This is a genomic window from Hominiventricola sp. (assembly GCF_057604405.1).
In genome coordinates this window covers 115,344-170,756 of sequence record NZ_DBLYVB010000005.1, presented here as the reverse complement: position 1 = coordinate 170,756, position 55,413 = coordinate 115,344, and the positions used below count along the sequence as shown (strand labels likewise).

General features: G+C 44.6%; 49 protein-coding genes and 1 pseudogene (1 of these 50 cut by a window edge). 39 read left to right on the top strand and 11 right to left on the bottom strand.

Annotated features, from left to right (window positions below; translation table 11 throughout):
* Positions 1-93: 93 nt before the first annotated feature.
* Positions 94-263: pseudogene (locus ACZMB2_RS05585) on the top strand (transposase); the annotation flags it as partial.
* Between the two features lie 20 nt (positions 264-283).
* Here ACZMB2_RS05585 and ACZMB2_RS05580 read toward each other — a convergent pair.
* The 4 genes from ACZMB2_RS05580 to ACZMB2_RS05565 form a co-directional block, all read right to left on the bottom strand.
* Positions 284-1,153: an AraC family transcriptional regulator gene (locus ACZMB2_RS05580; RefSeq protein ID WP_487595898.1), complete on the bottom strand. Its 870-nt coding sequence runs from the start codon at positions 1,151-1,153 to the stop codon at positions 284-286.
* A gap of 9 nt (positions 1,154-1,162) precedes the next feature.
* A complete protein-coding gene (locus ACZMB2_RS05575) occupies positions 1,163-2,485 on the bottom strand; it encodes an MATE family efflux transporter (protein WP_487595897.1) in 1,323 nt (440 codons plus the stop codon).
* Between the two features lie 298 nt (positions 2,486-2,783).
* On the bottom strand, positions 2,784-3,365 hold the full coding sequence (locus tag ACZMB2_RS05570; RefSeq protein WP_487595896.1) for a peptidylprolyl isomerase: 582 nt from the start codon (positions 3,363-3,365) through the stop codon (positions 2,784-2,786).
* 14 nt (positions 3,366-3,379) lie between these two features.
* Positions 3,380-4,456 (bottom strand): M24 family metallopeptidase, encoded by a 1,077-nt coding sequence (locus ACZMB2_RS05565; protein WP_487595895.1) that lies wholly within the window; start codon positions 4,454-4,456, stop codon positions 3,380-3,382.
* Between the two features lie 225 nt (positions 4,457-4,681).
* Here ACZMB2_RS05565 and ACZMB2_RS05560 point away from each other — a divergent pair, with 225 nt between their 5' ends.
* The 15 genes from ACZMB2_RS05560 (at position 4,682) to ACZMB2_RS05490 (ending at position 22,303) form a co-directional block, all read left to right on the top strand.
* The gene (locus tag ACZMB2_RS05560; protein ID WP_487595894.1) at positions 4,682-6,727 is read left to right on the top strand and encodes a hydantoinase/oxoprolinase family protein; all 2,046 of its coding nucleotides are present in this window, start codon (positions 4,682-4,684) and stop codon (positions 6,725-6,727) included.
* Positions 6,727-8,466: a hydantoinase B/oxoprolinase family protein gene (locus tag ACZMB2_RS05555; protein ID WP_487595893.1), complete on the top strand. Its 1,740-nt coding sequence runs from the start codon at positions 6,727-6,729 to the stop codon at positions 8,464-8,466. Before ACZMB2_RS05560 ends, ACZMB2_RS05555 begins: the two co-directional genes overlap by 1 nt.
* 265 nt (positions 8,467-8,731) lie before the next feature.
* On the top strand, positions 8,732-9,211 hold the full coding sequence (locus tag ACZMB2_RS05550; protein WP_487595892.1) for a gamma carbonic anhydrase family protein: 480 nt from the start codon (positions 8,732-8,734) through the stop codon (positions 9,209-9,211).
* Positions 9,208-9,816 carry a class I SAM-dependent methyltransferase gene (locus ACZMB2_RS05545; protein ID WP_487595891.1) on the top strand — a complete coding sequence of 203 codons (609 nt, stop codon included), beginning with the start codon at positions 9,208-9,210 and terminating at the stop codon, positions 9,814-9,816. The genes ACZMB2_RS05550 and ACZMB2_RS05545 overlap by 4 nt, the downstream gene beginning before the upstream one ends.
* A gap of 289 nt (positions 9,817-10,105) precedes the next feature.
* Entirely contained in the window at positions 10,106-11,245 is a 1,140-nt protein-coding gene (locus tag ACZMB2_RS05540) for an MFS transporter (RefSeq protein WP_487595890.1), read from the top strand.
* Between the two features lie 39 nt (positions 11,246-11,284).
* Complete coding sequence (locus ACZMB2_RS05535) at positions 11,285-12,616, top strand: MATE family efflux transporter (RefSeq protein ID WP_487595904.1); 1,332 nt, start codon at positions 11,285-11,287, stop codon at positions 12,614-12,616.
* Between the two features lie 163 nt (positions 12,617-12,779).
* Entirely contained in the window at positions 12,780-13,250 is a 471-nt protein-coding gene (locus tag ACZMB2_RS05530; RefSeq protein WP_118769230.1) for an RNA polymerase sigma factor, read from the top strand.
* A 15-nt stretch (positions 13,251-13,265) separates the two neighbouring features.
* Positions 13,266-14,699 (top strand): DUF4367 domain-containing protein, encoded by a 1,434-nt coding sequence (locus tag ACZMB2_RS05525; RefSeq protein WP_487595889.1) that lies wholly within the window; start codon positions 13,266-13,268, stop codon positions 14,697-14,699.
* Positions 14,700-15,561: 862 nt separating this feature from the next.
* On the top strand, positions 15,562-17,034 hold the full coding sequence (locus ACZMB2_RS05520; RefSeq protein ID WP_487595888.1) for a sugar ABC transporter ATP-binding protein: 1,473 nt from the start codon (positions 15,562-15,564) through the stop codon (positions 17,032-17,034).
* Positions 17,035-17,047: 13 nt separating this feature from the next.
* On the top strand, positions 17,048-18,007 hold the full coding sequence (locus tag ACZMB2_RS05515; RefSeq protein ID WP_487595887.1) for an ABC transporter permease: 960 nt from the start codon (positions 17,048-17,050) through the stop codon (positions 18,005-18,007).
* Between the two features lie 27 nt (positions 18,008-18,034).
* Positions 18,035-19,057, top strand: coding sequence for a sugar ABC transporter substrate-binding protein (locus ACZMB2_RS05510; RefSeq protein ID WP_487595886.1), 1,023 nt, complete (start codon positions 18,035-18,037; stop codon positions 19,055-19,057).
* Between the two features lie 63 nt (positions 19,058-19,120).
* Positions 19,121-20,011 carry an amidohydrolase family protein gene (locus ACZMB2_RS05505; RefSeq protein ID WP_487595885.1) on the top strand — a complete coding sequence of 297 codons (891 nt, stop codon included), beginning with the start codon at positions 19,121-19,123 and terminating at the stop codon, positions 20,009-20,011.
* A 56-nt stretch (positions 20,012-20,067) separates the two neighbouring features.
* Positions 20,068-20,949: a carbohydrate kinase family protein gene (locus tag ACZMB2_RS05500; RefSeq protein ID WP_487595884.1), complete on the top strand. Its 882-nt coding sequence runs from the start codon at positions 20,068-20,070 to the stop codon at positions 20,947-20,949.
* A 16-nt stretch (positions 20,950-20,965) separates the two neighbouring features.
* Complete coding sequence (gene nagB, locus ACZMB2_RS05495) at positions 20,966-21,709, top strand: glucosamine-6-phosphate deaminase (RefSeq protein WP_487595883.1); 744 nt, start codon at positions 20,966-20,968, stop codon at positions 21,707-21,709.
* 342 nt (positions 21,710-22,051) lie between these two features.
* Entirely contained in the window at positions 22,052-22,303 is a 252-nt protein-coding gene (locus ACZMB2_RS05490; RefSeq protein WP_487595882.1) for an arginase family protein, read from the top strand.
* Positions 22,304-22,344: 41 nt separating this feature from the next.
* Here ACZMB2_RS05490 and ACZMB2_RS05485 read toward each other — a convergent pair whose 3' ends face one another.
* The gene (locus ACZMB2_RS05485) at positions 22,345-23,139 is read right to left on the bottom strand and encodes a helix-turn-helix domain-containing protein (protein ID WP_487595881.1); all 795 of its coding nucleotides are present in this window, start codon (positions 23,137-23,139) and stop codon (positions 22,345-22,347) included.
* A gap of 27 nt (positions 23,140-23,166) precedes the next feature.
* Positions 23,167-23,520 carry a helix-turn-helix domain-containing protein gene (locus ACZMB2_RS05480; RefSeq protein WP_487595903.1) on the bottom strand — a complete coding sequence of 118 codons (354 nt, stop codon included), beginning with the start codon at positions 23,518-23,520 and terminating at the stop codon, positions 23,167-23,169.
* A gap of 215 nt (positions 23,521-23,735) precedes the next feature.
* Here ACZMB2_RS05480 and ACZMB2_RS05475 point away from each other — a divergent pair, with 215 nt between their 5' ends.
* From ACZMB2_RS05475 to ACZMB2_RS05455, 5 genes are all read left to right on the top strand, one after another.
* Positions 23,736-24,026 carry a hypothetical protein gene (locus ACZMB2_RS05475; RefSeq protein WP_487595880.1) on the top strand — a complete coding sequence of 97 codons (291 nt, stop codon included), beginning with the start codon at positions 23,736-23,738 and terminating at the stop codon, positions 24,024-24,026.
* Positions 23,939-24,574, top strand: coding sequence for an FGGY family carbohydrate kinase (locus ACZMB2_RS05470; RefSeq protein ID WP_487595879.1), 636 nt, complete (start codon positions 23,939-23,941; stop codon positions 24,572-24,574). The genes ACZMB2_RS05475 and ACZMB2_RS05470 overlap by 88 nt, the downstream gene beginning before the upstream one ends.
* A gap of 37 nt (positions 24,575-24,611) precedes the next feature.
* Entirely contained in the window at positions 24,612-25,154 is a 543-nt protein-coding gene (locus ACZMB2_RS05465) for an FGGY-family carbohydrate kinase (RefSeq protein ID WP_487595878.1), read from the top strand.
* 150 nt (positions 25,155-25,304) lie between these two features.
* Positions 25,305-25,841, top strand: coding sequence for a hypothetical protein (locus tag ACZMB2_RS05460; RefSeq protein WP_487595877.1), 537 nt, complete (start codon positions 25,305-25,307; stop codon positions 25,839-25,841).
* A 226-nt stretch (positions 25,842-26,067) separates the two neighbouring features.
* The gene (locus tag ACZMB2_RS05455) at positions 26,068-27,402 is read left to right on the top strand and encodes an MATE family efflux transporter (protein ID WP_487595876.1); all 1,335 of its coding nucleotides are present in this window, start codon (positions 26,068-26,070) and stop codon (positions 27,400-27,402) included.
* Positions 27,403-27,463: 61 nt separating this feature from the next.
* Here ACZMB2_RS05455 and ACZMB2_RS05450 read toward each other — a convergent pair whose 3' ends face one another.
* Positions 27,464-27,823: a molecular chaperone Hsp90 gene (locus ACZMB2_RS05450; RefSeq protein ID WP_487595875.1), complete on the bottom strand. Its 360-nt coding sequence runs from the start codon at positions 27,821-27,823 to the stop codon at positions 27,464-27,466.
* 359 nt (positions 27,824-28,182) lie between these two features.
* Here ACZMB2_RS05450 and gltB point away from each other — a divergent pair, with 359 nt between their 5' ends.
* The 14 genes from gltB to ACZMB2_RS05380 all read left to right on the top strand — a co-directional run bounded on the left by gltB (position 28,183) and on the right by ACZMB2_RS05380 (position 47,849).
* Positions 28,183-32,733, top strand: a complete 4,551-nt coding sequence (gltB, locus tag ACZMB2_RS05445) for a glutamate synthase large subunit (RefSeq protein ID WP_487595874.1) — start codon at positions 28,183-28,185, stop codon at positions 32,731-32,733.
* 15 nt (positions 32,734-32,748) lie between these two features.
* Positions 32,749-34,233, top strand: a complete 1,485-nt coding sequence (locus ACZMB2_RS05440; RefSeq protein ID WP_487595873.1) for a glutamate synthase subunit beta — start codon at positions 32,749-32,751, stop codon at positions 34,231-34,233.
* Between the two features lie 176 nt (positions 34,234-34,409).
* Positions 34,410-35,621 carry an ROK family protein gene (locus tag ACZMB2_RS05435; RefSeq protein WP_487595872.1) on the top strand — a complete coding sequence of 404 codons (1,212 nt, stop codon included), beginning with the start codon at positions 34,410-34,412 and terminating at the stop codon, positions 35,619-35,621.
* Between the two features lie 80 nt (positions 35,622-35,701).
* The gene (locus tag ACZMB2_RS05430) at positions 35,702-36,568 is read left to right on the top strand and encodes a class II fructose-bisphosphate aldolase (protein WP_118769238.1); all 867 of its coding nucleotides are present in this window, start codon (positions 35,702-35,704) and stop codon (positions 36,566-36,568) included.
* 25 nt (positions 36,569-36,593) lie between these two features.
* Positions 36,594-37,277: a D-lyxose/D-mannose family sugar isomerase gene (locus ACZMB2_RS05425; protein ID WP_118769239.1), complete on the top strand. Its 684-nt coding sequence runs from the start codon at positions 36,594-36,596 to the stop codon at positions 37,275-37,277.
* Between the two features lie 14 nt (positions 37,278-37,291).
* A complete protein-coding gene (locus ACZMB2_RS05420) occupies positions 37,292-38,413 on the top strand; it encodes a carbohydrate kinase family protein (protein ID WP_487595871.1) in 1,122 nt (373 codons plus the stop codon).
* Between the two features lie 189 nt (positions 38,414-38,602).
* On the top strand, positions 38,603-39,637 hold the full coding sequence (locus ACZMB2_RS05415) for a sugar ABC transporter substrate-binding protein (RefSeq protein ID WP_487595870.1): 1,035 nt from the start codon (positions 38,603-38,605) through the stop codon (positions 39,635-39,637).
* Positions 39,638-39,723: 86 nt separating this feature from the next.
* On the top strand, positions 39,724-41,208 hold the full coding sequence (locus ACZMB2_RS05410) for a sugar ABC transporter ATP-binding protein (RefSeq protein ID WP_487595869.1): 1,485 nt from the start codon (positions 39,724-39,726) through the stop codon (positions 41,206-41,208).
* A 25-nt stretch (positions 41,209-41,233) separates the two neighbouring features.
* Entirely contained in the window at positions 41,234-42,205 is a 972-nt protein-coding gene (locus ACZMB2_RS05405; RefSeq protein ID WP_487595868.1) for an ABC transporter permease, read from the top strand.
* Positions 42,206-42,348: 143 nt separating this feature from the next.
* Positions 42,349-43,293: a sugar ABC transporter substrate-binding protein gene (locus tag ACZMB2_RS05400; RefSeq protein WP_487595867.1), complete on the top strand. Its 945-nt coding sequence runs from the start codon at positions 42,349-42,351 to the stop codon at positions 43,291-43,293.
* A gap of 15 nt (positions 43,294-43,308) precedes the next feature.
* The gene (locus tag ACZMB2_RS05395) at positions 43,309-44,619 is read left to right on the top strand and encodes a sensor histidine kinase (RefSeq protein ID WP_487595866.1); all 1,311 of its coding nucleotides are present in this window, start codon (positions 43,309-43,311) and stop codon (positions 44,617-44,619) included.
* Positions 44,612-45,289 (top strand): response regulator transcription factor, encoded by a 678-nt coding sequence (locus ACZMB2_RS05390; RefSeq protein WP_487595865.1) that lies wholly within the window; start codon positions 44,612-44,614, stop codon positions 45,287-45,289. The genes ACZMB2_RS05395 and ACZMB2_RS05390 overlap by 8 nt, the downstream gene beginning before the upstream one ends.
* A gap of 9 nt (positions 45,290-45,298) precedes the next feature.
* Positions 45,299-46,612, top strand: a complete 1,314-nt coding sequence (locus ACZMB2_RS05385) for an ABC transporter substrate-binding protein (protein ID WP_487595864.1) — start codon at positions 45,299-45,301, stop codon at positions 46,610-46,612.
* 16 nt (positions 46,613-46,628) lie between these two features.
* A complete protein-coding gene (locus ACZMB2_RS05380; RefSeq protein WP_487595863.1) occupies positions 46,629-47,849 on the top strand; it encodes an AI-2E family transporter in 1,221 nt (406 codons plus the stop codon).
* A gap of 63 nt (positions 47,850-47,912) precedes the next feature.
* Here the strand turns inward: ACZMB2_RS05380 and ACZMB2_RS05375 are convergent, their stop codons facing one another.
* Positions 47,913-48,350, bottom strand: a complete 438-nt coding sequence (locus ACZMB2_RS05375; RefSeq protein WP_487595862.1) for an aspartate carbamoyltransferase regulatory subunit — start codon at positions 48,348-48,350, stop codon at positions 47,913-47,915.
* Positions 48,344-49,264 (bottom strand): aspartate carbamoyltransferase, encoded by a 921-nt coding sequence (gene pyrB / locus ACZMB2_RS05370; RefSeq protein WP_487595861.1) that lies wholly within the window; start codon positions 49,262-49,264, stop codon positions 48,344-48,346. Before pyrB ends, ACZMB2_RS05375 begins: the two co-directional genes overlap by 7 nt.
* A 173-nt stretch (positions 49,265-49,437) precedes the next feature.
* Between pyrB and ACZMB2_RS05365 the strand changes: the two genes are divergently transcribed.
* The gene (locus ACZMB2_RS05365; RefSeq protein WP_487595860.1) at positions 49,438-50,151 is read left to right on the top strand and encodes a class I SAM-dependent methyltransferase; all 714 of its coding nucleotides are present in this window, start codon (positions 49,438-49,440) and stop codon (positions 50,149-50,151) included.
* A gap of 103 nt (positions 50,152-50,254) precedes the next feature.
* Positions 50,255-51,766, top strand: a complete 1,512-nt coding sequence (locus ACZMB2_RS05360; protein ID WP_487595859.1) for a 4Fe-4S dicluster domain-containing protein — start codon at positions 50,255-50,257, stop codon at positions 51,764-51,766.
* A 74-nt stretch (positions 51,767-51,840) separates the two neighbouring features.
* Here ACZMB2_RS05360 and ACZMB2_RS05355 read toward each other — a convergent pair whose 3' ends face one another.
* Both ACZMB2_RS05355 and ACZMB2_RS05350 read right to left on the bottom strand, forming a co-directional pair.
* Positions 51,841-52,401 (bottom strand): biotin transporter BioY, encoded by a 561-nt coding sequence (locus tag ACZMB2_RS05355; RefSeq protein ID WP_487595858.1) that lies wholly within the window; start codon positions 52,399-52,401, stop codon positions 51,841-51,843.
* 107 nt (positions 52,402-52,508) lie between these two features.
* Positions 52,509-52,868 (bottom strand): metal-dependent transcriptional regulator, encoded by a 360-nt coding sequence (locus tag ACZMB2_RS05350; RefSeq protein ID WP_487595857.1) that lies wholly within the window; start codon positions 52,866-52,868, stop codon positions 52,509-52,511.
* A gap of 183 nt (positions 52,869-53,051) precedes the next feature.
* Here ACZMB2_RS05350 and ACZMB2_RS05345 point away from each other — a divergent pair, with 183 nt between their 5' ends.
* Both ACZMB2_RS05345 and ACZMB2_RS05340 read left to right on the top strand, forming a co-directional pair.
* Positions 53,052-54,365: a VWA-like domain-containing protein gene (locus tag ACZMB2_RS05345; protein ID WP_487595856.1), complete on the top strand. Its 1,314-nt coding sequence runs from the start codon at positions 53,052-53,054 to the stop codon at positions 54,363-54,365.
* Position 54,366: 1 nt separating this feature from the next.
* Positions 54,367-55,413, top strand: partial view of an AAA family ATPase gene (locus ACZMB2_RS05340; protein ID WP_487595855.1) — the 5' portion only. It continues 420 nt past the right edge of the window; the window shows 1,047 of its 1,467 coding nt (coding positions 1-1,047); it begins with the start codon at positions 54,367-54,369; its stop codon lies beyond the right edge, outside the window.

Sequence of the window (55,413 nt, the reverse complement as noted above, 5' to 3'; positions counted from 1 at the left end):
ACGAGTCATACCCTCCCTGAATTTATCTGAAAAAAGAAAAAAAGATGGCTAACGACAACCATCTTTCTCTCCGTTACATGTTATAATGTAACTATGCTAACCAATAATTATTATAATGATTTTTTTTGAATTAGGGCAACAGAAAATTAACTTTAGTTTCTTCGAATTGAGTTTACCTGACGACGATCCAGTCTATACCCTAAAAAAAGTGGCGGGGAATACGTTCTATTGACCGTATTGTTGATCTGTGTGAAAGAGACCTTTATAATTCTTTCACTCTCCACTAAGTCCATGTACTCGACTTATTTTTTCTATATTTTAACGGAGATACCCCATATGTTTTTTTGAAACTTCTGATAAAATAACTTACATTCTGATAGCCACTGAGCATTGCAACTTCTGTAACCGGAATATCCGTATTTTGTAACAACTGTTTTGCATGTTCCAACCGCAAATATGTAACATATTTTGAAAGCGTAATATGAAAATGTTCTTTAAAATATCGCGATACATATTTTTCTGAAAGATGAAACTGTTCCCCGAATTCCCTTAATGATATCTCCCCTGCAAAACTCTGCTGTATGTATGAAATTATCTCTTTTTCTACAGTATTTCTTCCACTTTTATCATTTTCGATTATAAATCCATTCTCCCACATGTGAAGAATAAATTGTAAAAGAATTATTTTTATCTTTATCTGAACAGCTATTTCCAATTTCTTTTCATCATTTTTTGCCATATGTATTTCGGCCAACTGCTCACACAACTCTTTTTCTGTATCCTTGATTCTTGGCCTTATCATCAAATGACCATTTTTTAATGGAGTAAGCAACTTATCATCTAACATATCATCTGTGCAAAAAGAGATATATTTTAGCGGAAAAAGGAAAGTAAAATAATCCACGTCACCAGACTGTGAACCCATGAAATGCAGATTACCCGGCGACACCACAAAGGCATCCCCGGGGGCTCCGATATAGTTTTCTCCTGAAATACTTACAGTCAAGGTTCCACTTTTTACATATATAATTTCAAGTTCGTCATGCCAATGTACCGGTATCTGAAATGATCGTCCCTCATTTCTTATATGATATGTACTAAACGGATTCTCCTTTGTTCCATGCGGTTTATTTTCCTTTAATTCAAAGTACATAATCTCTCTCTAAAATTCTATAAGACTCTTGTTTTTCCATTTTCCACTTTTCCATCTAAGTACCATTCCCACAGCCCTCGCGCATTCATCACTTGCCATAGCAATATATGCCCCCACTGCCAGAAGTCCCATATGTACTCCGAGAAAATACGTGCCACCGACCGCGAACAGATACATAAAAATTGCACCTAATATAACCGGAAAAAGTGCATCTCCACTCGTTTTTAATGCCTGACCATATACAAGGTTTGTTATCCTTCCAAATTCAAGAAAGACATCTACTATTAACAACTTTACCACAAGATTTATCATCTGTATATCATCAGTAAATATATGCACGATAAAATGTCCGGACAATGCAAATGTCACTGAAAAGCATGTTGCTGTTATAATACCATATATCGCAGCTTTTCTCGTACCTTTGTCACATTTTTCAAATTCCTTTGCACCAATTCTCCAACCGGTCATGATTGCATTCGCCTGTGCAAGTGCAGCTCCCACACAATACGAAAAATTAGCAATCTGCACAGTATACGAACGTGCTGTAACATTCATTCCATCTGCATCCATCTGATTCATAAAACGAACTATAAGTGTCATTGCTATGTTATAAAGTGCCGTTTCAAATGCAGAAGGAAAACCGATCTTAACAATCTGCGCAAGTATCTTTCTTGATAACATTCGCTCAGGGCTCTGCTTTGCTTTTATAAGCACAGCTCCCATTCCGGCTACAATAATAAGATTCACAATTCTTGAGATAACTGTGGCAACAGCAACGCCCATTACGCCCCAGTTAAACATAAATAAGAATACTGAATTAAGTATTATATTAATCACATTTCCAACGACAGTTCCTATCAAAGAATGCTTTGTATATCCAAACACCCTCAAATAACTGGAGAAAATAGGGATCAGTGCATTCAAAAAACAGGTTCCCCCAACAATTTTAAGGTATGTTTCAGCCGGAGCAAGCAAAGCCGGAGCAATACTTACGATTCTAAGTATTCCACCAGAAAAAACAGCTAGAATAACCGACATCAAGATACCTATCATTGCATTAAACATAAGTCCAAGCTGTCTTGCCTGATATGCAATCCCAGGTCTTCCGGCTCCGATATTTTGTGACATAACAGCTACCATCCCCGATGATATCACCCCAAACATGATAATAAAAACACTTATATAGGTATTAGCTGTTCCCACTGCTCCTACAGCCTGGTCACTTACAGACGATAGCATAAGCGTATCGACCATACCCGAAAGCATATAGAATAAAGTCTCTAAGCATATTGGCACAGATAGCTGTGTTAATGTTTTTCTTTCCGCTGCCATGGTTTTCTCCTCACATACAAATATATCATACCTTATCAATAATACGATATCTTTCTATGTAATTCTTGTATAATATCATGCAAAAATTGCACTATTTCTACTTTTATAGTTCTTTCTCTTCACTTGTCTGTATGCAAAGTCACCACTTACTTTTAATGAGAGATAATCACCAAACCGAAATCTATTTATCCATACATCTTATAATATGATTGAGTGTAACACTTTCTGTTTTCACACATTCATTGTAATCTAATTCTGTTAAATTACTTATTATATTAATAACGCAGTTTTCAAATTTTTAAGGAGAGACACAAGGCCAGAAAAGTGGTTTTGCAATGCCAGTCAGGCGAGTTGGTTCTCCGTAAGATACGCCAAAGGTTTCAATCTGAATCTGTTCGATGAAGACAGGATAAACAGGGGTGTTGATCTTAACATTCGGTTCACCCGGATATGGAACAGGATAAGTTTCCAATTGTTCAAGACGTCGAATCTCTTCCATGCCATTTACAATTTTTCCGAAAATAGGATAAACGCCAGTGATTGCCGGGCAATCCGCAAGTGGAAAGAAAAATTCTCCGCCTGCAATCTCTGGTGCGCCATAACCGCCAAGCCCAATTGTACCTGGAACAGCTTCCAGATATTTTCCGGATTTTACATCATTGGGAATGAAATAGCAGGCTTTGGGATTATGAAAAGCATGGTAACTCATATCAAGAACCCAGCCTGGGACGATTCTCTCAATTGGGTAATGATCATAGACACCTTGTTTTGCAAGATATATAAAACTGGTAACTGCATTGGGGGCAATATCAGGGTAAAGCTCAATTTGAATAACACTGCCGTTTGAAAAAGTTATTGTGGTAACTGGATTTTTTTTCATAAAGCTCTTCTTTCTTAGTCAATCACTGTCAGTTCTTTTGAAAAATGATTCAATATCTCATGCCCATGGTCTGTAACAAGAACCAGATCCTCCACTCGAACTCCCATATCATTTTCAAGATATACACCCGGCTCAATCGAAAAAATATTTCCGGGGACAGCTTTGTCGGCAGAAGCAGAAGAAACATCTCCAAATTCGTGATCTTCAAGTCCGATGAAATGTCCGAGGCGATGGGTAAAAGCAGAACCATATCCCTTGTCTGTGATGATTCCACGTGCAATCTGATCCAGAGAAGAAAGAGGAATTCCAGGAGTCACAGCTTTTTCAGCTTCTTCGTTTGCTTTTAATACCGTATGATAAACTTCTTGTTGATGTTGTGTTACGTTTTTGTAAAAGAAGGTTCTGGTCATATCAGAACAATATCCTTCCCATGTACAGCCAATATCGACCAGAATACAATCTCCGGGTTTTAATCGGGTGTCATCCGGCCAGTGATGTCCGCTTGCAGCATTGCTTCCAAATGCAAACAGAGGTTCAAAGCTTAAGCCGTCAGCACCAAGATCACGGTAGATTTTTTTCAATTGTTCTGCAAGATCTGTTTCGGTAACTCCTTCTTTGAAAAAGTGTGTGATTTCTGCCATAGCCATATCGTTAAGGTGGGATGCTTTGCGCATAAGTTCCTGTTCCTGAATATCTTTGACTGCACGTGCCTGATCAAGTGCCAGAGAGGCATTTACAAAACCGGAGGCAGCTTTTTGGTCGATAAGCGGAAGAAGAAATCTTGCAGGCATATTTTTATCAATTCCCAGCGGTTCCGTATGATCAGTTGTTTTTATTACAAGATCCATATAGGAATCAGAGTCAGTAAAACGTACTTTTTCCACACCAAGATCTTCAGGTACCGTTTCTAGCTGATTGATAAAAATTTTATGTTTTCCATTTTGATTTAAGTAGAGTGCATAAAATCGTTCAAATGGTTTTATCATGCGTCCTGTCAGATAAAAAATAGCTAGTGGGTCTGCAATCAGAATCTGTGACAGATTCAGGGATTCCATATTTTTCAATACAGCTTCAACGCGATTTTGTTTCATTTTTTTGCCTTTCTGTAAATAGAAGATATCATTTATTGCCTGTTTTGCTTCATAGTAACACATTTCTTTTTCCAAATCTATATAGACTCAATAGATATTCTGCACTTTATTACCATAACAGATTGCTTTGGTAAAGTATATATGATACACTAATACGCAAGGATGGAAAGAATTGCAGTAGTGGATTTTGTACATTTGACAATAACATACGAGGAGGAACCTAATATGAAAGTTGCAACTGACATTGGCGGCACCTTTACTGATCTGGTAGCGATTGATGAAAATGGATCGCTGATTCTGGAAAAGGCACATACCACACCGCCGAATTTTGATCAGGGTGTTATGGACGTTCTGAAAAAAAGTGGTGTAGAGATGAAAAGCATTGAGGCTTTTTTTCATGGAACCACAACGATCATTAATGCACTGACAGAAAGAAAAGGTGCAAAAACAGCCTTGATCACAACAAAGGGTTTCCGGGATATTCTGGAACTGGCGAGAGGTAATCGTCCGGATTTGTTTAACATGGTATTTGAAAAACCAACACCGTTTGTTCCGCGTTATTTACGCCGTGAAGTGACAGAACGTATCAGCTATAAAGGTGAAATTCTGACACCATTAAGTGAAGAAGATATTCGCACGGCAGTGGAATATCTGAAAAAGGAACAGGTGGAGGCCATTGCTGTCTGCTACATCAATTCTTATGCAAATGAAGAACATGAACGTAAAACAGTTGAAAAAATCAAAGAATTATGGCCGGAAGTATATGTATGCCCGTCTGTTGATATCACGAGAGAATGGCGTGAATATGAAAGAACCTCAACAGCTGTTCTGAATGCATACGTTATGCCGGTGGCATCCTCTTATCTGAATCGTCTGGGACAGAGACTTACAGATGCCGGAATGCCGGAAAACCGTTACATCATGCAGAGTAATGGCGGAACTACAACATTTGAACAGGCAAAACTGACTCCTGTTAATATTGTAGAATCAGGTCCTGTAGCCGGTGTGTTTGGTGCTTCTATTCTTGGAAAAATCATTGGCGAACCGAATATTATCGCATTTGATGTGGGTGGAACAACAGCGAAATGTTCTCTGATCGATCAGGGAGCAGTAAAAGTAACTACTTCTTACTATATCGAAAAAGACGAAAGACATGCAGGCTATCCGATCATGGCACCTGTTGTCGATATTGTAGAGATCGGAAATGGTGGAGGATCCATCGCATGGATCGATGAAGGAGGATCTCTGAAAGTTGGACCAAAGAGTGCAGGTGCGCTTCCGGGACCTGTTGCTTATGGAAAGAACGGAACAGAACCCACCACCACAGATGCCAATCTGATTGCAGGACGTCTTTCTGCGAAGAATTTCGACATGGAAGTCTCTCTTGATAATGTGAAGAATGCTTTGGTGGAAAAAGTCGGAAAACATTTTAATATTTCTGCGGAAGAATCAGCAGAGAGCATTATTCGTGTGGCAGATTCTAATATGAATAATGCGTTAAAGCTGATTTCTGTACGGCGTGGATATGACCCTCGTGATTTTGCGATGGTTGCATTTGGAGGAGGAGGCCCGATGCATGGACCGACACTCGCCAAAGAACTGAATATTCGTAAGGTCATTATTCCGGTAGCAGCTTCTGTATTTTCAGCATGGGGTATGCTGATGAGTGATATTCGTCATGACTTTATTCAGACAAAGATTCTTTCATTCCAGAATGCTTCTATGGATGAACTGAATGCGATGTGGAAATCACAGATTGATGAGGCACATAAGATACTGGCATCTGAGGGACTTAAGGAAGATCAGGCTGTATTTACTTTTATTGCAGATATGCGTTATGCGGGACAGGAACATACGGTACAGGTACAGGCTCCGGCTTATCCATGGAAAGAGGAAGATCGTGCTGAAATCATGAATCGTTTCCACAAAACACATGAGCATTTCTATACCTTCTCATTGCCAGATACACCGGCAGAGATTGTAAATCTTCATCTTGTGGCATATGGTCAGTTGAACAAACCTGCATTACAGAAGATTGCACCTCAAAAAGATGATATTTCCAGCGCATTGAAGGAAACACGTCCTGTATTCTTTAACGGTGATGGCTGGCTGGATACACCAATCTATGATCGGAGCAAGCTTGGATTCGGTGCAAAAGCACAGGGTCCATTGGTTGTAGAAGAGCCTACTACCGCAACTGTAGTTTGCCCGGGACAAAGCTTAAGTGTAGATGAATACGGTAACCTGATCGTAGAAATGGAGGTGGAATAATGGCTGAGAAAGAAAAGATTAATCCGGTCACACTGGATATTGTAAAAGACTCTTTGATTGCAGTAAGTAACGAAATTTTCTATGCATTTGCACAGACTTCCATGAGCCCGATTATTTATGAAACACTGGATTATGCCAGCGGTATTGCAGATGCTGAAGGTCGACTGCTTACCCAGGGAAATGGTGTTACCGGATTTATCGGTATGATTTCACCCATGATTTGTGCAGTTGTGGAGAAACATGGAAAGGAAAATCTTCATCCGGGTGATGTATATATTATCAACGATCCGTTTATGGGCGGAGGAACCCATATGTCCGATGTTGGAATGGTAATGCCTATATTCTATCATGACGAGCTGATTGCTTTTGCTGGTAACAAAGCTCATTGGAGTGATATCGGAGGCATGGCACCAGGATCCTTTACGACTGATGCAACAAACCTTTATCAGGAAGGTATGTGTTTCTCTGGTACAAAACTGGTGGATCGCGGAGAACTGGTGGAACCTGTATGGGATCTGATGCGCAGCAATATGCGTTATCCGCAGATCTCACAGGGAGATATGTGGGGTCAGATATCCTCTCTTCGTACAGGTGAAAAACGTATTTGTGAATTATGCGATAAATATGGGGCAGACGTTGTAAAAGGATCTATGGAACGTCTGGTATCCCAGGGCGAAAAAGTAGCCCGCAGCCGTCTAGCTGAGATGCCAAAAGGCACATGGGAAATGGATGAATACATGGACAACGATGGACATGGCAATCCAGTTCATTTACAGGTAAAAGTTACCATTACCGATGATGAATTTATTGCTGATTTCACGGGTAGCGATCCGCAGGTAGTAGGATGCGTGAATTCCGGAGCAACGGCAGCATATGCAGGTGTAAAAGTAGTCTTTATGTCTGTGGTAGGACCAGAGTTGGCCGTAAATGATGGTGTATTTGCACCGCTGCGGACAATCTGTGAACCTGGCAGTGTATTGAAAGCGAATCGTCCGGCAGCAACCTCCTGTTATTATGAAAGCATGATTTACGTTATTGACTTGGTATGGAAAGCACTTGCACCGGTTTTCCCGGAATCTCTTGGTGCAGGACATTTACTTTCTGTATGTACCGTATTGATGGCCGGAAAACATCAGGACTTTGGAAATGATTATCTGATTATTGAGCCAACTGTTGGCGGATGGGGAGCTTGCAAAGGCCATGATGGTCAGGTAGGACTTTTCTGTGTTGGCGATGGAGAAACTTATAATGTGCCGGTAGAGATGGCTGAGACTCGTTATGGAATTCGTGTAGATGAGCACAGTCTGCATACTGATGGGGCAGGTGCAGGAGAATACCGTGGCGGAAGTGGTGCGGTTCGTGTATACCGTTCTATGAATGAGAATCAGACCTTTACAGCATCTTTTGGTCGAAATAAATGGCCGGTATGGGGTGCAGCTGGTGGAAAAGACGGTTCTGTAAATTATTTCCAGTTTATTGATGCAGATGGAACCGTAAGCGAACCAATGGGAATTGCAGCACGCCGTGTTATGAATACCAATGATGTTGTGCGTATGGTTACAGCAACTGGTGGTGGATATGGTAATCCGTTTAAGCGTCCTGCTGAAAAAGTAGCTATGGATGTTAAGAATGAATATATCACTGTGGAACAGGCCAAGGCTGACTATGGTGTTTTGGTTGATCCTGAAACATTCAAAGTGCTTGGATTGACAGAAGAACGTCAGAAAGCTGAAAAATAATATCATATTCAATGTATAAAGTAGATGCCGCAAAATCACTGAGATAAGGAATTTTGCGGCCAAAAACAGAAAGTACTTATTAAAATAAAAATATCCTGAACAAGTTGCAGAGCCAGAAAGCCTTGTAACTGTCAGGATATTTTTGTTTGGTGCTGTCAGCGCTAAAAAACGTTATTCACCGACAGTCCCATTCATTTTAAGCGTATTCTTTTCAGAAAAGCGGGTCTGTGATAAAATGAAATAAAACAGCAGGAGAGATACGATTATGAAAAAACCGGAAATAGATGCACAGGCAGTGGTTGCCACAGGCGCAGTTGTCCTGGGTGATGTGACGATAAAAAAGGATGCCAGCATCTGGTATAATGCAGTAGTGCGTGGGGATTCAAGTGAGATTCAGATAGGGGAAGGAACCAATATACAGGATGTGTGTGTGCTTCATGTGGATGAGAATTGTCCGCTGAATATCGGCAGGAATGTGACGGTAGGACATGGTGTGATTCTTCATGGCTGCACCATTGGAGACGGCGCTTTGATCGGTATGGGAGCTATTATTCTGAACGGGGCAGTAGTCGGAAAGAACAGTATGGTGGCAGCAGGAGCATTGGTCACATCGAATACAGTGATCCCGGATGGGGCACTTTATATGGGAAATCCTGCAAAATTCAGGAGAATGCTGTCAGATGAAGAAATTGCAGCAAACAGGGAAAATGCGAAGCATTATGTGAAAGAAAGTAAATGCATATGAAAATCGGTCAAAATGAACAGAACTGGGACAGGCTTCTGCATGTTCATACTACGGGACGGGATGATTCGAGATCGGATCAATACCGATATCCATATGAGCCGACGCCGTATTCCGTGCTGGAGCGGCTGGTGAATACGGGCATGATAAGAAAAGAAAATACATTATTAGATTATGGCTGTGGAAAAGGAAGAGTGGATTTCTTCCTGACTTATCAGACACGGTGCCATTCCATTGGGGTGGAATATGATGATCGAATCTACGAAAAAGCCATGGAAAATAAGCAATCTGCAGTGTCTGGTGAGAGAATTTCTTTTGTACTTGTTAATGCGGAAGAATATAAAGTGCCGGAAGCTGTGGATCGGGTTTATTTCTTTAATCCATTTTCTTTGGAAATTCTCCGGAAAACAGTTGCGCGGATTATCGATTCCTATTATGAACATCCAAGAGAAATTCAATTGTTTTTTTATTATCCGTCCGATGAATATATTTCTTACCTGATGACGGTAGATGAATTTTCATTTTTGGATGAGATCAGCTGCCAGGATCTTTTTGAGGGAAATGATCCAAGGGAAAGGATGGTTGTATTTATTACAGTTTGTAGGTGATACATGGCGGGGACGCGGGACCATCATTAAAAAGGGCACTTGAAAATACAAGCGCCCTGATGTATAATCTATTCAGAAAGTGAATCGGATATGACTCCGATTTGCCCTCAGTTGAAAAATTAGAAGAATAGCATCCTAAACTTTGGGCGGTTGGGGATGCTATTTCTTTTTGTCAAAATGATTATCTATGTAAGACAGAGCTGCGAAAACTACTAGCAGCAAAGTCAAGACTTAGAAAACTGAAAATAGATACACAGGCAGAGGATTATGTGAAAGAAAGTAAATGCATATGAAAACGAAAATGGAAAAATTTGCGATTCTTTCTCTGTCATGGATGTTGATTTCTACCTATTCGGTATCGACAGCCCTTCCGGCAATGAAAGAATACTATATAGAATACAGCGGAAGTCAGGTGGAGTTTCTGGTGTCGGCAGCGGCGCTTGGGATTACCTTCACGATTCTTTTTCATACGGTGATTGCAAAATACTTAAAAGAACGGCTGATGGTGGCAGGAGGGCTTCTCCTCTTGTCTGTAAGCGGAATTGTTCCGGTATTTACGGATATCTATCCGGTGATTCTCGGATCCCGTTTTCTGCTTGGCATCGGAATTGGTCTGGTCAATGTAAAGGCGATCAGCATGATCAGTGAACGTTATAGCGGAAGGGAACAGGAGACGCTGCTTGGATTTCGAAGCTCTTTTGAAATGCTGGGAAATGCAGTGCTGACATTGATAGCCGGACAGCTTCTGGCCTTTGGATGGCAGAAAGCGTTCAGCGTTTATGCACTGGGATTTCTCGTACTGGCATTGTACCTTCTGTTTGTGCCGGAAAAAGAGGGAAATGTTTCAGATACAGCTGCGGCTGGTGTTTTAAATGGAAAATTTGAACGTAAAAATGCAGAAACTGCAATTTTTTATACAATCTGTGGTTTCTTACTGGTGGTAGCAAACGCCGCCTGCTCGTTAAGAATTCCGGTACTGGTAGAAGAACGCGGCTTTGGAACAGCATCAACAGCCAGTATTGTGCTGAGCATTTTGATGATCGTGGGGATTCTGGCGGGATTTCTCTATGGAAATCTGCTGAAAATTTGTCGGAAAAAAATATTTTTCTTCTGTCTGGCAGGATATTGTGCAGGAATGGTTCTGATGGCGGCAGCAGGATCCTTTCTTTTGTTTATGGCAGGAGTTGTGATTACGGGATTTGCGCATACGACTGGGATTACCTGCGTATTTAACGGTGCAGCGGCTGATGAGCCAGGAGAACTGCTGTCTGTTGTAAATTCCATTGTACTGGTGGGATGCAATCTGGGATCTGCATGTGCACCGTTTCTGATCGGGGGAATCGAACTGGTATGGCCGGTTTCTTTTGCAGCATTTCCGGTTATTGGAATTGTATTATTATTAATTGGATGGATGAGGGGAAGGGATTAAGTGTCTGAAGGAAAGACCAAAAACAAATACGAAATTGATATGTGCAACGGGACGATCATGGATAAGCTGATCACATTTTCTGTCCCACTGATGTTATCCAGTGTTTTACAGTTAATGTTCAATGCAGTGGATATCATTGTGGTCGGCCGATTCAGCGGCAGCCAGGCGCTGGCGGCAGTTGGCTCTACAACGGCGTTGATTAATATCTTTGTAAATCTGTTTATCGGTATTTCTCTGGGAGCCAATGTGCTTGCAGCCAGATTTTATGCACTGGAGCTGAAAAAAGAAATGTCAGAAACCGTGCATACAGCCATTACCTTTGCGCTGGTCAGCGGAATTGTGGTGGCGGTACTGGGTGTGACTCTGGCAAGATTTGCACTGGAAATCATGGCAACTCCGGAAGATGTCATCAATAAGTCCGTGCTTTACATGCGGATTTATTTCTGCGGAATGCCATTTTTTATGCTGTACAATTATGGGGCTGCCGTGCTGAGAGCAGTGGGAGATACGAAAAGACCGCTGTTGTTTCTGATTATATCGGGTGTAGTCAATGCGGTTCTGAACCTGTTTCTTGTGATTGTATTTCACCTGGACGTAGCGGGTGTGGGAATTGCGACGGTGATCTCCCAGTGCATTTCCTGTATTCTGGTTTTGCGGTGCCTGTATCACACGGAAAGCAGCTATCAGCTAAGATTTTCAAAACTTTGTCTGAAAACAAAATATCTGCGTCAGATCTTTGCCGTGGGAGTGCCGGCCGGAATTCAGAGCACGGTTATCAATTTGTCAAATGCCATGCTGCAGTCATCCGTCAATTCCTTTGGGTCTATTGCCATGGCAGGTTATACGGCAGCCAACAATATTCTTGGATTCCTGTATGTATCCATCAACTCCGTGACACAGGCATGTATGAGCTTTACCAGCCAGAACTATGGTGTAAAAAAATGGAAACGAATGGACAAGGTGTTGATTGACTGTATTATCCTTTCCGTGATAGTTGCACTGACTCTTGGAAACGGTGCATATCTGCTTGGTCCTAAACTACTGCGGATCTACAGTGAGCAGGCAGATGTAGTTGCCTGTGGGATGGAGATTCTGGCCTATACGACCATTACTTATTTTCTGTGTGGACTGATGGACCTGTTTCCCGGAGCGCTTCGAGGCATGGGGTATTCGACCGTTCCCATGCTCCTGTCCATTATTGGTACCGTAGGTATGCGGATTATCTGGATCTGCCTGTTATTCCCGACACACCGGTCGCTGACATTTTTGTTTCTGTCTTATCCGGCATCCTGGGCTGCCACTGTTGTGATGCAGGTGATCTGTTTCTGGTTTGTGAGGAAGAAGATACGTAACACCCGTCCGGGCATATAGCCCTAGAATGCAGATCGATCAATTTAAAGGAGCGAAAAGAAATGTAAAAGTTTTTTTTGGCTCTTTCTTTTTGAATGAAAATTATTTTTAAAACACTGCGACCAAATGGAGATTGCATGCATCTAATCTATGTAAATACAAAAAAGCCGGCGGGAAGGATACTATGAAAAGAGAACAACTGGGTCAACTGATTCTGGCATCGGAGGACAGCATGTATCATGTGGCGAAATCATTACTCTATAATGATGCGGACTGTCAGGATGCCATTCAGGAGGCCATCGCAAAAGCATTTGACAAGATTGGAACGTTAAAACAGGACACTTATGCAAAGACCTGGCTGCTCCGTATTCTGATCAATGAATGTTATGGAATCATGCGTAAGGAAAAGAAGATCATATCATTGGAGACTTGTGAGCAGGAAGAACCGTGGATGGAGAGACAGGATTATTCGGATCTGTATGAAGCGTTGATGGGGCTTACAGAGGAAGCAAGACTGGCAGTGACTCTGTATTATATGGAAGGATACAATATTCGGGAGATTGCCAGAATGACAAAAGTGACAGAAAGTGCGGTCAAGAGCCGACTTGCCAGGGCGCGGACAAAGCTGAAGGAAGAATTATCCAAAGAAGGTTAAAGGGGAGGATGAACGATGAAGTTGGAAAATATGAATCAGGAATTTCCGAAGATGCCGGATGCTATGCGGAAGATGATAGAGCAGGAAGTAGAACAGCAGTTACAGAAAAAGACAAGTAAATTCACAGGCCGCCGAGTGATGATCGCCGTGCTGGCAGCAACTCTGGCGCTGGGAACCACCGCATTTGCAGGTGTTTTATATCGAATGAAAAGTAAGCAGGTGGGAACCTATGCAGTGAAAACAACGCAGGAAAAAGAAGCAGGAACAGAAAATGAAACGATGCAGCCGACAGGAGAGAGCCATTATGTGAAGCTGACTGCGGAGTGGCTGCCGGACGGAATGGTGCAGACAGAAGAAGGAAAATATAGCTTTGAAGATACTTATGCGCAGGGTGGCGTGAGCATGCTCTGTTACTATATGGATACGGGAGACTCCGCTTTTGAAATGCTGACACAGCAGGTGGTAGAGAGTGAAACATTGAATATTGATGGCAGACAAGGTATATACCTGGGACAGCAGGCACTGAGCAATGAACTTACATTTAACCAGCAGCTCTATGTGGCGTACCCGGATCTTCATCTGGTACTGGAAATAACAGCGGCATCAGATGTGTCAAAAGAGGATGCCATCCAGATAGCGGAGCATGTGACATTGACACCCGCGGAACAGTCCGATGATAAAGATGTGATGATGTGCTATAACTGGAGCAGTTATCTGACTGCGGATGAAGGACAGGAGATGATAGATGAATCGAACCTTCCTGTCACATCAGTATCCATGGAGCACCTAGAAAAAGCACATCCAATGGGAGAAGTATTGGATATATCTGAAAACGATCTGGAAAAACATCCAGGACTGACAGCAAAAGTAACGGATGTCCAGATTGGGGATAATCGCTCCATGTTGTCGGATTCCATGCTGGGAGAGGATGATAAGCAGGCTTTTGCATCAGATGGAACGCTGCTTCCAGTCACACTTACCTATGTGAAAGAAGGAGATGGAGTCAATACGCTGGATCAGGTGATCCAGACGGAAGAAGAGCCGCAGAAACTGGTCTGCGTGACCGTGGATTATACGAATACCGGTGCAGAAACATGGAAAGATATTATGTTCAATGGAACGATCAGTATTCTGGAACCGGCTGGAGCTGTGGCAAAGATCTGGAGAGCAGATACCCAGACACCGTCAGAGAATGATGCATGGACCTACGTGGCTGTGGCCAGTCATTCTTTCAATACGGAGGTAGGACTGTATGATGTGAAAGGTGGGGAACGTTCGAATAACTATATTGATTCTCTTGCACCGGGAGAGACAGTAACGGTACATTGGGCATTTGCTGTACCAGAAGAAAAGCTTGGGGAAATGTATTTTGACTTAGGAAATACCTGCAATCTAACATCTGATCTTACGGATGGATACGTGACAGACATTAGACAGCAGGTACAATAGTTACCCTGTCCATTGTAAAATATCCTTGACAACATTTGAAAACTAATGTTACCTGTCTTTCGCACTTGAAGCGAAAAAGTAGTGCTAAGCCATAGGATAAAACCTATGACTCAGCACTTTTTTAATACCGGTATTACCAAGAAACCATGCAATCGTCAACTTCAATTACAAGACAACAATAAAAATTATGAGCCATATATGATAATGTCCTAATATACCACAAAGGAAAATGTCCCAAATGTGGTAAAATAACCTCCTGAACAACAGAACGGAGGTAACGCTTATCAGAAAGGTAAATTTATCAACACATCGACGCGGACAAGAGAATGTTGACGCAGAAGCTGCATCTATGTTTATCGCTTATAACTTTAAGCGATTATTAAGCATGTTTTCAACAGAAGAATTAGTAACGAAGTTTGAAGAAAGTGTGATGTAGCAGGGAGAGGAACACATGTAATTCATGTGAAAAACAAAGATAAAAATGGTATTAAAAAAATCGAAGATAAAAATACCGTACATCAGACTGAATTTTCGAATCGTTAGACAGTCTGACGCTACGTGGTGTGGAAGGGGAGGGTCAAACCTCCCCTATCCGATTTTCTGCAGGAAAGTGCATATTGTAGAAAAAAGACAAATGATATCATAAAACTAAAAAAATAATAGAAAATTTAACGGATATTTGACGTGGAGAAGAGAAGGAAAATAGAAAATATTCCCATATAATGTGGTCGGATTGTATACTTTTGTGAATGGAATGTGGGTTGTTCCACAATGAGAAATAAAGTAAGATATTTACATGAAAAAACAAAAAATAACAAAATAAGAAGGGAGGTTTAAGATAAAAATGGGAGAAATCCTGAATATGAATCAAATCGTCAAAAAATTTAATGGGGTGGAAGTTCTTCACAACGTTGATCTGACAATTTCTGAAGGTGAAGTCGTCGCATTATGCGGAGAGAACGGAGCCGGAAAATCCACGTTGATGAAAATCCTTATGGGCATATATAAGCAAGATAGTGGTGATGTTTATTTTGAAGGGAAACAATTATCCGGCCAGAATCCTCAAAAAAGTCTTGAACTTGGGATCGCCATGATACATCAGGAACTGAACCTGGTAGACCAGCTTTCTATTGCTCAAAACGTATTTCTGGGAAGGGAAATCAAAAAGAAAAATGGTCTGATTGATTTTAAGGAAATGAACCGCCGAGTTCAGAAAGTGATGGAGGGATTGAAGGAACGTACGCCCGTTACCACTGCCGTAGGCAATCTGAAGGTGGCTCAGAAGCAGTTGGTAGAGATTGCAAGAGCTATCAGTTTTGACTGTAAGTTGATCGTAATGGATGAGCCGACGGCTGTTCTGACTGAACATGAGACGGAGATTTTGTTTGAGACGATCCGGTCTCTGCGCCAAAAAGGAGTGGCGGTTATCTACATCTCGCACAGGCTGGCAGAGATTAAACAGATCTGCGACAGAGTTGTGATCTTACGGGACGGAAAACTGATCACTTCCGTGGAGACAGAGAAGGTTTCGGAATACGAGATCGCCACATACATGGTCGGAAGAGAACTGAAAATCAGTACCGTGGAAGAATTCAAGGGAGACAAAAATGACGAGATGCTCAGAGTCGAGGATGTCACGGACGGCCTGTTGAAGCATGTGTCCTTCCGGGTAGCAAAAGGCGAGATTATCGGTTTCAGCGGATTGATAGGCGCAGGCAGAACGGAATTGATGGAGTTTATCTTTGGCTTGAGAAAAACCCAGACTGGAAGACTTTATATCAAAGGGAAGGAAGTAAATATTTCGTCCCCGTCAAAAGCGTTGCGGCACAATATCGGATTTGCTACAGAGGACAGAAAAGTTTCCGGAATCGTGGGGATCCGCAGTATCCATGATAACATGAATTATTCATACATAATCAAATGTATTAAAGCTGTTTTAAGTAAGAAAAAGCTTCAGGACAATGACCGGGAGATGATAGAACAGCTAAAGATTGTATGTCAGGGACCGCGTCAGCTGATAAAGAATTTATCCGGAGGCAATCAGCAAAAAGTGATTTTGGCAAGGTGGCTGCTTGCAAAATCGGAGATTCTGATTCTGGATGAACCGACGCGGGGCATCGATGTGGGAGCCAGGGAAGAAATATATCAGATTATTCGCAATATAGCAAATAATGGCGGGACGGTTATTATCGTATCCTCGGATCTGCCGGAACTTTTAGAAGTTTGTCCACGTATACTGGTCATGTACGAAGGAAAAGTTATGGGAGAACTGGAAGGGGAAAAGAGAACGGAAGACAATCTGATGGCATTAGGTTCCGGGCTGGCCCTGGGATAAAAGGAGTATGATCATGAACGATTTTAAGAATCAGACAAAGAACATGTTGAAAACTGCATGGAACGATTACAGTGTGATGTTTGTATTTATTGTGATCATTTTATTATGCAGTATTGTGGAAAAAAATTTTTTTACATGGAATAATCTGACGGCGATTTTCAGAAGTTGTTCCGCGTTAGGGATAATTGCTCTGGGAATGACTTATATAATTATCTCCGGAGGTATTGATCTTTCAGTAGGATCAACATTTGCTTGTTGCGGGGCAGTTTTGTTGACTATACAAGGAGCCGGAGTGCCTTTGCCTATAGCAATTTTGGGATCGTGTGTTTTTGGAATTTTTATTGGATTCTTTAATGGCTTTTTTATTGCTAAATTTGCATTGCCTCCCTTTATTGTCACGTTGGCTACGCAGACATTGCTTAGGTCAGTGGTAAAGTATATTACAAACGGAACAACGGTAATGGGGGTGCAGGAACCCGTATTTATGTCCATAGGAAACGGAAGCCTTTTCGGAGGGATTCCGATTGCGTTTGTAATCTTTCTGATAGTTGCTCTGATTATGCATGTCGTATTGTCTAAAACCAAATTTGGAACATATGTTTATGCATTAGGTGGAAATGAAACGACAGCGCGTTATACCGGGATTCAGGTAGATAAGATAAAGATACTTAATTATATGATTATAGGACTAATGGTCGCTATTGCATCTACGGTAGAGGTATCTCGTATGGCTTCTGTAGCACCAACATCCAGCGGTCTGAATTATGAGACGGAAGCAATTATCGCAGCCGTGGTGGGCGGTACTGCTTTTACCGGCGGCAAAGGAAAGATTCCGGGAACGGTCATTGGGGCGATAATTCTTTATATTATCTTTAACATGCTGGTACACCTGAATGTATCTACGTTTCTTAACGGAGCAGTAAAAGGAAGTGTGATTCTGATAGCGGTTCTTTTGCAGAAAAGAGACAAATAAATATTAAAAATTTTAGGAGGGTTTTAAATGAAAAAGGCAATAGCAATTACATTACTTATCTCTATGGTTTTGTCGTCTGTTGCATGTGGATCTGGAACAACAACCAGTGATGCAGGGAATAGCCAGCGTACAGCAGAAGTGGATGGGGGATCATCAGAAACAGATGAGAAGTCTGCAGAAACGACTGAGAAAAAGAAAATTGGCATCTGCATGGCGACCGCTGTAAATTCCTGGATGGCTAAGGAAATTGAGTTGTTGGAGGAAGAATGTGAAAAAGACACGGACAAATATGAATATACACTATCTGTGGGTGAAAATGCCGCACAACAGCAGGATATTATCGAAACTTTCTTAAACGGTGATTATGATCTGATCATGGTGATGCCGCAGGATGCAGTTGCTCTTCAGGAGATATGTGACCGAGTATATGATTCAGGAATTCCGTTAATTGTTGCAACACGCCCAGTTGTGGGAGATAAGTATACTTCTTTCATTGGTGGTGATGATTATCAATGTGGTGTATTGGCGGCAGAATATTTTGGAGATGTTCTGAATGGAGAAGGAAAAGTAGTAGTTATGCGAAACGATGCGGGAACAGAAGGTGATCTGCTGAGAAATGGTGGATTTAAGGATACCCTAGAAGAAAAATATCCTAATATAGAAATTATCAGTGAAGCTGATCCTGCACAGAACGCGGATAAAGGCTATGAATATATGACGGACATGCTTTCAGCCAATGAACAGATTGATGGCGTTTATTGTCAGGTAGACGAGGTCGGCATCGGGGTTGAGCAGGCAATTCGAAATTCGGGCCGAACAGACTGCAAATATATTGTTGGAGTTGGTGGAGCACAGAGAATTTTTGATATGATGCAGGAAGAAGATGCTATTTATACAGCTATTTCCACATTTTTGCCGACAGCGGCGCAGATGGCGTTGCAGTATGGGAAAAAATATTTAGAGGGTGAGAAAATAGATAAACAGATAATGGATCCCAGTGTTCTTGTTACAAAAGAAAATGTGGATCAGTATTATAATTTAGGATTTTAAAGAAAAATTATTTGTCATTATCTGCACGGAACGCTAAATAATAATATTTTGGAGGATAAAACATTGAGTAATACAGTAAAAAAAGATCGTTGGCCGGTGATTGATACCCATTGTCACATTGGAGTGAACCTGATTAACACATTTGACGCTGAGAAAGAGCTGATTCCATATATGGATAAAAACGGCGTGGATATCCAGGTGGTATTTCAGGTAAATGAAGGATTTTGCCACAGGACGCCAGATTGGAATCCTTATGTTGGCAATGACTATATTGCCAAAATCCAGCGGATGAATCCAAAGAGAATCATTGGACTCGCTACGATTAATCCGTGGAATCAGAGACCGAAGACTTATAACTATCCGCCGGAAGGAGAAGGAAGGCCGATGGATCTGCCGATCCGTGACGAGGCTCTGGAAGAGCTGGACCGGTGTATCCTTGATCTTGGCCTAAATGGCCTGAAAATGCATCCGTTGGAGCACAATTATGAGATCAACAATCCTACCGTAGTGTATCCGGTATTACAAAGGTTGACGGAACTACAGGAAAAAACAGGAAGGAAAATGTTGGTTGTAGTGCATGCGGCAGGTGACTCTGTCAATAACACAGCGACGGCTATGGCCGAGACCGCAAAGGCTTTTCCGGATTTATTATTCCTGGCAGCGCATGCAGGATTTATCTGGTGTTATGGAACGACCAGCGCGGTATCAATCCCGGTGCCTAATCTGATGCTGGATCTTACGCTTAACGTAGGACCTTACAGCGTAAAAGAAGCGTATACAGCAGTCGGACCCAGCAGATTTACGATTGGTACGGACGGGCCTTTTGATCTGTCAGAGATCAAAGATCCGATTGTCAGAGCATTGACAGGGGACGATCAGGAAGCATACGAACTGATTATGGGTGGAAATATTGCAAAATATTTAGGAATTCCCAAAATCAAACTGGAAGATTAAATTCTGTTTGCGGTACTGCATAATTGCAGTACCGCAAAAAACGAAAAGAGGCAAAAATGAAGAAATATGATGTAGTGGCTTTGGGAGAAGCTTTGATTGATTATATTCCTCAGGACGGAAAAGTGTGCGGACAGTATCGGGCTTCTGTTGGAGGAGCTCCCTTGAATGTCTCAATAGGGATTGCAAAGCTTTCAGGAAACACTGCGCTGATCGCAAGGGTAGGGGATGATCCGCTGGGATATACGATTATCCGCACTTTACAGGAAAAAAAGGTGAACACCTCTTTGATTCAGATAGACAGATCCAGGAATACGCCGGTTACGATCGTATTTCCGGACAGTTCCGATATGCAGCGCTATATTATCTATCGAAAGGATGGCTCGGACAGCGCGTTAGTCTTGGATGAGATTTCGGGAGAGGTTTTTGACCAGACCTATGTCCTGCATACAGGGGCTTTATTATCTACTACAAAAAAATCGGCAGAAACGGTATGTACGATTATTAGAAAGGCGAAAGAACACAATGTAATAATTTCGCTGGATGTGAATGTCCGTATAGGATGCTGGGATAATCGTCAGGATTTAATTACACGGACGAAAGAATTGATGGATTTGGCAGATATCATTAAATTGACTTCAGAAGAAGTGGATTTATTGCAGACAGACGTTGCCCGGTATCCGGATAAAGTCCTGCTGGTTACAAATGGCGACCAGGACGTTCATATGTATTGGAATCATCAACATATTGTAAAAGGCGTGGAGCGTGTAAAAGTTGTCGATTCTACAGGCGCGGGGGACGCTTTTTTTTCCGCTTTTTTGTATAATTATGTCAGTTATTTGAAAAACGGGACAGTGATCTGTCAAAATGAGATAGAAAAGTGCCTGGAAGCGGCAATACTGGCCGGGAAAAAAACAGTACAAATGGTAGGCGCATGGTAGACGGGGGGAGGGCTCAATGAAGATCATAATTGCTCCATCAATCCGGGAAATTGGGAAACTTTCTGCTGAACAGATAGCAAAGAGAATCATCCAGAAACCAGACCTTGTTTTAGGACTGGCGACAGGGTCTTCCGTTTTGGAAACATATAAATATATATCTAATTTTTATGCATCCCGGAAACTTTCACTCAGTTCTGTTCATACCGTCAATTTGGACGAGTATTGCGGGCTGGAAAAAGAAAATGTTAATAGTTTCAGATATTTTATGGAGAAAGAACTGTTTGAAAAGACAGATATTGATCCAAAGCATATTGAGTTTTTAGACGGAACTGCAAAAGACCCGGTGCAGGAATGCAGGCGGTATGAAAGACGGATTGAACAGATCGGACCTGTTGATCTGCAGATTCTAGGGATTGGAAATAATGGACACATTGCTTTTAACGAACCTGCGGAAGTTTTTTCTGACGGTGTGGTTGAAGTAGAGCTGACCAAAGAGACTATCGAAGTAAACAGTCGGTTTTTCAGCTGTATAGATGAGGTTCCCAAGAAGGCGCTGACGATGGGGAGTAAACTGATTGCCAGGGCGCAAGAGATCATCATGATTGCTTATGGAGAGAAAAAAGCAGAAGCAGTCTATCAGATGATTCATGGACCGGTTCATCCGGAACTGCCTGCTTCTATCTTGCAGGATCATGAGAATTTTACTCTCTATATTGACTCTGCGATTGCAGATTATATGAAGAAAAATACGGTGCATTAGGAGAAGAATAAAAGATGCAACGTACGTTAAGAATGATTTTCCCTCAGTGGCAGGGCGGGACGGGACCCGATTACACTTTGGACGCATACCCGGATATATCTAATACGGATATTTTCCGAATGGGAATTCCATGGTCGTAGGAAATCTTATGGGGAAAGGAGATCCCGAATTTGCAGCGAGAGTGAAAAGATTTCTGACATCCGATCAGTTCCTTTACTGCGGCGTCCTAGAAAGCACTACACCAGAAGAGCAGAAGCTGGTGGATGCATCTGGGATCAAAGTAGTCCCGCCGTCTGTGCTTATTCGTGACAGTCAGTCGCTGAAAAGAATAAATTCCAGTATATGATGGTTCATTTGGACGTGGATGTGATAAAACCGGAACTTTTCCATTCTAATGTTTTTGAGAAACCGGAACCGATATCCACGGATTGTTCCCATGGTGAGATGAGTTTTTCCGGATTAACCAGACTGTTTCAGGATATAAAAGAGGAGGTAGAATTTGTAGGGTTTACCATCACCGAACATTTACCATGGGACATGATGGATCTGAAAAAATTTCTCTCTGATTTTCCGATTTTCAGCGAGCAGCAATAAGGCACCAAGATATACAGGTTGCCGCAGTTGAATTCAGAAGTCTAACTGGCATGATTCCTGAATTCACTCGGAGTATGGCCTGTATATTTTTTAAAAATACGGTTAAAATATTTGGATGAGCTGAATCCGGTGGATCTGGCGATAAATTCTACGGAATAATTGCTAGCGCAAAGCATATGTTTGGCAGTGTCGATGCGGAGCCATAAAATGTAGTTGATGATAGACGTCCCGGTTTGTTTTTTAAAGCACCGGCTAAGATGTGTCGGGCTGACGTTGACGATGTCCGCTATTTGCGCGAGTGTTATTTGCTCGTAAAAATGGTCTCTGATATAGGAGACAACGGTTTCGATGAAATTATCGTTTACTTCTGCCATACAGAAATGATAACAGGTAAGTAAAATGAGACGCATATAATCTACAGAAAGGTTTGTAGGCGTCCCTTTTTTATATTCGGCATACGCACGGGAAAACAACCAGTTCAAAGTAAGATCCTGATCTTTGATATGGATAGGGGCATTAAAATTTTGACGGCCTTCAAAACGGATTCTGATACATATGACTTCTTGGTGTGAAGAAGGGATCAGGGTTTCCTTATGGAACATCCCTGCCGGATATATGATCAGATCATAATAGGATATAGAGTAGGTATCGGCAGACATGGAGATACTCGCTTTCCCGCTTCGGAAAAACATCATTTCGATTACAGAGGGATGGTTGTGTAAATCAAAGCACCAGATATCACTTTTTTCATCAAAAGATTCGCAGTAGGTAATCTCTATCCCGGATGTTCTGACTAAATTTGGAAATTCATCGATGCCTCGAAAACTGTGCGCCATTGTAGCCTTCCCCTTTCCTTTGCTGATTTATTTTTTAGAATCCATTTCCGGCGTATTTTCCGTGCATAACAATTTGTCAGCCAGACAGTTTAACGTCCCGATCAGTATTTTGCGGTCATGCTCGGAACAGGCCAGATATTTTCCGATAAGCAGATTGAGTTCTTCGTCTTGTGCGGATAGGTCTGGATGAAACAAGCTCTCACCGGAAAAGCCAAGCCGGCTTTTTAACGTGGTCAGAACTTCGTAAGACGGATTGATTTTTCCTTTTTCAATATTTGCAATATGACGGGCCGATACCCCGGTCTGTTCTGCCAATTCCTCTTGTGTTAATTTACAATCTTTTCGGCTTTTCCGGATAAAAGTCCCGAGATATTGCAACATGTCTTTCGGCATAATCGTTCACCTCTTATACATTTTATCGTGCCGGAAAAGGATTTTACATTCCCTTGTGATTCTGATGAAACTAGAAGAATACTTCCGGTACTAAGAGATAATTATCTGTAATTTGAACGTATTTTAATTATTGTGGTCTGTGTTGAAAGCTAAAAATCTGTATGTTATTGTTATAATGTTGAAAAAATCTAAAGGGGAAAGGCATGGAAAATATGAAAGCGATAGGAATCGATATCGGAACGACTACCATCAGCGGTGTAGTCCTGGATGTGGCGAAAAGGCAGGTGCTGGAATCCAGGACGGTGCGGAATGGAAGTTTCATAAAAACGGAGCATGAATGGGAACGGATCCAGGATGTGGATGTGATTCTTGACAAAGCGGTAGGCCTTGTAAAGGAGCTTCTGGCATGCTGCCCGGAAGCAGGCGCGGTCGGCCTGATCGGACAGATGCATGGAATCATATATCTGGATCGGATCGGAACGGAAGACATGTAAGTCCTCTTTATACCTGGCAGGACGGGAGAGGAAACATTTTATCAGACGGATGCAGGAGCCTGACAAAACAAGTGAGGGATAAAACAGGGATATCTGCCGCTTCGGGTTATGGTTTGATCACTCATCTCTATAATTTGAGAAACGGATTGGTTCCAAGAGACGCGGTTTCTTTGTGCACAGTTGCGGACTATCTGGGAATGGTTCTGACAGGCAGGAAATATCCTCTGGTGCATGTGAGCAACGCGGCCAGTCTGGGTTTTTTTGACGTCCGAAAAGGAGCATTTCATATAGAAGCTATGAAAGAAATGGAGATAGAGCTGTCTATTCTTCCTGAGATAACGGAGGAACATGCGGAGTTGGGCAGATACCGGGGAATTCCCGTTACGGCGGCGCTGGGGGATAATCAGGTAAGTTTTCTGGGTTCCGTGGGAATACATAAGAATATACTTTTGCTGAACATGGGTACCGGGGGCCAGATCTCGGCGCTTTCAGACCGGTATTTTGAAACGCCGGGGATAGAGGCGCGTCCTTTTGTGAAAGGGAAGTAGCTGCTTGCAGGAGCTTCTCTGTGCGGCGGTCGGGCTTATGCAGTACTGGAACATTTTTTCAGAAACTTATATAAAAGCGGCGGGCATGGAAGAAACCTCCCAATATGCTGTGATGGCAGAACTGGCGGAGAGAGGAATGAAAGACACGGACCGTCTGAAAGTCTGCACTGCTTTTAACGGAACGAGGGTAGAGCCCGGACTTCGCGGAAGTATTACAAACATCGGCGAGGATAATTTTACTCCGGAAGGCCTGACTTTCGGCGTACTGGAAGGAATGGCCCGGGAATTGTATGATATGTATTGTCTGATGCGGGAAGGGACAGATCTGAAGGCAGAGCGTCTCGTGGCGTCCGGCAACGGACTGCGGATGAATCCGGTACTTCAGAAGATCTGCGGCAGCATATTCGGGGCGGAGCTTATTCTGGCGGATTTTAAAGAGGAAGCGGCCTGCGGCGCAGCTGTCAGCGGAACTATGTACAAAGGGATATTTTTGTTTGGTGCTGTCAGCTCTAAAAAACGTTATTTACCGACAGCCCCTTTTTTTCTCAACTGTCAAAGATGGGAAACGAATGTCTGGTAAAAGATGGACGTATAGACGACTTGAAAAAAGCAATTGTAGATGAAATATACAGGGAAGAACTGTACGAAGAATATCATTTATCACTGTAATATAACAGATCTGATTTGCAGAAAGAATCAAAACAGATGATGTCAGCGAAAAGGAGAATCTATGGTAAAAAGGGATTTTATGGGTCTATTACTTGCCGGTATATTGTTTCTGACAGGCTGTGCTTCTAAATCACTTACATATAATGCGAATCTTGGATGTGATTTCAGCAAGATGGAATACAGCGAACTTGTTTTCAAAGTATATCATTCCAACACGGAGAATCACAGGTGGGAAAAGATTGCGGAAATGCCGTGCACTCCTCCAGAAAGCCACTCTGCAGATATAAGAGTGGAAGGTGCGCAGGACCGGGTAACGGTTATTCTGGAAGATAATTTCTGCGAAAAGGACGAGTACAGCGCATCTTATTTTACCAATGATGAAATGACTTACGAATTTGCTGTGGAAGGATTTGAGGGAAATCTATCGTTATATCAAATTTTTGAAATAAAGGACAGCAGTGAAGAAAAGTTTTACAGATTATATCCGATAGCGAATGGAGATGGAACTATATTTACGGCGTTGAATTTGAATGAGCCATATGATGTTGACCATGTAAATCTTGATAATTTGCTGGTTACCCTGACTATTGTAAAATAAAATATCCTTGACAACCTCTGAAAACTAGTGTTAAGATAAAGTTCCTAAACCCGGTAAGGGTGTGGATTTTACCAGAGAGATCTGATTTTCGCCACACAGTTGTTTTGCGAAGCAGCTGTATGGCGATTTTTTATGTCTTTTTTCAGAACCATTCGTAGAAGCGATTTTACGAATGGTTCTGAAAAAAGATAGAGAACCATGAATTTCAAGCAAGGAGGATACAACAATGATTGATACTTTTATGAAAGAGAAGCCGGTATTTGGTCTTGTACTTTCTATGTCATTACCCATGGTGCTTTCCATGATGGTAAATGCGCTATATAACATCGTAGACAGTTATTTTGTAGCGAGAATCAGCGAAGATGCCATGACGGCATTATCACTGGTCTATCCGGTGCAGAACCTGATCAGTGCAACGGCCATCGGTTTTGGTGTGGGAATCAATGCGGTCATTGCCTTTTTCCTGGGAGCAGGAGATAAGAAAAAAGCGAACCAGGCGGCCACGATGGGAATGTTCTGGAGTCTGGTGCAGGGACTGACATTATCTATCGTCTGCATCTTGATTATGCCGAAATTTCTGACCTTGTTTACCGATGATACAACAGTTATTGATTATGCTATCCGCTATTCCAGAATTGCTTTTCTCTTTGGAATGATTATTTCCAGTGGTCTTTCCTTTGAGAAAACGTTCCAGGCAGTGGGGCGGATGAAAGTATCCATGCTCAGCATGATGGCTGGATGTATTTCCAATATTGTTCTGGATCCGATTCTGATCTTTGGTCTTGGCCCGTTCCCGGCCATGGGCATTGAAGGGGCAGCACTGGCGACCGGAGCCGGACAGGTGATTACACTTGTAATTTACATTATTATCTATATGGTAAAACCGATTCCGGTAAAGATTTGTATTTCCGGAGTTAGCTTTAAAGGCGGTATCAGCAGAAGACTTTACTCTATCGGCGTTCCGGCTATCCTGAATATGGCGCTGCCGTCCCTGCTGATCTCCGCGCTGAATGGTATTCTGGCAGAGTTCTCTCAGAGCTATGTGTTGGTTTTGGGGGCTTATTACAAACTGCAGACCTTCCTGTATCTGACAAGCAGTGGTATCGTGCAGGGAATTCGTCCATTGATTGGATATAATTATGGTGCGCGGGAATATGATCGCGTTCATAGAATATATCGGACAGCCCTTGGTATGTCATTGGTTGTTATGATTGTGGGAACGGTTCTCTGCCTCTCCATTCCGGGAAGCCTTATAGGAATCTTTACCAGCTCAGCAGAGACTGTAGTGATTGGAAAGACAGCACTTCGGATTATCAGCGGCGGATTTATTATTTCTGCGGTATCTGTCACTTCCTGCGGTGCACTGGAAGGACTGAACATGGGCTTTCCTTCACTGCTGATTTCCATGCTCCGCTACATTCTCATTATTATCCCAGCGGCATTTTTGTTAAGCCGGATACTGGGAGCGAATGGCGTATGGCATGCCTTTTGGGTGACCGAGTGGATTACTGCAGGTGTGGCATGGCTGATTTATAGAAAGAAAACATCCTGGGAAAAATAAAAAAGCCTGGCATCGATTGTCTCGTTCAAAGGGACGGTTGGTGCCAGGCTTTTTTAATGCTTTATTTAAAAAGCTCCTCTTTTCTTGCTAAAATTGCCTCACATGCAGCGCATGCCGGGCAGTCACAGTATTTTGCGCCTGCGGCTTTGATCTCTTTGCCGTGAGCAGCCACATTCTTTGCCATCTCAGCTCCGAATATTTTTGCACCCATATCGGATTCTGCAAAGGCGATGAGTCCGTTTATGGGCATGATATCTGCTTCCAGTTCTGCCACGTATGCTTTGGTCGCTTCTGCCTCTTTGTCAGTGCCGGCAGCTGCCAGCCAGTTGTTTGCAGCTTCTTTTAATTCTGCACAGCAGCTGTGGGCTGCGGTCAGTTCTTTGGTCTTCTCAGTTACAAATGCAAGTGTCTCTTTGGTCATGATAAAGTCCCCTTTCTAAATAGATATATTTATTGTAACACATAAGAAAAACATGTAAATCATGAGAAAATTCCAAAAATAATCCGGAAAACCGCTGTGAAATGAATGGAATTAAATTTTATGGTGAAAAATCCTAATCCAATATCAGGAAAATACTTCAAAATTGTGCGCGAATGAATGAAGAAAATGCGAAAATTTATAAAATAGAGAAAAAATATGACATAAAATTTTCTGTTTACAAATAATCTGACGATTCCATAAAAATTTCTTGTTTACATCTTAAAAAAATGGGTGTAAACTTTTAGAAAACTTGCAGGTTACATGAAATGTCAACGATTCAAGAAAGAAAGGTACAGCTTATGAACGAACAGAGAAATCAGGAATGTCCCAGACCGGGAATGTATGACCCGAGCTTTGAACATGACAACTGCGGTATCGGCGCTGTCGTAAATATTAAAGGCGTCAAATCGCACAAGACGGTAGAAGATGCACTGAGCATTGTAGAGAATCTGGAACACCGCGCCGGCAAGGATGCGGAAGGCAAGACCGGAGACGGTGTTGGTATCATGGTTCAGATTTCCCATAAATTTTTCTCTAAAGAGTGTGCGAAGCTTGGTATTGAGCTTGGAGGGGAGAGAGAATACGGTATCGGAATGTTTTTCCTTCCCCAGGATGAGCTGAAGCGCAACCAGGCGAAGAAAATGTTCGAGATCATCGTAGAGAAGGAAGGCATGAACTTCCTTGGATGGAGAGAGGTAACCACCAATCCGAAGGTACTGGGAAGTAAAGCACTGGAGAAGATGCCGAGTATTATGCAGGCATTTATTCAGAAACCGGAGGATGTGGAAAAAGGACTGGATTTCGACCGGAAGCTTTACATCGCAAGACGTGTGTTCGAACAGTCCATCGAGGACACTTATGTGGTATCCTGTTCCAGCCGTACCCTGATTTATAAAGGTATGTTTCTGGTAGGACAGCTTCGTTCCTTCTTCCTGGATCTGCAGAGTCAGGACTACGAGAGTGCCATCGCACTGGTTCACTCCCGTTTCTCGACGAACACCATGCCCAGCTGGGAGCGTGCACATCCCTACCGTTTCCTGGTACATAACGGTGAGATCAATACGATCAAAGGTAATGCCGACAAGATGCTGGCCCGCGAGGAGACGGTAGAGTCCGAGCATCTGAAGGGAGAATTCCATAAGATTCTTCCGGTTATCAGTGCATCTGGTTCCGACTCCGCCATGCTGGACAACACACTGGAATTCCTGGTGATGAGCGGTATGGATCTGGCGCTGGCAGTGATGATCCTTATTCCGGAGCCGTGGCTTAACAACCGCACGATGTCCCAGAAGAAGAAAGATTTCTATCAGTACTATGCGACCATGATGGAGCCGTGGGATGGACCGGCATCAATCCTTTTCACCGACGGAGATGTGATGGGAGCAGTTCTGGACCGTAACGGACTTCGTCCTTCCAGATACTATGTAACCACGGATGATCAGCTGATCCTTTCTTCCGAGGTTGGTGTGCTGGATATTGATCCTTCCAGAATTGTGGAAAAAGAAAGACTTCATCCAGGTAAAATGCTGCTGGTAGATACCAAACAGGGACGGATTATCGATGACGATGAACTGAAAGAATCCTATGCAAACCGTCAGCCCTATGGCGAGTGGCTGGATCACAATCTGGTCAATCTGTCTGAGCTGAAGATTCCGAACCAGAGAGTGGAAGAGTATGCACCGGAAGAACGGGCAAAACTACAGAAGGCATTCGGCTATAATTATGAAGACGTGAGAAATTCCATCATGAGTATGGCTGCCAACGGAAGCGAGGCAACTTCTGCCATGGGTATTGACGTACCGCTGGCTGTTTTATCAGAGCATCATCAGCCGCTGTTTAATTATTTCAAACAGCTGTTTGCACAGGTTACTAACCCGCCTATTGATGCCATCCGTGAGAAGATCGTAACTTCTACCACGATTTATGTTGGAAAGGCCGGCAACCTTCTGGAAGCAAAACAGGAGAACTGCTGCGTTATGAGGATTAACAATCCGATTCTGACAGAGACCGATCTTCTGAAGATTAAAAATATGAAGGAGCCGGGATTCAAAGTAGAGGTGCTCCCGATTACTTATTATAAGAATACCAGCCTGGAGAAGGCCATTGACCGTCTGTTTGTAGAAGCAGACCGTGCTTACCGTGATGGTGTCAACATCCTGATTCTGTCTGACCGTGGCGTGGATGAGAACCATGTGGCAATCCCGTCTCTTTTGGCAGTATCCGCACTGCAGCAGCATCTGGTACGGACGAAGAAGAGAACTTCTGTTTCTATTATTCTGGAGTCCGGTGAGCCGAGAGAAGTACATCATTTTGCTACGCTCCTTGGCTATGGCGCCTGTGCAGTGAACCCTTATCTGGCACATGAGAGTATCCATGAGCTGATTGATAAGAAGATTCTGAATAAGGATTATTATGCGGCAGTGGCTGACTATGATCAGGCAGTTATTAATGGCATTGTAAAGATTGCTTCCAAGATGGGCATTTCCACCATCCAGTCTTACCTGGGTTCCAAGATTTTTGAGGCAATCGGCATTAATAAAGAAGTCGTTGATAAATATTTTACCAATACCGTCAGCAGAATCGGCGGTATCGGCCTAAAAGAGATTGGTGAGCAGGTAGAACTCATGCATTCTTCTGCTTTCGATCCGCTGGGACTGACCACCAGTCTGGCACTGAACAGTCTGGGACTTCACAAAGAAAGAAGTGCAGGAGAGGAACATCTCTACAATCCGAGAACCATTTCTCTCTTACAGCAGTCCACAAGAGAAGGCAATTATCAGCTGTTTAAACAGTACACTTCTCTGGTAGATGGTGAAAATAACCATGGACAGTTGAGAACACTACTGGATTTCAAATATCCGAAGAAAGGCATTCCGCTGGATGAGGTGGAAAGCGTGGATTCCATTGTGACCCGCTTCAAGACCGGTGCCATGTCCTATGGTTCCATTTCCCAGGAAGCCCATGAGTGTCTGGCTATTGCCATGAACCAGTTACATGGTAAATCCAATACCGGTGAGGGTGGTGAAAGTATTGAGCGACTGACTATCGGACCGGATGGACTGAATAAATGCTCTGCCATTAAACAGGTGGCAAGCGGACGTTTTGGCGTGACCTCCAGATATCTGGTCAGTGCCCAGGAGATTCAGATCAAGATGGCACAGGGCGCAAAACCTGGCGAGGGTGGTCATCTGCCAGGAGGAAAAGTATACCCGTGGATTGCAAAGACCCGTCTTTCTACTCCAGGTGTAAGTTTGATTTCCCCACCGCCTCATCATGATATTTACTCCATTGAGGACCTGGCACAGTTGATCTATGACCTGAAAAATGCGAACCCGGCAGCCAGAATTTCTGTGAAACTGGTATCCGAGGCAGGTGTTGGTACCGTCGCAGCCGGTGTTGCCAAAGCAGGCGCACAGGTCATTCTCATATCAGGTTATGATGGAGGTACCGGAGCAGCTCCGGCAAGTTCCATCCACAATGCAGGACTTCCATGGGAGCTTGGTCTTACCGAGACCCATCAGACTCTGATTATGAACGGTCTGAGAAATAAAGTCCGTATTGAGACAGACGGCAAGCTTATGAGTGGCCGTGACGTGGCAATTGCTGCCATGCTGGGTGCCGAGGAGTATGGATTTGCAACGGCTCCGCTGGTAACTATGGGATGCGTGATGATGCGTGTCTGCAATCTGGATACCTGCCCGGTGGGCGTAGCTACCCAGAATCCGGAACTGAGAAAACGGTTCCGCGGCAAACCGGAGTATGTGGTTAACTTCATGAGATTCATCGCAGAAGAGCTGCGTGAATATATGGCAAAACTTGGCATCCGCACGATCGATGAGCTGGTAGGACGTTCCGATATGCTCTGCGTCAAAGAGGGCAGAACCGGAAGACAGGCTACCATTGATTTTACGAAGATTCTGGATAATCCCTATGCCGGAAAAGGTCAGAAAGTTATTTTCGATCCGAAGCATGTTTACAACTTCGAGTTGGAAAAGACACTGGATGAGAAGGTGCTCATGAAAGAATTCAAGTCTGCCCTGGCAACCGGACAGAAGAGAAGTATTGAGCTGGATGTGAGAAATACCAACCGTGCATTCGGTACCATGTTCGGTTCTGAGATCACCAAACGTTATCCGGAAGGGCTGCCGGAAGATACCTTTACCGTAAAATGTACCGGTGCAGGCGGACAGAGTTTCGGTGCCTTCATTCCGAAAGGACTGACGCTGGAGCTGGTTGGAGATTCCAATGACTACTTTGGAAAGGGACTTTCCGGTGGAAAACTGATTGTTTATCCGCCGAAGGGTGTGAACTTCAAAGAGGACGAAAATATCATTATCGGTAACGTAGCCCTTTACGGAGCTACCAGCGGTGAAGCTTACATCAACGGTGTGGCAGGAGAACGTTTCTGCGTCAGAAATTCCGGTGCACGTACCGTTGTAGAGGGAACCGGAGATCATGGCTGTGAGTACATGACCGGTGGCTGTGCAGTCATCCTTGGAAAAGTCGGTAAAAACTTCGCAGCAGGTATGAGCGGCGGTATTGCTTATGTACTGGACGAAGACAGAGACCTCTATATGAAAGTCAACAAAGCGATGGTAACGCTGGAAGAAGTTACTAACAAATATGATGTGCAGGAACTGAAAGACATGATTCAGGAGCATGTCGCTTACACCAATTCCGAAAGAGGAAAACAGATCCTTGATAACTTTGAGCAGTATCTGCCGAAATTTAAAAAGATCATCCCGAATGATTACAAGAAGATGCTCAGCATGATTGTCCAGATGGAAGAAAAAGGCATGAACACGGAGCAGGCGCAGATCGAAGCATTTTATGCTATCAAGAGAGGATAGGAGGTACGAACGGAAATGGGAAAACCAACAGGCTTTTTGGATTATGAACGTAAAAATGCAAAGGCAGAAGCGCCTTTGGAGAGAATTAAACATTTCAACGAGTTCCACACACCCCTGTCCAGAGAAGAACAGGAGAAACAGGGAGCCAGATGTATGGCATGCGGCGTGCCCTTCTGCCAGGCAGGACAGATGCTGGGCGGTATGATGTCCGGCTGTCCGCTGCAGAACATGGTGCCGGAGTGGAACGACATGCTCTATATGGGAAACTGGGAGGAGGCGTATTACCGCCTCTCCAAAACCAGCAACTTCCCGGAGTTTACAGGACGTGTATGTCCCGGACTCTGTGAGGCAGCATGTACCTGCAACTTAAACGGAGATCCGGTAGGAAGCAAGGGCAATGAGCTTGCCATTATTGAAAATGCATACAAGAAAGGCTATGCCCATGCAAGACCTCCGAAAGTACGTACAGGTAAGAAAGTAGCTGTCATCGGAAGCGGTCCTTCCGGACTGGCGACTGCAGACCAGTTAAATCACCGCGGACATTCCGTAACTGTTTATGAACGCCGTGACCGTGTGGGAGGGCTTCTGATGTACGGAATCCCGAATATGAAGCTGGAAAAGCACATTGTAGAGCGTAAGATCAAGATTATGAAGGAAGAAGGCGTTACCTTCATCACCAACTGCAATGTAGGGGTGGATGTAAAGCCGGAGCAGCTTTTAAAAGAATATGACCGCGTCGTACTCTGTTGTGGTGCTGCCAATCCCCGTGATATCAAAGCACCTGGAAGAGATGCCAAAGGAATCTATTTTGCAGTGGATTTCCTGACGGCTACCACGAAGAGTCTCCTGGATTCCCACTTTGCGGATAAGAAATATATTCCGGCAGAGGGCAAGAATGTGCTGGTTATTGGCGGTGGAGATACGGGAAATGACTGTGTCGGTACTTCTATCCGCCTGGGCTGCAAATCTGTCACCCAGCTGGAAATGATGCCGAAGCTTCCGGATACGAGAGCGGAAAATAATCCGTGGCCGATCTGGCCCAGAATCTGCAAGACGGATTACGGTCAGCAGGAAGCCATTGCCAAATTCGGACATGATCCTCGAATCTATCAGACCACGGTTCAGGAGTTCATCAAGGACAAGAACGGCAATGTCAAACAGGCAAAGATTGTCAAACTGGAAAGCAAGAAGGACGAGAAGACCGGACGTATGATGATGGTCCCGGTAGAAGGCAGTGAATTTGTACTGGATGTAGAACTGGTACTCATCGCAGCCGGATTCCTTGGAAGTCAGGATTATGTGACCAAAGCCTTCGGAGTCAATGTGGACGGCCGTACCAATGTGGCAACGGAGCCGGGCAAACATGCCACCAACATACCAAATGTCTTTACCGCAGGTGATATGCACATCGGCCAGTCGCTGGTGGTACGTGCCATCCGCGAGGGAAGAGATGTGGCAAAAGAAGTGGATGAATCTCTTATGGGTTATACGAACCTTTAAGCTTTGTGAAAAGTGAATCATTACCAGACACTGAATTTGTGTATTTTGTACAGGGATTCGGTGCCTGGTAATTTTTTTTGCATATTTTCATCAAAAACTATTGACAATTAGTAAAAGGGATGTATCATGTAGATATAAAGTAAAAGCGTTGTACTAATGAGCAGGAGCAAAAGCAGATGCCGAAAACAGGAGTGAATAACAAACTTTTAAAACAAAAAAACCGTGGTCTGCTGTTGAAGCTGATTGCCACCGGAGAATGCAGCTCCCGTATTGAACTGGCACAGAAGACAGGACTTGCCAAGATGACGGTCTCGAACATCGTCAATGAATTTCTGGAGAACGGCATGCTGGAAGAACGGGAAAAGGTACAGACAGAAGGAAAAGGGCGGAATCCCATTCTTCTCAGTATTTCTCCCAGGGCACCGAAACTGATCGGTGTCCATCTGTATCGGGAAGGCTGTAATGTGATTTTATGTGATTTGCAGCTGAATATCCTGAAGCGGATCAACTTTCCGGTAACTGAAGCGAATGCAGGAAATCTGATGGAACAGATTTTGGATGCGATTGGGCAGATTTTTGCGGAAGCAAAGGGCGAACGGATCTGGGGGATCAGCATTGCGGCACTGGGACCTTCGGACATTCTCAGAGGGAAGATTTTGAAGCCTACCAATTTCTTTGGAATTCAGGATCTGGAGCTGAAGAAGGAGATTGAGCTTCGCTATCATATGCCAGTCTACTTTGACAGTGAGAGCAATGGGGCTGCCATTGTGGAAAAATATTATGGAAATGGAAGTGACTGTGAAGATTTCATTTACGTGGTACTGGCGAATGGTGTCGGAAGCGGTCTGGTAGTCGGCGGAAAACTTTATACCAGTACCAATGGCATGACCTGTGAATTTGGACATGTGAGCATTGACTGGAAAGGACGGCTCTGCAACTGTGGAAGCAGGGGATGTCTGGAAACTTATATTTCCAGCAAAGTGCTGGAGGAAAAGCTGCAGAAGCTGACCGGAGAAATGAAAAGCTTCCGGGAATTCTGCCAGGAAATGAATCTGGCTCTGGACAGAAGAGAGAGAGGAGGAACCGCTCTTTCAGAGAAAGAGGAACAGATTGATCTGGTGCTCCGGGAAATGGCGGAATATTTATCCTGCGGCATTACAAATTTTTCCAATGGACTGAATCCGCAGAAAGTAATTATCGGTTATGATGGTTACTGGGTTCCGGACATGTATCTGCGGCTTGCGGAAGAAGCAGCGAATGGACGGCTCCTGACCAGAAGGTATCGGAGAATTCAGGTGATGAAGTCTCATTTTAAGGCGGATGGCACAGTATTTGGCTGTGCAGGCGCACTTTTGACTGCCATTTTTGAAGGAAAACTGTTTGAATAGTGATTTACAAGGTTCGCAATGGACAGAGGTCCACGAAAATATATCATGATAGACCAAAAATAAGAAGGAGGAATTTTATCATGTTGGTAACATTAAAGGAAGTTCTGAAAGTAGCAGAGGAGAAAGAGATTGCCATCGGTGCATTCAACGCACCGAATCTTGAGAGCCTGCAGGCTGTTATGGCAGCTGCGGAGGAGATGGATCTGCCGGTGATCATTCAGTTTGCACCGGTGCATGAGGTACATAACCCGCTGGCACTGATGGGACCGCTGATGGTAGATTTTGCAAAGAAAGCAAAAGTTCCGGTATGTGTACATCTGGATCATGGCGACAGCATTGACCGCGTGAAATTTGCACTGAGCATGGGATTCACTTCTGTTATGTATGACGGATCTACTCTTCCTTATGAGGAGAATGTGGCAAATACCAAACTGGCAGCAGAGCTGGCGCATGCACAGGGCGCTGACATCGAGGCAGAGCTTGGAAGCATGGGCAAAACCGAGTCCGGCGAAGGTGTAGGCAGCGGTGAAGATGATGAGACCAAGATTTACACTGATCCGGTACAGGCAAAAGATTTCGTCGCAAGAACCGGTGTTGACGCACTGGCATGCTCCTTCGGAACTACCCATGGTATTTATCTGAAGAAACCGCGCCTTGACTTCTCTGTTGTAGAGAATGTCCGCAAAGAGACCAACGGCATTCCGGTCGTTATGCACGGCGGCTCCGGAGTCAGCAAAGAAGATTTTCATGCAGCCATTAAGGCAGGTGTTCGTAAGATCAACTACTTTACTTATATGGACCGCGCAGCAGGAATCGCTGTACAGAAGTGGGCAGCAGAGCTCAAAGAAGGAGTTCCGCCATTCTACACCAGCGTAACTGCAGTGGCAAAAGAAGCCATGAAAGAAAATGTAAAAGAAGCAATGCGTACTTTTGCACGTCAGGACTAAGGGTGAAAAAGGGGGATTTATCACAATGAAACGTTCCAGAATCAATCAGGTTATTAAGGATATGGAAGCTCTGGCAAAAGAAAATGGATTTCATCTGCCGCCCTTCTGCAGCTGGACGCCGGAAGAGTGGGATGAAAAAGGTCATGAGTGTGACGAGATTCGTGACAATAAATTAGGATGGGATATTACAGATTATGGCCTTGGCAGATTCGATGAGCTGGGATTTGCACTGGTCACCATCCGTAATGGTAATCTGAAAGACCCGAAATATAAAAAACCATATGCAGAAAAACTGCTGATGCTCTATCCGGGACAGGATTCTCCACTTCATTATCATTGGAGCAAGATGGAAGATATTATCAACCGCGGTGGAAATGATCTCTATATTACCGTATTTAACGGAGCAGAAGGCAACAAAAAACTGGATACAGATGTAACAGTTGTCACAGATGGCGTTAAGAGAACCGTTCCTGCAGGAACCAGAATCAAACTGACTCCGGGCGAGAGCATTACGATCACCCAGTATCTGTACCATGATTTCGTTATGCCGAAAGAGGGCGGCCCGGTTCTGTTGGGTGAGGTTTCCATGTGTAACGATGATGAGAATGATAACTGCTTCTATGAGCAGATGGGACGGTTCCCGGAGATTGAAGAGGATGAGCCGCCTTACCGCTATCTGTGTACCGAATATCCGGCAGCAAAAGACTGATGGAGGATATCTCTATGGAAAAGAAAATCGTAGTGGCCGGACATATCAGTGTGGATATTACACCGGTATTTCAGAGCAGTAAAAAGAAAAGTATTTCCCAGGTATTGTGTCCGGGCAAACTGATCCGTACCGGTGAAGCGGTTGTCTACACAGGAGGTGTCGTGTCAAATACAGGTCTTGCCCTTCATAAGATGGGAGCCAATGTCCGCTTGGCAGGAAAGATCGGAAAAGATGCCCTGGGTGAGATGATGCTGGCCATGATGAAACAGCATGGGACAGAAAAAGACCTCATCATCGATGAAAATGTGGACACTTCCTACACGGTTGTCATTGCACCGCCGGGAATTGACCGGATTTTCCTTCATGGACCGGGGGCCAATGATACCTTCGTGGCAGATGATCTGTCCGATGATCTGATTGACGGAGCGGCACTGGTGCATTTCGGATATCCGCCTCTTATGAGAAAGATGTATGAAAATGACGGAGCAGAGCTGGTAAAACTCTGTAATAAAGTACACGCAAAGGGTGCCGCTATGTCACTGGATCTGGCGGCTGTTGATCCGGAATCTCCGGAGGGACTGGTGGACTGGAGAGAATTCCTTTCCAATGTACTGCCTCATGTGGATTTCTTTGTGCCTAGTATTGAAGAACTGTGCTTTATGCTGGATCGCCCGCGCTATGATGCATGGATGGAACGGGCTGGCGAAGAGGATGTAACAGAGATTCTTGATCTTGAAAAAGATATCCGTCCGCTGGCTGCACAGGCCATGGAGCTGGGCGTGAAAGTACTCATGCTCAAATGTGGAGCCAGAGGCATGTATTATCAGACCGCCGGAGCAGATCTGATCGGAAAAATTCCGGAAGCGGTGGAGCTCAAGGTAGAAGACTGGACGGAAAAATCCGGATTTCAGAAGAGCTTCATTCCGGAAAAAGTGCTTTCCGGCACCGGAGCAGGAGATTCCAGTATTGGATGTTTTCTTTACTCCATGCTGAAAGGTTATCCGGTAGAACGCTGCATTCAGCTGGCGGCGGCCCAGGGGGCATCCTGCGTGGAGGCTGTGGATACTTTAAGCGGACTTCATACCCTTCCGGAGCTGGAAGAGAAGATCGCGGCGGGATGGAAGACCGCAGAATAAAAAAAGCGACAGGAACCGTGTTCATGCGACAAACCGCATGACATGGTTCCTTTTTGTTGTGACAACCGCCATATGGGATATGACAAATGTCATGAAAAAGTTGTTACATTGTACAGGTGTACAAAGACAGGAAATCATTTATGATACAAACATCACAAAACAAAATCATTTTAGGGGAGGAAAACCAAAATGAAAAAGAAAGTTTTTTGTGCACTTCTGTGTACAGCAATGGTAGCATCTTTAACCGCTTGCGGCGGCAGCTCATCTTCTACAGCAGCAGATACTTCTTCTGATACAGCAGCTGAGGAAACCACCGAAGCAGCAGATGATACCGCAGAAGCAGATACTGCTGATGCAGCAGCATCTGAGGGAGGAAAAATCTTCGGTTACACCTGTATGGACGGAACCAACCCGTTCTTCGTAACTCTGGAAGGTGCAATCCGTGAAGTGGTTGAGAGCCACGGTGATCAGCTGATCTCCATGGACCCGGCAAACGATTCCAATACTCAGGTTAACCAGATCGAGGATATGATCTCCAGAGGCGTTGAGGTCATGTTCGTAAACCCGGTTGATGCTGATGGTATCATCCCGGGACTGGATATGCTGAAAGATGCAGGTATCCCGATGTTTGGTTTTGATACTCAGGTTGGTGACATGAGCTACCTTACTTCCTATGCAGGATCTGATAACTACAATGCAGGTTATGTTTGTGGTGAAGACCTGGCTAAGAAAGTTCCGGACGGAGGAGATATCCTTGTACTGGATTCCCCGACCATGCAGTCTGTAACAGACAGAACCAACGGATTCCTGGACGCAATCAAAGAGTCCGGTGTTACCTTTAATGTAGTTGGACAGCAGGATGCTCAGGGTAACCAGCAGGTTGCTAACGAAAAGGCACAGGATTTATTAACTGCACATCCAGATGTAGTTGCTATCTTCGGTGGAAATGACCCGACCGCTCTTGGTGCTTATGCAGCAGCTGACGCAGCTGGCGTAACTCCGCTGATCTACGGCGTTGACGGTTCTCCGGACGTAAAAGCTCTTCTGAAAGATACCATCCTTGAAGGAACTGGTGCCCAGTCCCCGATCACCATTGGTCAGACCATTGCAAACACTGCATATGACTGGTTAGATGGTAAAGAAGTTGAGAAAGAGATTCCGATCGATACTTTCCTGGTAACTGCAGACAATGTAGACCAGTACGGAACTGACGGATGGCAGTAAGTAATTAACAGAACAGAATAACTGGGGGCTTTGCTTCGGGAGCGGAGCAAAGCCTCTTTCTGAGATGAGACAGGTGGTGGCGATTGGTGAGTGAACAGTACTTACTTGAGATGAAAGGAATCTGTAAATCCTTCCCCGGTGTAAAGGCACTGCAGAATGTAGATCTTCAGCTGAAAGCCGGTGAGGTACACGCTCTCCTTGGGGAGAACGGAGCGGGTAAATCCACTTTGATTAAGGTACTGGGTGGAATCTACCATGCAGAAGAGGGAGAAATTATCATTGACGGGCAGAAAGTGAATATTGACGGCGTCGTGGCAGCCCGCCATGCTGGTATATCCATTGTGCACCAGGAGCTGGTGCTGGTTCCCTATATGACAGTTGCGGAGAATATCTTTCTGGGCAGAGAGCCGGGAACCAAGATGAACGTAGACCGCAGAAAGATGGTAGAAGAAGCACAGAAGCTTCTGGATACCTATCAAATGCATATCGACGCAAATATGCTGGTTGAACATCTGACCATTGCACAGCAGCAGATGGTGGAGATTGTGAAAGCAATTTCCTTTAATTCCAAGATTCTGGTTTTGGATGAGCCGACTTCTTCCATTTCCGATAAAGAGGTTGGTTTCCTGTTTAATACTATGAGAAACCTGACAAAAGCAGGTGTAGGTATTATTTACATTTCTCATAAGATGAGTGAGCTGGCTGAGATCTGTGACCGTGTAACGGTTATGCGAGATGGTCAGACCGTAGGAACAAAAGTAGTAAAAGAGACAACAACGGACGATCTGATCGCCCTGATGGTTGGCCGTGAGCTGACTAATTATTACACCCGTGACTATCTGGAGCCGGGAGAAGTGATCTTAAAATGTGAGCATATCTCCGATGGTAAGATGGCCAAAGATGCAAGCTTTGAATTACATAAGGGTGAGATTATCGGTTTTGCAGGTCTGGTAGGTGCCGGACGAAGCGAGGCCATGAAAGCGATTTTCGGACTGGCACCCCATGCAACCGGAGACGTCTATGTGAAGGGACAGAAAGTAAAGATCAAATCCCCCATTGATGCGCTCAAATATGGCATTGCGCTGGTACCTGAGAACCGTAAGGAAGAGGGACTCTACAAAGTACAGAGTGTCCGCTTCAATTCCACCATTGAGGTGCTTGGAAGCTTTATCAGACATCTCCATGTAGATGGTAAGAAAGAAGAAGAAATTACACAGAAATATATTGACATGATGAAGACAAAGACTCCGAGTCAGGATCAGATCATCGGCAACCTGTCCGGTGGTAACCAGCAGAAAGTAATAATTGGCCGCTGGCTTGCTACCAATCCGGAAGTTCTGATTCTGGATGAGCCGACCCGAGGTGTTGACGTCGGTGCAAAAGCAGAGATCTATGCCATCATGAATGAGCTGGTGAAGCAGGGCATGTCAATTATCATGATATCCTCTGAGCTTCCGGAGATCATTAACATGAGCGACCGTATCTATGTCATGAATGAGGGACGTGTAACCGGATGTCTGGATCACGACACCGTTACTCAGGAAAGCATCATGACACTGGCGGCGAAATAGTGTAAGCGAAGGAGGAGAAGACATTATGGCAACCAGATTCAAAAATGGAGTTGTAAAATATTTTAAAGACAATATTGGTATTATCATTGCATTACTGGCAATGTTCATTTTCCTGACCGTATTCCCGACCACGAGAAGCACCTTCCTGACCCCGAAGAACATGTTTAACATTCTTCGTCAGAACGCTTCCAACCTGTTCCTGGCAACCGGTATGACCATGGTTATTATCCTTGGCGGTATCGACCTTTCCGTAGGTTCTGTTATCGCTCTGTCCGGTGTTGTGGCAGCAGGATGCGTGGTAAACTTCGGACTTCCGGAGGCTGTTGGATTTATCGCAGCAATCGCAGTTGGTGCAGCAGTAGGTCTGTTCAATGGTTTCATCATCTGTAAGACCGACATCCCGCCTTTCATTGTAACGCTGGCATCCATGAACATTACAAAGGGTATTGCACTGGTACTGACTGGCGGTGCTCCAATTCGTTGTATGACGGATGCATTCAAATTCCCGGGTGCCGGTTATGTAGGACCGGTTCCGACTCCGGTTATTTTGATGTTTATCATATTTATTCTTGCGGCACTTATGATCAACAAAACCCAGCTGGGACGTCACATCTACGCAGTAGGTGGTAATGTACAGGCAGCAAAGTTTTCAGGAATCAGTGTTCAGAAAGTAAAATTTATTGTATATGCATATACCGGTGTTATGGCTGGTATTGCAGGTGTTGTCATCGCATCCCGTCTGTATTCCGGGCAGCCGACAGCCGGCGACGGAGCTGAGATGGATGCCATTGCATCTGTAGTAGTTGGTGGAACTTCCATGAGTGGTGGTTCCGGACGTATCGGCGGTACTTTAATCGGTGTCCTGATCATCGGTGTTCTGAACAACGGACTGAACCTGATGGGAGTGGATTCCAACTTCCAGTATATCGTAAAAGGTCTTGTAATCCTGCTGGCTGTATACGTAGACTTCCTGCGTAATAAGAAAGCCGGTCGTTAATGACAGAAATATCCATATAATGGAACATAAAAGCAGAGTCCTCTGTACTTTCTGGTACAGAGGCTCTTTTTTTTTCGCCAAATTTATGGAAGGTTTAGAATTTGGGTGTTATAATGAAACACATGAGGGAGGATGGCCAGAGAATGAAAAAATATAGACTGACTGCATGGATCCTGATCTGCATTTTGACGCTGTCAGGATGCGGTATGGTGGGAGATACAAAAAGTGAGCATGAGCCAAAGATCTTTGGTGCTACCTATATGACCCGGAATAATCCGTATTTTGATGTGCTCCATGAAGCCATTGAAGAAGTGGTGGAGGCAAACGGAGATATTCTCATTTCTAGAGATCCCAGCCAGAATCAGGAAAAACAGAATGACCAGATTCAGGAAATGATTGATGAAGGAATCGAAGTTCTGTTTCTGAACCCGGTGGATCTGGAAAAAGTGCGCCCGGCACTGGAAGCCTGTCAGAAAGCAGGAGTAGTGGTGATCGATATTGATACCATGGTAAAGGACATGGAATATGTGACGGCGGCCATTGAGACGGATAATTATCAGGCGGGGGTACTCTGCGCCCAGGACATGATGAAACGGGTAAGTCAGGCGAAGATTGTGGTAATCAACAATCCCATTCAGGCATCCATCAATAACCGTATTAAAGGATTTATGGACACGATGGCAGACAACCCCAATTATGAGATTGTGGCCCAGGCTGTGGGGGCCGGCGAATTCGAGATTTCCGCAGATGCCATGGCGACGATTCTGAAAACCAATGTGGAATTTGATGTGGTGATGGGAGGAAATGATCCGACGGCTCTTGGCGCACTGGCATCCCTGCAGCAGTATCACCGGGAGGATGGAGTGCTGATCTACGGCATTGACGGATCTCCGGATTTCAAATCCATGCTGAAATTAGGTTATGTGACAGGAACCAGTATCCAGAGTCCAAAGACCATCGGAAGAGTAGCCGCAGAGGCGGCGTATCAGTATCTGGATGGAGAGGAAGTGGAACCTTATATCAGTATCGAACCGGAGATGCTGACCAGAGAAAATCTGGGAGATTACGAGATTAACGGCTGGCAATAAGGAGTAACTAGAATTATGAACGATAAAAAAGACCAGTATGTCACGAGTTTTCAGGCGGCCATGCTGATATTGAATATCATTGCAGTAGGACTTATCTGTGGTTTTATTTATGTGACCACGAACCGGATCCTGGCTCATTATGATGCGAGAACTTTTTTGGACAATGTTGTGACCATTCCGGTGAACCCCAGGGAGAATCTCATAGTCTGCATGGGAATGATGCTGGTGCTGGTGGTGACCTTTGCCGTGCGGCAGGTGTGTCAGCAGGAGCATAGCCGGTTGACGGTATGTACTCTGGCGGTGGATGCTTTTGTTTGTGTCAGTCTGGTAGTACAGATGGATTTTAATTATAATGGACTGCTGCTTCTGGTATTTGCCAATGTCATTGCCTATGTCAAGGATGGAAAGGTGAAGATTTTTTTCGTGGCTATGGCCATTGCAGGGTATCTGGTAGCGGACTATGAATTGTTATCCATCTATAAACCTCTTTACAGTGTATCGGATTATATCCGGTATTATCCCTCCAACACCCAGCAGTATCTGTTCAGTATTTATAATGTTATTATTTCATTGAATATTATTCTGTTCATTGTCTATTGTGTCTATGTTATTAATGCGCAGCGAGGCACCATTGAAGAAGTCAATCAGCTCTATCATGAGCTGCAGACGGCCAATGAGCAGCTGAAGGAGTATGCGGATATGTCCGAGCGGATGGCCCAGACAAGAGAGCGGAACCGTCTGGCCAGAGAGATTCATGATACGCTGGGACACACCCTGACCGGTATTACGGCTGGCTTGGATGCCTGCCTTGCCATGATTGATATGGCTCCGGACCAGACGAAGAAACAGCTGGAGATGCTGTCACAGGTCAGCAGGGACGGCATTAAGGAAATCCGGCGTTCTGTGAATGAGCTGCGGCCCGATGCACTGGATCGTTTGAGTCTGGAGGTCGCTATCCGGAAAATGGTCATGGATATGAGTAAAGTATCCGATGTGGAGATTTATTTTGAAACTGAGGAAAAATATCTGAAGTTCGATGAAGATGAAGAAAATGCCATTTACCGGGTGATTCAGGAGAGTATTACCAATGCGGTTCGTCACGGACAGGCGAAAAAGATCTGGATTACCCTGAAGAAAATTGACGGTGAGATTCTGCTGGTTATCAAAGATAATGGAATTGGTTGTGAAAAAGTGAAGAGTGGTTTTGGAACCAAGCATATAAAAGAAAGAATTGAAATGTTAAAAGGAACGGTGTCCTTTGACGGCAGAGATGGATTTACGGTGACTGCCCGGATTCCGATCCGATGGGGGGAGACATATGATTAAAGTATTGATAGCGGATGATCAGGAACTGATCCGGCAGAGTCTGCAGATTGTATTGAACAGTAAGGCTGACATTGAGGTGTGTGATGTGGCGGCAGACGGACAGGAAGTGATCCGCAGTATCCGGAAGGAGAAGCCGGATGTGATTCTTATGGATATCCGGATGCCAAAGATGGACGGGGTACAGTGCACCAAGATCATTAAAGAAAACTATCCGCAGATCAAGATTATTATTCTGACAACCTTTGATGATGATGAGTATGTCTACAACGCATTGAAGTTCGGAGCCAGCGGTTATCTCCTGAAAGGTGTTTCCATGGATGAACTGGAGAATGCCATTAAAACCGTCTACAGTGGCCGGGCGATGATCAATCCGGATATAGCCACCAAGGTGTTTAAACTGTTTTCACAGATGGCACAGGCTGATTATTCCATTACTGTTGGAAATAAAGCGGCAGAAGAGCTGACCAGGACGGAGTGGAAGATTATCGTGCAGGTTGGAAAAGGTGCTTCTAATAAAGAAATCGCAGAGACTCTGGGACTTTCTGATGGCACGGTGAGAAATTATTTAAGCAGTATTCTGAATAAATTAGACTTAAGAGACCGGACACAGCTGGCTATCTGGGCGGTTCAGACCAATGCGGCCAGCAAACTGGCAGAGCTGGAAGAGTAGGAGGCGCGGATGAAAGGACAGAAAAAAGCCTTTGCCTGTCTGGCAGTGCTTGGAACGGCGCTTCTTTTGTGCGGTGCGGCCTGGGCTGGAAGACAGAAGGAGACCATTCTGGAATTCGGGATGATTACTGGAAGTAACTGGGATGTGGCCAATGCCAATAGTTTTGTCATCATTGATCAGGCGATTGAACGGTTCGAGACAGAGCATCCAGGTGTGAAGATTCATTACTACAGTGGTGTCCGGAAGGATGATTATTCCGAGTGGTTCTCCAGAAAACTGCTGGCAGGCAAGGAACCGGATGTGTTCATGGTGCTGGGGACGGATTTTAATCAGTTTTCTTCCATGGGTGTTATGAAGAATCTGGAGCCTCTTATGGAAAAAGATCCGGATTTTGATGAAGAAAAATATTTCAGCAGCTCGCTTCGCTCCGGACAGCATGGAGAGGTACAGTATGCGCTTCCCTATGAGACGGTGCCTACTCTGATGTTTGTAAATAAAACGCTTTTGGCAAAGGAAGGCATTGCCATGCCGAACCCGGACTGGAACTGGGACACGATGTACAGCATCTGCCAGAAAACCACCAAGGATTTAGACGGAGACGGTGTCCTGGATCAGTTTGGCTGCTATAATTTTGGCTGGATGGATGCAGTTTATTCCAATGGTGGAGAAATTTTTGAAGCAGACGGCAAAGAAAGCAATTTCACGGATGAGAAAGTAGTGGAATCTATTCAGTTTGTACGGAGACTAAATGATCTTTATCAGGGACAGAAAGTAACCCAGGAAGATTTCAATGCCGGTAACGTGGTATTTATGCCTCTGACCTTTGCAGAATACCGTACATATAAAACATATCCTTACAAGATCAAGCGTTATGCCAATTTCCAGTGGGACTGTATTACCATGCCGGCTGGCTATCAGGGCGGCAATTTGTCACAGGTAGACAGTCTTCTTATTGGAATCAGCGCTCATACAAAACATGAGCAGCTGGCATGGGAATTTTTAAAGCTTTTGACGTATGATGAGAAAATTCAAACGGAGATTTTCCGAAGTTCCCAGGGTGCATCGGTACTGAAGAAAGTAACAGAGTCTAAAGAGATGGAGAGCATCGTGCAGGAGGATATGGAAGAGAGTGATACGGTTATCAGCGGCAGACTTCTGGGAAGAATTATAGAAGAAGGTCAGATTGAACCGCAGTTTAAACGTTACGAACAGGCTTTGGCTTTGGCGGACAGTGAGATTGGTCAGATTCTGGAAAATGATGAGACCATCGACAGCAGTCTGAAGATTCTGCAGAGAACCGTCAACAGCTATCTTCAGCAGTAAAAGAGAAAGGATAAATATGAACGAAAAGTGGAAGGATTATTATTATAAAGGATTGGCTGTATTTTTGACAGTGGCCATGTGTATTCTTTTCTTCTTTGTAGTGTTTCGGTTAGAGGAGCTGGGACATTATGTGAAGATGGTCGTTAATATTCTGATGCCCTTTATCTATGGAGCAGTAATTGCGTATCTTCTGACTCCGGTATGCAAAGTGATCCAAACCTATCTGGAAGACAAAACGCAGCTGCAGCGCCGTCCGCCGGAAAAAGCAAAGAAACTCAAAAGTCTCTTTAAGGGAATTTCTATTCTGCTGAGTATTCTGCTGTTCTGTCTGATTATCTATGCATTGATCGCCATGCTGGTACCACAGCTGGTCAACAGTGTGATTCTTCTGGTAGATGCCATGCCGGGGTACATTCAGACAGCCAGTATCTGGCTGGAAAAGCTGGTGGAAGATAATCCGGTCATGCTAAGATATGTGGAGCAGTATTCTACGGACATCATGGATTATGTGCAGAATTTTGCGAAAACCAGCCTGCTTCCTAATATTAATAATATCATTACAGGTGTATCGGCAAGCCTTCTGACCATGATCGGTGTGGCAAAAAACCTGATTATTGGTCTTATTGTGGCAGTTTATTTTCTGAACAGCCGGGAACTGTTCTGTTGTCAGGCCCGTCTGATGACCCATGCTATTTTCCGCGACCGGGAAATGACGGAGGAAGAAAAAGCATCCGGAAAAGAACAGAAGGCAGAATGGATTATTCGGGAGACGAACGTACTGAACGAATATCTGGGGGGATTTGTAAAAGGAAAACTTCTGGATTCTCTGATTATCGGTTTGATTTGTATGATCTTCACGGCGGTTGTCAAGATGCCTTATGCGGTGCTGGTCAGCGTGATCATTGGCGTGACGAATATTATTCCCTTCTTTGGACCGTTTATCGGAGCAATTCCAACTGCATTGCTTATTTTAATGGTAAGCCCCATTCAGTGTGTGTATTTTGTGGTATTTATCATTGTGCTCCAACAGTTTGACGGAAATATCCTGGGGCCGAAGATTCTGGGAAATACGACTCAGCTCAGCAGTTTCTGGGTGTTGTTCGCTATTTTGTTGTTCGGCGGTGTCTTTGGCATTGTGGGCATGATTGTCGGAGTACCGATCTTTGGATTTGTCTATCATCTGATCCGGGACTGGATGCATGACCGTCTTGGAATCAGGAAAGCAACAAAAGAATAAAAAATGATAAAAAGGCATGATCGGAAATTCCGGTCATGCCTCTTTTAGACATCTAAAGTGTTACTATGCGTTCTTCTTGTGAGTGTATTTCTCTTCGCAATATTTGCAGCGGTAAATGCCCTTCTTCGGATCGGTCAAAAGGAAGATCTGCTCAAGCTCCTGCTCGATGGAGGTGATGCAGCGTGGGTTCTTGCATTTTACCACGTTGTGAATTTCCTTCGGAAGAGAAAGAGTTTTCTTCTCCACGATCTTATCATTTTTGATAATATTGACGGTGATATTGTGATCAATAAAACCAAGGGCGTCAAGGTCAATTTCGTCAATCGGGCACTCAATCTTGATAATGTCTTTTTTGCCCATTTTGTTGCTCTTTGCATTTTTGATGATGGCAACGGTGCAGTCGAATTTATCGAGTCCCAGGTATTTATAGATTTCCATGCTCTTGCCGGCTTCGATATGGTCCAGTACGAAACCTTCGTGAAGTCCACCAATATTTAACATACTTTTACCTCCAGAAGTGTGAGAATCAGAGCCATACGGACGTAGACGCCATACTGCACCTGACGGAAATAAGCAGCTCTCGGATCTTTGTCCACTTCGACAGCAATCTCATTGACTCTGGGAAGCGGATGCATGACGATCATGTCTTCTTTTGCCAGTTCCATTTTCTGATTGTTCAGGATATAGAAGTCCTTCAGACGTACATAATCCTCTTCGTTGAAGAAGCGTTCTTTCTGCACACGGGTCATGTAGAGCACATCCAGATCCGGCATCACATCTTCCAGACGTTCTACTTCACGATAGGGAATATTGTTGGCTTCCAGAACTTCTTCTTTAATATAACTTGGCATCTTCAGTTCTTCCGGAGAGATGAAGATAAAGTTGACACCCTCATAACGTGCCAGTGCACGTACCAGAGAATGAACGGTGCGGCCGAATTTTAAGTCTCCACACAGACCGATGGTAAAATGATCCAGTCGTCCCTTTAAAGAACGAATTGTTAAAAGATCAGTTAATGTCTGGCTTGGATGCTGATGACCGCCGTCACCTGCGTTGATCACCGGAATGGAAGAAGCAGCGCTGGCTACCATGGGTGCACCTTCTTTTGGATGACGCATGGCACATATATCGGCGAAACAGGAAATCATACGAATGGTATCAGAAACGCTCTCACCTTTGGAAGCGGAGCTGCTTGCTGCAGAAGAAAAACCTAAAACATTACCGCCAAGATTTAACATGGCAGCTTCAAAACTAAGACGGGTACGAGTACTTGGCTCATAGAAAATAGTTGCAAGTTTTTTGCCTTCACAGGCGTGTGCGTACTTTTCCGGATGCAGTTCAATGTCATGGGCAAGATCCAGAAGATGGTCAAGCTCTTCGACACTGAAATCCAGGGGACTCATCAGATGTCTCATAGATACCTCCTAATATGTCGATGTTTTTAAAACTCTCTAACCCAAGAGAATACACCATTCTATATAAAAATGCAAGATCTTTTTTGAAGAAAATTATCCCCCAGGGAGGCTTGTTTGGAATACCTGCAGACGATATACTGGTCTGAAGAGTAAAAAGGGAGATATAGAGTAACATGAGTCAGACATTGGAAGAAATCCGCCAGTACTGGAACAGTCGGGCGGAAGGATATACATTGAGCAACCGGGAGGAGCTGGAGGATACATCTCATCTGGCAGTCTGGAAAGAACGGATTCAGAAGGCGCTGGAGGGGCATCCCTGCCATTCTGTGCTGGATGTGGGATGCGGACCAGGATTTTTCTCGATTCTGCTGGCAAAGATGGGGTATGAAGTAACGGCCATTGATTATACAGAAAATATGCTTGGAGAGGCGAGAAAGAATGCTGCGGACTTTGGGGTGAATGTAACATTTCTCCGGATGGATGCCCAGAATCTGGATTTTGAAGATGAGCGCTTTGATCTGGTCATCAGCCGGAATGTATTGTGGAATTTGGAAGCACCGGAGCAGGCCTACAGGGAATGGATGAGGGTACTGAAAAAAGATGGTACACTCATGAATTTTGACGGAAATTTCTATTATTATGTAACAGATGAGGAATACGGCGACCGTACCCGTTGGGAGCATAAACATATGCAGGGAGTCAGCGCCAATCCCATTGACCGGATCGGTGAGCAATTACCGTTGGCGAGAAAATTCCGACCGGAATGGGATATGAGCGTGCTCAAAGCACTGGAACCGAAGAAACTCGTATCAGAGGTGACCAACGACAAAATCCTGCAGGACGGACATCGCCTGGTATTGAATTTTTTTGTGACAGCTGTCAAATAACGAATATGAATATGGATATAACAAAGTGACAGTTGCGTGAGTCTTCCTGCTCATGCTACAATAATCGGCAGCGAAAAAACGAACAGAAAGGAAAGAGCAGAGTATGAGAGGACTTTATTCATCAAAGACAAAAATCCGTCATCAGATTTTTACGGAGATTGCCCGCATGGCTTATGAAGGTGGTGATTGTAGTAAACTGGAAGAACTTCCCTATAAAATAGTACCCGGAGAGGTAGCATCTTACAGAGAGAGCATTTTTCTGGAGAGAGCTGTCGTGGGAGAACGTCTTCGTGTGGCGATGGGACTTTCCCTTCGGAAGATTTCTGAGCATTCTCTGATTTCCCAGGGAGTGGAGGCCAGTGTTGTAGAGGAAAAATATTATGAACCGCCTCTTATTAACATTATCAAATTCGCCTGCCATTCCTGCCCGGAGAACCGTGTGATCGTAACGGAAGGATGTCAGGGATGTCTGGAGCATCCTTGTAAGGAAGTCTGTCCCAAGGGGGCCATCTCAATGGTAAATGGCAAGTCCCATATTGATCCGGAAAAATGTATCAAGTGTGGAAGATGTGTGGATGCCTGTCCCTATAATGCGATCATCCATCAGGAACGCCCCTGTGCCAAAGCCTGCGGTATGAATGCGATCCACTCCGATGAGCACGGAAGAGCAGAAATCGATCAGGATAAGTGCGTTTCCTGTGGTATGTGTCTGGTAAGCTGTCCCTTCAGTGCAATTGTGGACAAGGGCCAGATTTTCCAGACCATTCTGGCAATCAAGAGTGAGACGCCGGTATATGCCATCGTGGCACCGGCTGTGGCAGGTCAGTTTGGTCCGGATATGAAGCCGGAGAAAATCCGTCCAGCCTTCCAGGCGCTGGGCTTCAAGGATGTGGTAGAGGTAGCGGTAGGCGCGGATCTTTGTACCATTGAAGAGGCAAAGGATTTTATGGAGGAAGTACCGGAGAAACTGCCGTTTATGGGAACGTCCTGCTGTCCGGCATGGTCTGTGATGGCGAAAAAGCTGTTCCCGGAATATGCGAACTGTATTTCCATGGCATTGACACCTATGGTACTGACAGCCCGCATGATCAAACAGAAGGAACCGGACTGCAAGGTAGTCTTTGTGGGACCCTGTGCGGCAAAGAAGCTGGAAGCAAGCCGAAGAACTGTCCGCAGCTATGTGGATTTTGTTCTGACTTTTGAGGAATTACAGGGCATGTTTGATGCAAAGAATGTGAATTTTAAAGAATTGCCGGACGGAGAACCCCTTATGCAGGCAAGTGCTGACGGACGCGGATTCGCAGCCAGTGGCGGTGTGGCAGCGGCAGTTGTCAAAGCGGTGAAACGGATGGATCCGGATCGTGAAGTGAAGGTGGTCAGTGCAGAAGGCCTGGCAAACTGCAAGAAGATGATGCAGCTTGCAAAAGCCGGAAAATATAATGGATATCTGCTGGAGGGAATGGCTTGTCCGGGCGGCTGTATTGCCGGAGCAGGAACGATCCAGCCCATTAAGAAGACCAATGCTTCTCTGGAACTTATGAAGAAGCAGGCAGCATTTACAGATTGCATGGATACAGCATATGAGAATCTTCTTCCGCAGCTGGAAGAATTATAAGAGAACAATAAAAAAGCCGGAGCACGTTAAATGCTCCGGCTTTCTCTCACATAACTGTATGCAGGTGTGAGCTCTTACACAGTATGGGAAGTGAGGGAGATGCCTCCTTTTGCCAGGGTTTTCTTCAGAATGATGTATACTACCATCGCCCCCGCTACGGAAAGGATATCTTTCGGCAGATAAGGTACGGATACCAGTAAAAATGAGGGGATAAAGTCCATCTGTGCGATGATGGAATAATGAAAAGCTCCCAGCACATGACAGATCATAAGTCCTGCCAGACCGAGAATGCCGCCGGTCACATGGTTTTTCATTTCTCCACCCATGCCGCAGAAGAATGCCTGGAATAAGAATCCATACAGGAAACCTCCGGTGTAACCGAACAGTTTGCCGATGCCTGCGGTCATGCCGGTAAAGACCGGAACTCCGATGAAACCGAGAATCAGATATAACAGGACACAGAGGGTACCGCGTCTGCGTCCCAGGCTGAAGCCGCACAATGCAACTGCAAAAGTCTGAAGCGTGATCGGAACGCCGGAAGGCATGGGAATCTGAAGAATGGAGAGAACTGCGAGGACCGCAGTGAACATACCCACCATGGCGATGGTCTGAGTGGAAGTGTTTGAATTTTTCATAACAGTCAACCTCTTTTCGTAAATTAATAACTATTATATCGAGGCGGTTAACTGTAGTCAATAAAAAACTCTGCGGAATCCTTGTCCGGATTCCACAGAGTCGTAAATTATCGGGAAATCAATTTGATTCGTTCAAAACTTTCATCACTGATGACATGCTCCATACGGCAGGCATCTTTTTTTGCGGTTTCTTCACTGACCCCAATGGATACGAGAAACTGCTGAATGACCAGATGCTTTTCATATATTTTCAAAGCAATGGAAAGACCTGCGCCGGTTAATACCAGATTACCATGATCGTCCAGTGCAACGAATCCATTTTCGCGGAGACGTTTCATGGCAACACTGATGCTTGGCTTACTGTAACCAAGATAGTTGGCTACATCAATGGAACGGACATTTCCCAACTCCTTAGAGAGTACCAGAATGGCTTCCAGGTAATCCTCAGGAGATTCCTGCATTTTCATAGTTCGCTTTTCCCCCTTCACTTCCCGAATCCAAGGAAAAAGTTCCTTTAGACATGGTATTTTATATCCATAGCATACCACATGAGGAGGTGGATTGCAATTGAAAAACAGGAAGGAACATCGTATAATGTTAACTATTCAGAGTAAATCGTTACGAGTAATGACGCAGGATGAGGAGACGATATGAAAGAAGAAAGAAGTCAGGAGCTTGCAGAAAAGGCGGTAAAACTGGCGGATCTGTGGATTCGAAAACGGCTGCCCTGGCTTGGAGGTGCTCTGATGGTGCCGGTAAATGAATGGCTGGAAAGTGACGTATCTGGGACAGATGGACTACGGATTTTCTGGAACCCGGATGAAGTCTGTAGATTTTTTGAGGAGAGTACAGCAAAACTGGCCCGCAGATATCTGCATCTTCTGCTTCATGGGTTATATCTTCACCCTCTGCGGGAAGAAAAAGTGGAAGAAGAACTCTGGTGGCTGGCATGTGATCTGATGACGGAATATCGAATTGACAGAATAGATGTACCGGGATTTCTTCGTCCGGTACCAGCCGAGAGGAGCCGCAGCTACCGGAAAATCCAGGAAGCAGGGGCGGAATTGACGGAACAGGGTGTCGCAGAGTGGCTTTTGCATCTTAATAAGGAGCAGATCCGGGAACTGGAGCAGACTTTCCGGTGGGATGACCATAGCTGCTGGAGGAAAGACGATGAACCGGAGCATCATATGGAACGGATTTCGGAGCGGGTGGAAGAGCTGAAGCTCTGTACAGAAGCGGTTCACCGGTGGAGGACAGTCTGGATGCAGGCATCCGTGCAGCGTCAGGAGCATAAGCGGCAGGCAGGCGGCAGCGCCGGAGGACAGAGCCAAATGATCAGACTGAAAGAAGACCGGCAGTATGATTATCGGGAATTTTTGAGAAAATATGCCGTCTGGGGTGAGACTCTCAGCCTTGATACAGACAGTTTTGACTATCTTCCTTATGATTACAGCCGCAGAATGTATGAAAATCTGCTGCTGCTGGAACCTTTGGAATATAAGGAAGTGCGGCGATTACGGGAATTTGTCATTGCTATTGATACGTCCGGATCCTGTTCAGGAAAAGTGGTGCGGCAGTTTCTCACGGAGACATGGGAAATCTTTCGGGAACGGGAAAATTTTTTTGAACACATGAATATCCACATCCTTCAGTGTGACTGCGTGATTCAGGAGCATGTGCGAATCACATGTCAGGAAGAATGGCAGGAGTATGTGAATCATGTGGAAGTGAAAGGACACGGGGACACAGATTTTACTCCGGTATTCCGGCTGGTGGATAAGATGATCCGTGAAAAGGAACTGACAAATCTGAAAGGACTTTTGTATTTTACGGATGGGGATGGGATTTATCCGGATTGGATTCCTTCCTATGAAACAGCGTTCGTATTTTTAAACCAGGAACTGAAAAAGGGAAAGGCGCCGGACTGGGCGGAAGACCTGACCCTTGGATTGGAGATATAGTATGAATATACAGGAAGCCAGAGAGGAGATCATCGAGACTCTGCGGGCATATACAGCCAGGGACGAAGCCGGATGTTTCCGTATTCCGACGGTGCGGCAGCGGCCGCTTCTCATTATGGGACCGCCCGGTATCGGTAAGACGGCTGTGGTGGAGCAGGCAGCCAGAATCTGCGGTGTGGGACTGGTATCCTATGCCATGACCCATCATACCAGGCAGAGTGCGGTCGGTCTGCCTCAGTTGGTCCAGCACAAATATGGAGAAAAAAGCTGTACAGTGACGGAATACACCATGAGTGAGATCGTGGCGTCCATTTATGATTATATGGAAGCAACCGGATTCCGGGAGGGCATTCTTTTCCTGGATGAGATCAATTGTGTGTCGGAGACACTGGCGCCTACCATGCTACAGCTTCTACAGTTTAAGATGTTCGGAACCCATCGGGTGCCGGAGGGCTGGATCATAGTGGCGGCCGGAAATCCGCCGGAATTTAATCACGCAGTGCGGGAATTGGATATGGCGGCACTGGATCGGGTGCGGACGTTGGAAGTAGAGGCAGACGTGCGGATATGGCAGTCCTATGCAGTGGAGAGGGGCATACATCCGGCGGTGCTTTCCTATCTGGAAATGAAGCCGGAACAGTTCTATCAGGTAACGGAGATCCGGAAGAAGAAAGAGTTTGTCACGGCCAGAGGATGGGAAGATCTATCTGCGGTTTTAAAAGAGTATGAACGACAGGGATTGGCAGTAGGAACCTCTTTTATGTCAGAATTTTTAAGCAATCCGGAGGTGGCGGCAGATTTTGATACCTATTACCGGATGGACCGGAAGTTCCAGGGACGGTACAGGCTGCCGGAACTTCTGGACGGAAAACTGCCGGAATCAGAAGAAACAGAACTGATGCAGAATCTGCAGCAGGAAGGAAAAGATGCGGCATGTATGTGTGTGCACCATCTGCTGGCAGCTGTATCAGAGCGGATGACTTCCTATGGAATCCATGTGCGGCAGCAGAAGCGTCTTCAGGAGGTGCTGTCCTACCGGGATCGCTAT

Excerpts from the sequence above, each read along its gene's own strand:
- ACZMB2_RS05580 (WP_487595898.1), bottom strand. The coding sequence starts at position 1,153 with ATGTACTTTGAATTAAAGGAAAATAAACCGCATGGAACAAAGGAGAAT.
- ACZMB2_RS05575 (WP_487595897.1), bottom strand. The coding sequence starts at position 2,485 with ATGGCAGCGGAAAGAAAAACATTAACACAGCTATCTGTGCCAATATGC.
- ACZMB2_RS05570 (WP_487595896.1), bottom strand. The coding sequence starts at position 3,365 with ATGAAAAAAAATCCAGTTACCACAATAACTTTTTCAAACGGCAGTGTT.
- ACZMB2_RS05565 (WP_487595895.1), bottom strand. The coding sequence starts at position 4,456 with ATGAAACAAAATCGCGTTGAAGCTGTATTGAAAAATATGGAATCCCTG.
- ACZMB2_RS05560 (WP_487595894.1), top strand. The coding sequence starts at position 4,682 with ATGAAAGTTGCAACTGACATTGGCGGCACCTTTACTGATCTGGTAGCG.
- ACZMB2_RS05555 (WP_487595893.1), top strand. The coding sequence starts at position 6,727 with ATGGCTGAGAAAGAAAAGATTAATCCGGTCACACTGGATATTGTAAAA.
- ACZMB2_RS05550 (WP_487595892.1), top strand. The coding sequence starts at position 8,732 with ATGAAAAAACCGGAAATAGATGCACAGGCAGTGGTTGCCACAGGCGCA.
- ACZMB2_RS05545 (WP_487595891.1), top strand. The coding sequence starts at position 9,208 with ATGAAAATCGGTCAAAATGAACAGAACTGGGACAGGCTTCTGCATGTT.
- ACZMB2_RS05540 (WP_487595890.1), top strand. The coding sequence starts at position 10,106 with ATGAAAACGAAAATGGAAAAATTTGCGATTCTTTCTCTGTCATGGATG.
- ACZMB2_RS05535 (WP_487595904.1), top strand. The coding sequence starts at position 11,285 with ATGTGCAACGGGACGATCATGGATAAGCTGATCACATTTTCTGTCCCA.
- ACZMB2_RS05530 (WP_118769230.1), top strand. The coding sequence starts at position 12,780 with ATGAAAAGAGAACAACTGGGTCAACTGATTCTGGCATCGGAGGACAGC.
- ACZMB2_RS05525 (WP_487595889.1), top strand. The coding sequence starts at position 13,266 with ATGAAGTTGGAAAATATGAATCAGGAATTTCCGAAGATGCCGGATGCT.
- ACZMB2_RS05520 (WP_487595888.1), top strand. The coding sequence starts at position 15,562 with ATGAATCAAATCGTCAAAAAATTTAATGGGGTGGAAGTTCTTCACAAC.
- ACZMB2_RS05515 (WP_487595887.1), top strand. The coding sequence starts at position 17,048 with ATGAACGATTTTAAGAATCAGACAAAGAACATGTTGAAAACTGCATGG.
- ACZMB2_RS05510 (WP_487595886.1), top strand. The coding sequence starts at position 18,035 with ATGAAAAAGGCAATAGCAATTACATTACTTATCTCTATGGTTTTGTCG.
- ACZMB2_RS05500 (WP_487595884.1), top strand. The coding sequence starts at position 20,068 with ATGAAGAAATATGATGTAGTGGCTTTGGGAGAAGCTTTGATTGATTAT.
- nagB (WP_487595883.1), top strand. The coding sequence starts at position 20,966 with ATGAAGATCATAATTGCTCCATCAATCCGGGAAATTGGGAAACTTTCT.
- ACZMB2_RS05490 (WP_487595882.1), top strand. The coding sequence starts at position 22,052 with ATGATGGTTCATTTGGACGTGGATGTGATAAAACCGGAACTTTTCCAT.
- ACZMB2_RS05485 (WP_487595881.1), bottom strand. The coding sequence starts at position 23,139 with ATGGCGCACAGTTTTCGAGGCATCGATGAATTTCCAAATTTAGTCAGA.
- ACZMB2_RS05480 (WP_487595903.1), bottom strand. The coding sequence starts at position 23,520 with ATGTTGCAATATCTCGGGACTTTTATCCGGAAAAGCCGAAAAGATTGT.
- ACZMB2_RS05475 (WP_487595880.1), top strand. The coding sequence starts at position 23,736 with ATGGAAAATATGAAAGCGATAGGAATCGATATCGGAACGACTACCATC.
- ACZMB2_RS05470 (WP_487595879.1), top strand. The coding sequence starts at position 23,939 with ATGCTGCCCGGAAGCAGGCGCGGTCGGCCTGATCGGACAGATGCATGG.
- ACZMB2_RS05465 (WP_487595878.1), top strand. The coding sequence starts at position 24,612 with ATGCAGTACTGGAACATTTTTTCAGAAACTTATATAAAAGCGGCGGGC.
- ACZMB2_RS05460 (WP_487595877.1), top strand. The coding sequence starts at position 25,305 with ATGGTAAAAAGGGATTTTATGGGTCTATTACTTGCCGGTATATTGTTT.
- ACZMB2_RS05455 (WP_487595876.1), top strand. The coding sequence starts at position 26,068 with ATGATTGATACTTTTATGAAAGAGAAGCCGGTATTTGGTCTTGTACTT.
- ACZMB2_RS05450 (WP_487595875.1), bottom strand. The coding sequence starts at position 27,823 with ATGACCAAAGAGACACTTGCATTTGTAACTGAGAAGACCAAAGAACTG.
- gltB (WP_487595874.1), top strand. The coding sequence starts at position 28,183 with ATGAACGAACAGAGAAATCAGGAATGTCCCAGACCGGGAATGTATGAC.
- ACZMB2_RS05440 (WP_487595873.1), top strand. The coding sequence starts at position 32,749 with ATGGGAAAACCAACAGGCTTTTTGGATTATGAACGTAAAAATGCAAAG.
- ACZMB2_RS05435 (WP_487595872.1), top strand. The coding sequence starts at position 34,410 with ATGCCGAAAACAGGAGTGAATAACAAACTTTTAAAACAAAAAAACCGT.
- ACZMB2_RS05430 (WP_118769238.1), top strand. The coding sequence starts at position 35,702 with ATGTTGGTAACATTAAAGGAAGTTCTGAAAGTAGCAGAGGAGAAAGAG.
- ACZMB2_RS05425 (WP_118769239.1), top strand. The coding sequence starts at position 36,594 with ATGAAACGTTCCAGAATCAATCAGGTTATTAAGGATATGGAAGCTCTG.
- ACZMB2_RS05420 (WP_487595871.1), top strand. The coding sequence starts at position 37,292 with ATGGAAAAGAAAATCGTAGTGGCCGGACATATCAGTGTGGATATTACA.
- ACZMB2_RS05415 (WP_487595870.1), top strand. The coding sequence starts at position 38,603 with ATGAAAAAGAAAGTTTTTTGTGCACTTCTGTGTACAGCAATGGTAGCA.
- ACZMB2_RS05405 (WP_487595868.1), top strand. The coding sequence starts at position 41,234 with ATGGCAACCAGATTCAAAAATGGAGTTGTAAAATATTTTAAAGACAAT.
- ACZMB2_RS05400 (WP_487595867.1), top strand. The coding sequence starts at position 42,349 with ATGAAAAAATATAGACTGACTGCATGGATCCTGATCTGCATTTTGACG.
- ACZMB2_RS05395 (WP_487595866.1), top strand. The coding sequence starts at position 43,309 with ATGAACGATAAAAAAGACCAGTATGTCACGAGTTTTCAGGCGGCCATG.
- ACZMB2_RS05390 (WP_487595865.1), top strand. The coding sequence starts at position 44,612 with ATGATTAAAGTATTGATAGCGGATGATCAGGAACTGATCCGGCAGAGT.
- ACZMB2_RS05385 (WP_487595864.1), top strand. The coding sequence starts at position 45,299 with ATGAAAGGACAGAAAAAAGCCTTTGCCTGTCTGGCAGTGCTTGGAACG.
- ACZMB2_RS05380 (WP_487595863.1), top strand. The coding sequence starts at position 46,629 with ATGAACGAAAAGTGGAAGGATTATTATTATAAAGGATTGGCTGTATTT.
- ACZMB2_RS05375 (WP_487595862.1), bottom strand. The coding sequence starts at position 48,350 with ATGTTAAATATTGGTGGACTTCACGAAGGTTTCGTACTGGACCATATC.
- pyrB (WP_487595861.1), bottom strand. The coding sequence starts at position 49,264 with ATGAGACATCTGATGAGTCCCCTGGATTTCAGTGTCGAAGAGCTTGAC.
- ACZMB2_RS05365 (WP_487595860.1), top strand. The coding sequence starts at position 49,438 with ATGAGTCAGACATTGGAAGAAATCCGCCAGTACTGGAACAGTCGGGCG.
- ACZMB2_RS05360 (WP_487595859.1), top strand. The coding sequence starts at position 50,255 with ATGAGAGGACTTTATTCATCAAAGACAAAAATCCGTCATCAGATTTTT.
- ACZMB2_RS05355 (WP_487595858.1), bottom strand. The coding sequence starts at position 52,401 with ATGAAAAATTCAAACACTTCCACTCAGACCATCGCCATGGTGGGTATG.
- ACZMB2_RS05350 (WP_487595857.1), bottom strand. The coding sequence starts at position 52,868 with ATGAAAATGCAGGAATCTCCTGAGGATTACCTGGAAGCCATTCTGGTA.
- ACZMB2_RS05345 (WP_487595856.1), top strand. The coding sequence starts at position 53,052 with ATGAAAGAAGAAAGAAGTCAGGAGCTTGCAGAAAAGGCGGTAAAACTG.